51 protein-coding genes, 1 tRNA gene and 4 pseudogenes (2 of these 56 running past the window's edge) are annotated in these 57671 nt (G+C 58.5%); 25 read left to right on the top strand and 31 right to left on the bottom strand.

What is annotated here, in order from left to right; translation table 11 throughout:
* The 3 genes from feaR to HBO11_RS02720 form a co-directional block, all read right to left on the bottom strand.
* Positions 1-722, bottom strand: the 5' portion of a protein-coding gene (gene feaR / locus HBO11_RS02730; RefSeq protein ID WP_169956095.1) for a transcriptional regulator FeaR. It extends 214 nt beyond the left edge of the window; only the first 722 of its 936 coding nucleotides appear in the window; the start codon lies at positions 720-722; its stop codon lies off the left edge, out of view.
* A 108-nt stretch (positions 723-830) separates the two neighbouring features.
* The gene (locus HBO11_RS02725; RefSeq protein WP_169956092.1) at positions 831-1451 is read right to left on the bottom strand and encodes a DUF3156 family protein; all 621 of its coding nucleotides are present in this window, start codon (positions 1449-1451) and stop codon (positions 831-833) included.
* Positions 1396-2895: an APC family permease gene (locus tag HBO11_RS02720; protein ID WP_169956090.1), complete on the bottom strand. Its 1500-nt coding sequence runs from the start codon at positions 2893-2895 to the stop codon at positions 1396-1398. Before HBO11_RS02720 ends, HBO11_RS02725 begins: the two co-directional genes overlap by 56 nt.
* Here HBO11_RS02720 and HBO11_RS02715 point away from each other — a divergent pair.
* From HBO11_RS02715 to HBO11_RS02705, 3 genes are all read left to right on the top strand, one after another.
* Positions 2873-3076 (top strand): hypothetical protein, encoded by a 204-nt coding sequence (locus HBO11_RS02715; protein WP_346266499.1) that lies wholly within the window; start codon positions 2873-2875, stop codon positions 3074-3076. The genes HBO11_RS02720 and HBO11_RS02715 overlap by 23 nt on opposite strands.
* Before the next feature lie 34 nt (positions 3077-3110).
* Positions 3111-4439: an alginate export family protein gene (locus HBO11_RS02710; protein WP_169956088.1), complete on the top strand. Its 1329-nt coding sequence runs from the start codon at positions 3111-3113 to the stop codon at positions 4437-4439.
* A gap of 273 nt (positions 4440-4712) precedes the next feature.
* Positions 4713-6200: an aldehyde dehydrogenase family protein gene (locus HBO11_RS02705; RefSeq protein WP_169956086.1), complete on the top strand. Its 1488-nt coding sequence runs from the start codon at positions 4713-4715 to the stop codon at positions 6198-6200.
* Here HBO11_RS02705 and HBO11_RS02700 read toward each other — a convergent pair whose 3' ends face one another.
* The 5 genes from HBO11_RS02700 to HBO11_RS02680 all read right to left on the bottom strand — a co-directional run bounded on the left by HBO11_RS02700 (position 6201) and on the right by HBO11_RS02680 (position 12122).
* Positions 6201-6602, bottom strand: coding sequence for a Rid family hydrolase (locus HBO11_RS02700; protein WP_169956084.1), 402 nt, complete (start codon positions 6600-6602; stop codon positions 6201-6203).
* 238 nt (positions 6603-6840) lie between these two features.
* Positions 6841-7728, bottom strand: a complete 888-nt coding sequence (locus HBO11_RS02695; protein ID WP_169956082.1) for an alpha/beta hydrolase-fold protein — start codon at positions 7726-7728, stop codon at positions 6841-6843.
* Positions 7728-9959 (bottom strand): TonB-dependent siderophore receptor, encoded by a 2232-nt coding sequence (locus HBO11_RS02690; RefSeq protein WP_169956080.1) that lies wholly within the window; start codon positions 9957-9959, stop codon positions 7728-7730. The genes HBO11_RS02695 and HBO11_RS02690 overlap by 1 nt, the downstream gene beginning before the upstream one ends.
* Positions 9960-10056: 97 nt before the next feature.
* Positions 10057-11400: a sensor histidine kinase gene (locus HBO11_RS02685; protein WP_169956078.1), complete on the bottom strand. Its 1344-nt coding sequence runs from the start codon at positions 11398-11400 to the stop codon at positions 10057-10059.
* Positions 11400-12122, bottom strand: a complete 723-nt coding sequence (locus HBO11_RS02680; protein ID WP_169956075.1) for a response regulator transcription factor — start codon at positions 12120-12122, stop codon at positions 11400-11402. Before HBO11_RS02680 ends, HBO11_RS02685 begins: the two co-directional genes overlap by 1 nt.
* Before the next feature lie 278 nt (positions 12123-12400).
* On the opposite strand from HBO11_RS02680, the gene HBO11_RS02675 reads away from it, so the two are divergent.
* Positions 12401-13474 (top strand): L-dopachrome tautomerase-related protein, encoded by a 1074-nt coding sequence (locus HBO11_RS02675; protein ID WP_169956074.1) that lies wholly within the window; start codon positions 12401-12403, stop codon positions 13472-13474.
* 13 nt (positions 13475-13487) lie between these two features.
* On the opposite strand, the gene HBO11_RS02670 is transcribed toward HBO11_RS02675, so the two are convergent.
* From HBO11_RS02670 to HBO11_RS02615, 12 genes are all read right to left on the bottom strand, one after another.
* Positions 13488-13847, bottom strand: coding sequence for a hypothetical protein (locus HBO11_RS02670; RefSeq protein WP_169955973.1), 360 nt, complete (start codon positions 13845-13847; stop codon positions 13488-13490).
* A 106-nt stretch (positions 13848-13953) separates the two neighbouring features.
* Positions 13954-14283, bottom strand: coding sequence for a DUF2388 domain-containing protein (locus HBO11_RS02665; protein WP_169956072.1), 330 nt, complete (start codon positions 14281-14283; stop codon positions 13954-13956).
* A 119-nt stretch (positions 14284-14402) separates the two neighbouring features.
* Positions 14403-15476, bottom strand: coding sequence for a class I SAM-dependent methyltransferase (locus HBO11_RS02660; protein WP_169956070.1), 1074 nt, complete (start codon positions 15474-15476; stop codon positions 14403-14405).
* A gap of 45 nt (positions 15477-15521) precedes the next feature.
* Complete coding sequence (locus HBO11_RS02655; protein WP_169956068.1) at positions 15522-16970, bottom strand: adenylosuccinate lyase family protein; 1449 nt, start codon at positions 16968-16970, stop codon at positions 15522-15524.
* Entirely contained in the window at positions 16970-18403 is a 1434-nt protein-coding gene (gene purB, locus HBO11_RS02650; RefSeq protein ID WP_169956066.1) for an adenylosuccinate lyase, read from the bottom strand. Before purB ends, HBO11_RS02655 begins: the two co-directional genes overlap by 1 nt.
* 29 nt (positions 18404-18432) lie before the next feature.
* Complete coding sequence (locus tag HBO11_RS02645) at positions 18433-19419, bottom strand: HOASN domain-containing protein (RefSeq protein WP_169956064.1); 987 nt, start codon at positions 19417-19419, stop codon at positions 18433-18435.
* A 39-nt stretch (positions 19420-19458) separates the two neighbouring features.
* Entirely contained in the window at positions 19459-20454 is a 996-nt protein-coding gene (locus tag HBO11_RS02640; protein ID WP_169956062.1) for an HOASN domain-containing protein, read from the bottom strand.
* A 178-nt stretch (positions 20455-20632) separates the two neighbouring features.
* The gene (locus HBO11_RS02635; RefSeq protein WP_169956060.1) at positions 20633-21475 is read right to left on the bottom strand and encodes a hypothetical protein; all 843 of its coding nucleotides are present in this window, start codon (positions 21473-21475) and stop codon (positions 20633-20635) included.
* Positions 21476-21582: 107 nt separating this feature from the next.
* Positions 21583-23034, bottom strand: coding sequence for an efflux transporter outer membrane subunit (locus tag HBO11_RS02630; RefSeq protein ID WP_169956058.1), 1452 nt, complete (start codon positions 23032-23034; stop codon positions 21583-21585).
* Positions 23031-26207, bottom strand: coding sequence for an efflux RND transporter permease subunit (locus HBO11_RS02625; protein ID WP_169956056.1), 3177 nt, complete (start codon positions 26205-26207; stop codon positions 23031-23033). The genes HBO11_RS02630 and HBO11_RS02625 overlap by 4 nt, the downstream gene beginning before the upstream one ends.
* Positions 26204-27370 (bottom strand): efflux RND transporter periplasmic adaptor subunit, encoded by a 1167-nt coding sequence (locus HBO11_RS02620; RefSeq protein ID WP_169956054.1) that lies wholly within the window; start codon positions 27368-27370, stop codon positions 26204-26206. The genes HBO11_RS02625 and HBO11_RS02620 overlap by 4 nt, the downstream gene beginning before the upstream one ends.
* A 347-nt stretch (positions 27371-27717) precedes the next feature.
* A tRNA-Pro gene (locus HBO11_RS02615) sits at positions 27718-27906 on the bottom strand.
* A 137-nt stretch (positions 27907-28043) separates the two neighbouring features.
* Here HBO11_RS02615 and HBO11_RS02610 point away from each other — a divergent pair.
* Both HBO11_RS02610 and HBO11_RS02605 read left to right on the top strand, forming a co-directional pair.
* Entirely contained in the window at positions 28044-29669 is a 1626-nt protein-coding gene (locus HBO11_RS02610) for a hypothetical protein (RefSeq protein ID WP_169956052.1), read from the top strand.
* A gap of 216 nt (positions 29670-29885) precedes the next feature.
* Positions 29886-31034: an acyltransferase gene (locus HBO11_RS02605; RefSeq protein WP_346266871.1), complete on the top strand. Its 1149-nt coding sequence runs from the start codon at positions 29886-29888 to the stop codon at positions 31032-31034.
* 84 nt (positions 31035-31118) lie between these two features.
* Here the strand turns inward: HBO11_RS02605 and HBO11_RS02600 are convergent, their stop codons facing one another.
* Together HBO11_RS02600 and HBO11_RS28555 are read right to left on the bottom strand one after the other, a co-directional pair.
* On the bottom strand, positions 31119-31313 hold the full coding sequence (locus HBO11_RS02600) for a hypothetical protein (protein WP_169956048.1): 195 nt from the start codon (positions 31311-31313) through the stop codon (positions 31119-31121).
* A 49-nt stretch (positions 31314-31362) separates the two neighbouring features.
* Positions 31363-31719 carry a hypothetical protein gene (locus HBO11_RS28555; protein WP_169955971.1) on the bottom strand — a complete coding sequence of 119 codons (357 nt, stop codon included), beginning with the start codon at positions 31717-31719 and terminating at the stop codon, positions 31363-31365.
* Positions 31720-32007: 288 nt separating this feature from the next.
* On the opposite strand from HBO11_RS28555, the gene HBO11_RS02590 reads away from it, so the two are divergent.
* A complete protein-coding gene (locus HBO11_RS02590) occupies positions 32008-32331 on the top strand; it encodes a hypothetical protein (RefSeq protein WP_169956046.1) in 324 nt (107 codons plus the stop codon).
* Between the two features lie 469 nt (positions 32332-32800).
* Here HBO11_RS02590 and HBO11_RS02585 read toward each other — a convergent pair whose 3' ends face one another.
* Positions 32801-33211 (bottom strand): hypothetical protein, encoded by a 411-nt coding sequence (locus HBO11_RS02585; protein ID WP_169956044.1) that lies wholly within the window; start codon positions 33209-33211, stop codon positions 32801-32803.
* Between HBO11_RS02585 and HBO11_RS02580 the strand changes: the two are divergent.
* From HBO11_RS02580 to HBO11_RS02570, 4 genes and pseudogenes are all read left to right on the top strand, one after another.
* Positions 33196-34323 (top strand): annotated as a pseudogene (locus HBO11_RS02580) (tyrosine-type recombinase/integrase). The gene HBO11_RS02585 and the pseudogene HBO11_RS02580 overlap by 16 nt on opposite strands.
* 296 nt (positions 34324-34619) lie before the next feature.
* Positions 34620-36029 carry a site-specific integrase gene (locus HBO11_RS02575; protein WP_170058775.1) on the top strand — a complete coding sequence of 470 codons (1410 nt, stop codon included), beginning with the start codon at positions 34620-34622 and terminating at the stop codon, positions 36027-36029.
* 50 nt (positions 36030-36079) lie between these two features.
* A pseudogene (locus HBO11_RS28550) lies at positions 36080-36343 on the top strand (integrase); the annotation flags it as partial.
* 75 nt (positions 36344-36418) lie between these two features.
* Positions 36419-37114, top strand: coding sequence for a hypothetical protein (locus HBO11_RS02570; protein ID WP_170058774.1), 696 nt, complete (start codon positions 36419-36421; stop codon positions 37112-37114).
* 101 nt (positions 37115-37215) lie between these two features.
* Here HBO11_RS02570 and HBO11_RS02565 read toward each other — a convergent pair whose 3' ends face one another.
* Together HBO11_RS02565 and HBO11_RS02560 are read right to left on the bottom strand one after the other, a co-directional pair.
* On the bottom strand, positions 37216-38649 hold the full coding sequence (locus HBO11_RS02565) for a YfjI family protein (RefSeq protein ID WP_170058773.1): 1434 nt from the start codon (positions 38647-38649) through the stop codon (positions 37216-37218).
* On the bottom strand, positions 38646-38945 hold the full coding sequence (locus HBO11_RS02560; protein ID WP_080963910.1) for an AlpA family transcriptional regulator: 300 nt from the start codon (positions 38943-38945) through the stop codon (positions 38646-38648). The genes HBO11_RS02565 and HBO11_RS02560 overlap by 4 nt, the downstream gene beginning before the upstream one ends.
* Positions 38946-39255: 310 nt before the next feature.
* On the opposite strand from HBO11_RS02560, the gene HBO11_RS02555 reads away from it, so the two are divergent.
* From HBO11_RS02555 to HBO11_RS02495, 13 genes are all read left to right on the top strand, one after another.
* On the top strand, positions 39256-39585 hold the full coding sequence (locus HBO11_RS02555) for a hypothetical protein (protein WP_080963908.1): 330 nt from the start codon (positions 39256-39258) through the stop codon (positions 39583-39585).
* 77 nt (positions 39586-39662) lie between these two features.
* On the top strand, positions 39663-40631 hold the full coding sequence (locus HBO11_RS02550) for a DUF932 domain-containing protein (protein ID WP_047300494.1): 969 nt from the start codon (positions 39663-39665) through the stop codon (positions 40629-40631).
* A gap of 81 nt (positions 40632-40712) precedes the next feature.
* Positions 40713-41717 carry a lambda-exonuclease family protein gene (locus HBO11_RS02545; RefSeq protein ID WP_170058772.1) on the top strand — a complete coding sequence of 335 codons (1005 nt, stop codon included), beginning with the start codon at positions 40713-40715 and terminating at the stop codon, positions 41715-41717.
* 98 nt (positions 41718-41815) lie between these two features.
* Positions 41816-42736, top strand: a complete 921-nt coding sequence (locus HBO11_RS02540) for a hydrolase or metal-binding protein (protein WP_170058771.1) — start codon at positions 41816-41818, stop codon at positions 42734-42736.
* A gap of 59 nt (positions 42737-42795) precedes the next feature.
* Positions 42796-43293, top strand: coding sequence for a DNA repair protein RadC (gene radC / locus HBO11_RS02535; protein WP_047300491.1), 498 nt, complete (start codon positions 42796-42798; stop codon positions 43291-43293).
* Between the two features lie 221 nt (positions 43294-43514).
* Positions 43515-44156 carry a TetR/AcrR family transcriptional regulator gene (locus tag HBO11_RS02530; RefSeq protein ID WP_047300490.1) on the top strand — a complete coding sequence of 214 codons (642 nt, stop codon included), beginning with the start codon at positions 43515-43517 and terminating at the stop codon, positions 44154-44156.
* A gap of 265 nt (positions 44157-44421) precedes the next feature.
* Positions 44422-45099 carry a type 1 glutamine amidotransferase domain-containing protein gene (locus tag HBO11_RS02525; RefSeq protein WP_170058770.1) on the top strand — a complete coding sequence of 226 codons (678 nt, stop codon included), beginning with the start codon at positions 44422-44424 and terminating at the stop codon, positions 45097-45099.
* A 10-nt stretch (positions 45100-45109) separates the two neighbouring features.
* Positions 45110-45403: a DUF1330 domain-containing protein gene (locus HBO11_RS02520; RefSeq protein WP_010562395.1), complete on the top strand. Its 294-nt coding sequence runs from the start codon at positions 45110-45112 to the stop codon at positions 45401-45403.
* Positions 45404-45496: 93 nt separating this feature from the next.
* Positions 45497-46888 carry an NAD-dependent succinate-semialdehyde dehydrogenase gene (locus tag HBO11_RS02515; RefSeq protein ID WP_047300488.1) on the top strand — a complete coding sequence of 464 codons (1392 nt, stop codon included), beginning with the start codon at positions 45497-45499 and terminating at the stop codon, positions 46886-46888.
* A gap of 261 nt (positions 46889-47149) precedes the next feature.
* On the top strand, positions 47150-48649 hold the full coding sequence (locus HBO11_RS02510) for an aldehyde dehydrogenase family protein (protein ID WP_047300487.1): 1500 nt from the start codon (positions 47150-47152) through the stop codon (positions 48647-48649).
* 63 nt (positions 48650-48712) lie between these two features.
* Positions 48713-49837 carry an alkene reductase gene (locus tag HBO11_RS02505; RefSeq protein ID WP_010562392.1) on the top strand — a complete coding sequence of 375 codons (1125 nt, stop codon included), beginning with the start codon at positions 48713-48715 and terminating at the stop codon, positions 49835-49837.
* Between the two features lie 66 nt (positions 49838-49903).
* Positions 49904-50887, top strand: a complete 984-nt coding sequence (locus HBO11_RS02500; protein ID WP_047300486.1) for an LLM class oxidoreductase — start codon at positions 49904-49906, stop codon at positions 50885-50887.
* Between the two features lie 138 nt (positions 50888-51025).
* Positions 51026-51331 carry a helix-turn-helix transcriptional regulator gene (locus tag HBO11_RS02495; RefSeq protein WP_010562390.1) on the top strand — a complete coding sequence of 102 codons (306 nt, stop codon included), beginning with the start codon at positions 51026-51028 and terminating at the stop codon, positions 51329-51331.
* A gap of 142 nt (positions 51332-51473) precedes the next feature.
* On the opposite strand, the pseudogene HBO11_RS28545 reads toward HBO11_RS02495, so the two are convergent.
* Positions 51474-51631, bottom strand: a pseudogene (locus tag HBO11_RS28545) (IS5/IS1182 family transposase); the annotation flags it as partial.
* Positions 51632-51743: 112 nt separating this feature from the next.
* Between HBO11_RS28545 and HBO11_RS02490 the strand changes: the two are divergent.
* Entirely contained in the window at positions 51744-52343 is a 600-nt protein-coding gene (locus HBO11_RS02490; RefSeq protein ID WP_038443632.1) for a nucleotidyltransferase family protein, read from the top strand.
* On the opposite strand, the pseudogene HBO11_RS02485 reads toward HBO11_RS02490, so the two are convergent.
* From HBO11_RS02485 to HBO11_RS02465, 5 genes and pseudogenes are all read right to left on the bottom strand, one after another.
* Positions 52321-53192 (bottom strand): annotated as a pseudogene (locus HBO11_RS02485) (radical SAM protein). The gene HBO11_RS02490 and the pseudogene HBO11_RS02485 overlap by 23 nt on opposite strands.
* Positions 53189-53527 carry a putative quinol monooxygenase gene (locus HBO11_RS02480; RefSeq protein WP_047300484.1) on the bottom strand — a complete coding sequence of 113 codons (339 nt, stop codon included), beginning with the start codon at positions 53525-53527 and terminating at the stop codon, positions 53189-53191. Before HBO11_RS02480 ends, HBO11_RS02485 begins: the two are co-directional and overlap by 4 nt.
* A 28-nt stretch (positions 53528-53555) precedes the next feature.
* A complete protein-coding gene (locus HBO11_RS02475; RefSeq protein WP_047300483.1) occupies positions 53556-54761 on the bottom strand; it encodes an XdhC/CoxI family protein in 1206 nt (401 codons plus the stop codon).
* Between the two features lie 13 nt (positions 54762-54774).
* Positions 54775-55995 carry a cytochrome c gene (locus HBO11_RS02470; RefSeq protein WP_047300482.1) on the bottom strand — a complete coding sequence of 407 codons (1221 nt, stop codon included), beginning with the start codon at positions 55993-55995 and terminating at the stop codon, positions 54775-54777.
* A 10-nt stretch (positions 55996-56005) separates the two neighbouring features.
* Positions 56006-57671, bottom strand: partial view of a molybdopterin cofactor-binding domain-containing protein gene (locus HBO11_RS02465; protein ID WP_170058769.1) — the 3' portion only. 527 nt of this gene lie beyond the right edge of the window; the window shows 1666 of its 2193 coding nt (coding positions 528-2193); its start codon lies off the right edge, out of view; its stop codon occupies positions 56006-56008.

Genomic DNA, 57671 nt, shown 5'->3' with positions numbered 1-57671 from the left:
AGCCGGTACAAATGGCGTACCGAGATGTTCAAGCGGCTGGCCAGGCCGACGGGGCTCAGGCCAGGCTGGCTGAGGGACTCATCAATGACCTTCTGCACGTAGCTGCGCAGGTTGTTACCTTGCAACGCGCCGGTGTCGTCGCGCGCGTCCTCGTCCTGCTCCAGGGCTGAGCCCAGCAGCGACACAAAGGCACACTGCAACGCCTCGACCTCATCCTCGGCACCTTCGCCGCCCTTGCACAATTGGTCCATCAACACATGCAGCATGCGCCCACAGGCTTTGCTGGAGGAAATCTTGCCAAAGGTTTTTGCTTGGCTGCCCATCTGCTTGCACACCTGGGCGCGCGGCAACGACAGCGAGATATGTTCGATCAAGCCGAACGGGGTGATTTCAATGGAGCCCACCGAGTCCATCAGCAGCAGTTCGCCAGGGGCCAGTTGTACGCGCTGGCCGTTCTGCACGACCTGCGAATAGCCGCTGCGCTGGCTGACCAAAAAGCAATCCTGGTCATTGTCATGGTCGGGGTTGCTGACCTGGCGCTTGATCAGGCCGGCGTTGGTACGCAGGCTGGCCAGGGGCAACCCGCCGTTTGAAAGCATGGAAAACTCGCCGATAAACAGCGAACGGTTAAAGGCCAGTTCGGTGTCGAAGTGGCCGCACATCGCACGCAAGTCGCGGTTCCAGGTGTCGAGCCCCTGTTGTGCACTCTGTTGGATACCCATGGGTGTCTCCACAATGGCTTATTGTTTTTGTCGGGCAATAGTTAACATGTTATCTATATGCGCGCAACAAGTACCTGTCCACCCTTGTGTTTGCACTAATGATGCCAATCAGAGCGTGCGCAATACGCGCTGCAAGCCGAGCAGCGCTGCCAGCAGCACGTCCCGCTGTTCGCGGCTCAGGGCGATGTAGCGGCGAAAGGCAGGCATGCGGTTGACCACCTCGCTGCCGCCCATGTGTTCCAGGCGCACGTGCCAGTGCCGGGCGTGCAATTCAATGTGCAGGCGCTTGAAATCCAGGGGCATCAATGCCTGGTGCAAGGCACTGTCCTGTTGCAAGCGCACCTGCAGCTGCCCCAGCAATGCACCCTCGCCCGAGCGTTGCCGGCAGCGGATCCCGGTACGTCGAACGGCCCCGCCATGGTGCAATTCAAAGCGTGCCGCGCCCTCTGTCGAGGCGGGCAGGCACAAGCTGAACTCGGTCATGACCAGGTGCATCAACAGCTGCGATTCGGTGCGCTCGCGGATTTCCAGGTGCAGACTGCCATCGTCCAGGGCAGCCCGCGCCAAGGTCGGCGACACCTGCTCGAAACGCGCCAGCCCCAAATTGCCCCGCAGTTGCCCCAGGGTGCGCCCCGGCTGATAGCCTGCTGGCGCCCGTTGTGCGCTGAACAGCTCAGACAGCTTTTGCCGCAGTGCTGACATAGCCGTTGTGAGAGTGACCCGGTTCATTGGCAAACTCCTTGGCCAGCACGTCTTCCACCGACGCCGGCGTGAATGGATTGACCTTCTGCACCACCAGGGTCCAGAACAGCGCATACACCGCAGTGCCGCCCAGCATCACGCCGAACGGGACATAAATATCCGCCGGGTCCATCCCCGGCGGTGTGATAAACCACATCCCCAGCAGGATGCCGGCGCTGGACAGCAGCTGCGGCAGCGGGAACCACGGCGAGCGGTAGGCCCGTGGCAAGTCGGGACGGCGAATGCGCAGGATCACCACCGACACCGTGACCAACAGGTAAGCGAAACTCCACGCACACACCGCCGCCAGCACCAGGTGCATGATGTTGTCGGTGTTGCCGCCCAGGTACAGCGCGTGCAGGCAGGGAATCAGCATCGCCACCAGGATGCACAGCACCGGGGTCTTGAAGCGTGGGTGCAGGTAGGTGAACACCTTGGGCAACGCGCCATCCACCGCCATGCCGTAGAGAATCCTTGGCACGCCGGCCATCAAGGTATTGATGGTGGCGGCGCCGGCAAACAGAAAGCCGATCCCCAGCCACAGCGGCCCGACCTGCCCCATCACCTGCTCGGCAAAGCGTGGAATGGCCATGGGCGTATCCAGCAAATGCACGCCGCTGGCCGCGTCCAGCACTACGTTTTGCACCTGGCGCTTCATGGCCGCGCCGTAGATGAACATGCACGTCGCCACCCCCATCAGGCCGAGCATCATCGCCCGCGGCATGACCTTGGCCGACTGGCGCAGGTCCGGCGCCAGCGGGGTGACGAATTCGCAGCCGACAAACATGAACATCGCCATGCCCACCAGGGACAACACCGTCACCAGGTCGCTGCCCACCATGGACTGACCAAACCAGCCGTCCAGTTGTACCGCTGGCGCGGTGATCAGGCCGAGCACGCCAAACACCATCAAGGTGGTCCACATGCCGAAAGTGAGGATGATCTCGGCGCGGCCAAAGGCACTGACGCCAAACACATTGAGCAGGCCGAACACCAGCACGAAGCCCACCCCCAGCAACCAGGAGCCACCGGCGGATTCGGCCAGGGTATTGAGGTGTTCAAAGTTCACCAGGGCCATGACCCCGGCCAGGATGGTTTCGGCGGTGCCGGCAAACACGTGCACGATCAGATAGGCCGACAAGGTGCCGGTGATCGCAAAAAAACGCCCCATGCCGCAATTGATGTAGTCGTACACCGAGCCGGTAGTGGGCAGTATCGAGGCGGCCTCGGCGAAGGTCGTGGCCTGGGCCAGCATCATCATCACGGCAATCAGCATGGCCAGCGCAAACGCGCTGCCGCCGATGCCAAAGCCCATGGTCGCGGTAAGGATCACCGGGCTTGCCATGATCAGGCCAATGGTGCTGGCCAATGCGGTGGGGAAACCCACCGTACCCCGGTTCAGGTGCGCGGTGAGTCTGTCATTGATCGACATGGTGCAGATCCTCGAAAGGGATTTTTTAGAAGTGTTTGCACTGTGCGCCCCGCCCAACCTGATCGTCTTGCCCCTGGCTGCCGCCGGTTTTGTTGCTCCCTGCCAGGGCCTGCGGCCTGGCGGCCAGGATCAATTGCCTGGCACGCAGGTGAAAGACTTGCGCCGCCGACGCTCGCCCTAATGCGCCCTCAACTTAACTCTTGGGGACTATAACAATGGAGCACACACTAAAAACCCGCCACCTGCGCCCGGCTGTCGGCCTGGGTCTTGCGCTGTTGATCGGCCAACCGGCGGCCCAGGCGATTGAACTGTATGCCGACGACGACACCACCGTCACCGGCAACTTCCTGGCCGTTTACGGCATGTTCAATAGCCGCAAGAACTACGAAGGCAGCCAGGGCGGTTCGACCTGGCGTGAAGGCTTCATCAAGTACGGCTTGAGCATTGACCAGACCCTGGCTGGCCTGGGCAGTGTGTACGGCACCGCCAACCTGGTGAGCTCCGGCACCTGGGGCGATGGCGATGCCTCCCGCGTGACCGACGGCAGCGAGCGCACCACCAAGTTCGAGGAAGCCTTTGCCGGCTGGCGCTCCGGGGACCTGTTGCCAGCACTGGGCAAGGATGGCCTGGACCTGTCGTACGGGCGCCAGATCATTACCGTGGGCGACGGCTTTATCATCAACGACGACGGCCCGAACCTGGGCAATGGCGTGGCCGACGGTCAGTTCGACCGTGGCGGTGCCTATTACATCGCGGCCCGGCATGCCTTCGACAAGGCAGCCGTGGTACGCCTGGGCGGCAAGGACGGCCTGCATGGCAGCCTGATGTGGATCGAGTCCGACAACCGCGCCCAGGCCCTGACCGAAATGGCTATCGGCACCCTGGAGTACAGCGCTGCGCCAGGCACCCTGGGCCTGACCTACCTGCATGGCATCGATGTGGATGAGCGCTTTGCCAACGACCTGCAAAAGCAACGCAAGGGCATGAATCTCTACAGCCTGCGCGGCACCGGCAACGCCGGGATCGACAACGCGCACTTCTCGTTCGAGTACGCCTGGCAAGACAAAGACCCCGGCCCGGAAAAAGCCTGGTACGCCGAGGCCGGCTACACCTTCGCCGACCTGCCCTGGTCGCCGGACCTGACCTACCGTTATGCGCGCTACTCGAAAAACTGGGACGCGCTGTTCGCTGGCTTCAATCGAGGGTTTGGCACCTGGGTCCAGGGCGAAGTGGCGGGCAACTACTCCGGGCCCTACAACAGCAACACCTCGGTGCAGCACGTGGCGCTCAAGGTCAAGCCGCTGGACAACCTGACCCTCGGCGCGCTGTTCTTCGACTACCAGACCGTCAGCAAGCGCAACATGCTCGACCTCGATGGCCGCGAGCTGGACCTGTATGCCGAATGGGCGGTGAACGAGCACCTGATCATCACGCCATTGATTGGCCTGTACCAACCGGACAAGGACCAGGACACCGGCGGCAACCAGGTCGGTGGCAACGGCACCAACGTCTATAGCCAGTTGGTGGTGGCGGTGCCGTTCTAAGACGTGGGTTGCCCCTGAACCACCGCACTTCCCCTGTAGGAGCGGGCTTGCCCGCGATAGCGGTAGTTCATCCGCCGAATGTATCGACTGACACTCAGCCATCGCGGGCAAGCCCGCTCCTACAGGGGATCCGCGCTTAACTGAATGGCATAAGGCCGGCCCGCTCCCACAGGGGCATGGCAGCCACAGACATACGCCCCGGCAGGCACAGTCAAGCTCTAGCTACCCGCGTTGGTTAGCCTCGGGTTTTCCTTTCTGATCAGGAACACCCCCATGAGCGATATCGCGCTGCTGCCCACCGTCGAAGCCTTCTTGCGTCGAGACCACGGCCTGTTTATCGACGGTGGCTACGTCCCCAGCCAGTCCAGCCATACCCTGGAGGTGATCAACCCAGCCACCGGCCAGGCCATCGCCACGGTCGCCGATGCGCAAGCCAGTGATATCGAGCGGGCCGTGGCCTCGGCGCGGCGCGGCTTCAAACAGTGGTCGCAGACCGCTCCGGCGGTCCGTGGCAATGTGCTGCTCAAACTCGCCGACCTGCTGGAGCGCAACCGCGAGGAACTGGCGCAGATCGAGACCTGCCAGTCAGGCAAGATCATCCAGATTTCCCGCGCCTTTGAAGTGGACCAGGCCGCGCATTTTTTGCGTTATTACGCGGGCTGGGCAACCAAGATCAGCGGCCAGACCCTCACCCCGTCACTGCCCTCGTTTGCCGGCGAGCGCTACAGCGCCTTCACCCTGCGCGAACCGGTGGGCGTGGTGGTGGGCATCGTGCCGTGGAATTTCTCGACCATGATCGCCATCTGGAAACTCGCCTCGGCCCTGGTGACCGGTTGCAGCATCATCATCAAGCCCAGCGAATTCACGCCGCTGACCCTGCTGCGCATTGCCGAACTGGCGGTGCAAGCCGGCCTGCCCGCTGGGGTACTGAACGTGCTGACCGGCGGCGGCCAGGTGGGCAAGGGGCTGATCGAACACCCAGGCACTGACAAGGTGTCGTTCACCGGCTCGGTGCCCACCGGCATTGCGGTCGGCCGCGCGGCCATGGGCGCCGGCCTGACGCGCGCGACCCTGGAGTTGGGTGGCAAGAACGCGGCGGCGTTCCTGCGCGATGTGAAGCTGGAAACCGCCGTCAACGGCATTATCGAAGCGGGTTTCCTGCACTCGGGGCAAATCTGCGCGGCGGCCGAGCGGTTTTTCGTCCACCGCTCGCAGATCAACCCGGTCATGGAAGCCCTGGCCCAGCGTTTGAGCCGCCTGAATATCGGCTCGCCACTGGATGAGCGCACCGAGTTTGGCCCGGTTACCCATCGCCAGCACCAATTGAAGCTGGAAGGTTTTTTTGCCACCGCCCGCGCCGAAAACAACACGATCATCCACGGCGGCCAACCGATGGAGCGGCCCGGTTGCTATGTGCAACCCACGATCATTCTCGCCAACAGCATCAACGACACGCTGCTTACCGAAGAAACCTTCGGCCCCATCGCCACGTTCCTGCCCTACGACGACGAGGACGAGTTGCTGGCGCTGATGAACCACACCGCCAGCGGCCTCAGCGCCAGCCTGTGGACCAACGACCTGGGCAAGGCCCTGCGCATGGTCCCGGCGATCAACGCCGGCACGGTGTGGGTGAACATGCACACCCTGCTCGACCCCGCCGTGCCGTTCGGTGGCAACAAGTCCTCGGGGATTGGCCGGGAGTTCGGCAGCGCCTTTATCGAGGACTACACCGAGCTCAAGTCGGTGATGATGCGTTACTGATCACTGCGGGATCAGCGCCTCCGCCTCGATCTCGATCAACCATTCAGGCAGTGACAAGCCGCTGACGATGATCCACGACGAGGGCGGCGGGTTTTCGGGAAACCGCTCGCGCAACGCGGCAGCGATAGGCTCCTGCTGATCGCGGGCGGACTCGACGATATACAGGCGCAGCATGATCACATGGGACAGATCGCCCTCGGCCGCCGCCAGGACTTTTTCGATATTGTCCAGGGCGGTCGCGGTCTGTTCGGCGATGCCAGGGCCGACGGTGCGCTCGTCAGCGTCCACGCCCACCTGGCCGGACAGCAGAATTCGCCGACCATCGCGCACTTCCATGGCCTGGCTGAAACCGTATTGCAGGGAGTTGAAGACGGTCGGAGGGTTGAGGGTTTTTCGCTGCATGACGACTCCTTGTTATCTGTAGGAAACAAGGCTACCCCAAGGGTTTTGCCAACTCCTGGAGAAACTGCACATTTCAACATCCAGAAACAGAACGCCTTGCAATCAACCGTGCAAGGGCCGCGCCCAGGACATGCCTGCAGACCTCATCACCACGACTCCCAACCTTAAAGCGCGCAAGGTTTGTGCAAGCAGATCGTGCCCGGCCACTTGCTGACGCGGGCGTGCCAACCTGGCGAGGCTAACGCCCCTGGCTGAGCATCTGCAGGGTATAGCGCAAGGACGCCGGCAACATCGGCCCATGCCCCAACCCGGCAAAGGTCAGGTGGCGCACCTGTAACCCATCCACCTGATGCAGTGTGCCCAGCAGCGCCTTGAATGCCGTGTCACTGGCCTCTTTGGCCGGCGCCGCGGCGGCCGGGCTGGCCGGTTCCTGGTCGCCACGCATCAGCAGCAAGCGGGGCTGGCTGCCCCGCAGGCGTTGCGCCAGGCCGTGGGCCTCTGCCGTCACCACCCCTCGGTTCCACCACAACGAAGGGCTCGCCGCCGCGTAGTCATCAAAGGCATGCGGGCGTGTCATCAACGCATGCAGCACCAGCAAACCACCGTAGGAGTGGCCCCACAGCAATTGCCGCTGCGGGGTGATGCCCAGGCGCTGATTGACCAGCGGGCGAATGTTCTGCGTGAGCAAGTCAAGAAACACATCCGCACCGCCACTGGGCACCGCAGTCAACGGGTCCCGTTGTTCCACGGCGCTGCCGACGCTTGGCGTGTAGTCAAAGGTGCGCGCCGTGCGCTCGATCCGCAGTGGCGTGGCATAGCCCACGGCAACCAGCACCGGCGGCGCCACACTGTGCGCCAGTTGCTCCAGGCCCTGGTGGTCCAGCGCGGCCATCGCGGCGTTGCCATCGAGCAAGTACGCCACCGGGGTGGCCGCACTCACGGCAGGCGGCTGCCCCAGCCAGATCCGGTAATGGCGCGCGCCATCGGCCGAATCCAGCTCCAGGGTGCTGAAACTATAGGCGCTGGCTTCGCGCAACACCTTCGCATCCATCAACTGGTCCGGCGCAGGCCGGGCGACGGCGGCCTGGGCGATCAACAGCAGCGCCAGGCTGATTAAGCGCCCCATCAGAAGGATGCCGTCAGGCTGGTGTACAAGGTACGGCCGGACTGGTTATAGGTCGCAGCCCCCGCCCCTTCGATATTGGCCACGCCCTGGGCGTTGCCTTCACGCCACAGGCGTTTGTCGAACAGGTTATCGACGCCGGCCGTCAGACTCAGGTTCTTGCTCAAAGCGTACGTTCCGCTGACGCCGGCGATGGCATAGGGCGACAACTGGTTATTGCCCGAACCCGTCACGCGGTTGCCGTGGTAATCGTATTTTTTCGGGGTTTGCTTGCCGTACCAGGCCACGCTCATTTGCAAGGACAGGTCATCTGTGGCCTGCCAGTCGAGCATCGAGTTCAGGGTGTACTTGGGCGCGACGGACAGCACATCGCCGGTCTGCTTGTTTTTCGATTGCAGCATGTAGGTGAAGTTGTTGGTCCAGTTCAGTTGTTCGGTCAGTGGCAGGGCCAGGGTGCCTTCCAGCCCTTCGACCAGAGCCTTGGGCACGTTCTCCCAGCGGAAGATGCTGGCGTTGGCCGTGCTGCCGGTGCCGCCGCTGGCGTTGCCGACCGGGGTCAGGCCCGACTCGATTTTGTTTTTGTAGTCATTACGAAAGTACGTCAGGCCGGCCACGACCCCGTCATTGCGGTACTCGATTCCCAGCTCCTTGTTGACGCTGGTTTCGGCGTCCAGCTCGGCGTTGCCTTGCAGGTAGCAACTGGTGGTTTGCCCGTAGCAACCCTGGCCGTTGCTGTACAGCAGGTAGTTGGGGTTGAGCTGGTAGAGGTTGGGCGCCTTGTAGGAGCGGGCGATCCCGGCTTTCAGGGTCAGGGTGTCGGTGAGCACCTGGGACAGGTTCAGCGACGGGCTCCAGTTGTCGCCCACGATGTCGTGGTGATCCAGGCGCAGGCCGGGGGTCAGGCGTGTGCCGGGGCGCAGTTCGATATTGTCCTCGACAAATACCGAGAAGATCCGCGCCGAGGAAGAGCTGCTGCGGTTGGTCCCGGCAAGCCCGGCGACGTTGCCGCCGGCAGTGGTGGTTTGCCCGTTGGAACTTGGGTCATCGAGTTGCTGCTCGACCCACTCGGTGCCCACGGTCAGCACCTGGTCCACCCCGGCATGCAACGGCAGACTGACTTCGCCATGGGCGGTCAGGTCGCGCAACACCGTGGTGTTGAAATTGCTGCTGGAGAAGATCCCTTCGGTACCGCCCGCCAGGCCCTCGCTGATCCGGCTGTTGCGGGTCTTTTCGTATTGCAGGTAGGCCAGGCTGGTGCCCAGCTCCCAGTCGCCGCGATGGGTCACGGCGTAGGTCTCGCGGTACAGCACATTGGTCTCGTGGCCGAGCAGTTTTTTCACGTTGGCGTTGCTGTTGGTGTTCTGCGTATCGCCGGTATAAATGTTGCCCTGGCGGCTGAAACCGGCTTCCAGGTCGAGGGTTTGTTCGGGCGTGATTTTCCAGCTCAACAGGCCGTTGATGTCCTTGTTGCGCACCCCTTCGCGCCCCGCAGGCAAGGTGCCGATCTGGTTCCCGGTGCGTCTGGATTCATGGCCGCTGTTGATATCGGCGTCGTCGGCATTGGTTTTCGCCACATTGCCGTACACCCGGTAGCTGAGGGTGTCGGTGAGCGGGCCGTTCAGGCCGAAGTTCATGCGCTCGGTCTCGCCTTCGGCGCTGTGCTGGGCGAAGTTGTGATAGATCGTCGCCGAGCCGTGGGTCTCGGTGCCGGGTTGCTGGGTGATGATGTTCACCACGCCACCGGCGGCGCCGTTACCGTAACGGGCGGCAGCCGGGCCACGGATGACCTCGATACGCTCGACCTGGTCGGCGGGCACCCAGTTGCTGTCGCCACGGCTGTCACGCTCGCCGCGCCAGCCATAGCGCACGGAGTTGCGGCTGCCCACCGGCTTGCCATCGATGAGGATCAGGGTGTTTTCCGGGCCCATGCCACGGATATCGATCTGCCGGTTGTTGCCTCGCTGGCCGCTGCTGGAATTGCCCGTGAGGTTGACGCCGGGCATGGTGCGGATGATGTCCGACAGGTCGTTGGCCGGTGGGCGCTTCTTGATGTCTTCGGCGGTGATGATCGACACACCGGGCGCCTGCTTGATCTCTTCCTGCGCCGTGCCCAGGACGGTCTGGGTTTGCAGTTCAAGACGCGCAGGGGTCTCGGGCTCGGCAGCAAAGCCGCTGGCGGGCAGCAGGCTGCAAATACTCAGGGCAAGCAGGGACAGGGGCGGCAGGCGGTGCATGAGGTATCTCCGAAACGTCAAGCCCACCGATAGCGGTAGGCCAGCAAAGATCGCAGATGATAATCAGATGCAATTGCGAGTAAAGAACATTAACTTTCTAAACATTTGCCGCCGCCACCCGCAGGTTCATGCGCAAACCCTGCGTGCCGTGGCTGGCCCATAGCTGCCCGCCCTGCAACTGGAGGGCGCGGCGGGCAATGCTCAAGCCCAGGCCAAAGCCAGTGCCGGGTGCGCCGTCCAGGCGCAGGTAGGGTTCAAAAATCCGCTCCAGATCGGCTTCATCGACGCCCGGGCCCTGGTCCTCGACGGTCAACAGCCACGTATCCCCTTCACGCTCGCCGCTCAAGCGGATGACGCCCCCTGGAGGTGAATGGCGGATCGCGTTGCGCAAGACGTTTTCCAGGGCCTGGGCGAAACTGTTGAGATGGACCCTGATTTCACAATCACCGCCGACTTCGCACACCAGCGCCTGCAATGGCCAGTCCGTTTCGAAATGCGCGTCCTGCACCAGCGCTTCCCACACCGAGGCCACCCGCACGTCCTCAGACTGCAACCGGGGCTTTTCGGTATCCAGCCAGGCCAGGTTGAGGGAGTCATCCACCAGGCGCCGCATCTCCTCGACTTCCCGCGCCAGCCGTTGCTCCAACTGCTGGCGCGCCAGGCCGCTTTCGCTGGCGATTTTCAAACGGGCCAAGGGCGTGCGGATTTCATGGGACAGGGTGCGCAGCAGTTGGCGTTGCTGCTGCAGGCTCTGGCGCAGGCGTTCGGCCATGTGCTCGTAGGCTCGCGCCAACTCACCCAGCTCATCGCCGCGTCGGGTCACCGAACTGCTGGCCAGCGGCGCCAGGTCACCGGCACTCAGGGCGTTCGCGCGCTCGCGCAATTCGTTCAATGGCAACACCAGGTGGCGATACAGCAACAGCCCCAGGCCCAAGGCCAACACCACCGGCACCACGCCGTGGGTAAACAGGTGCGTCCAAGGCGTGAGCCCCGGTGGCAGCAAGCGCTCGGGCAACTGCATGACCAAACGGCCGCGCTCCGGGTGCTGGGGGAAGGCGATGCTGACATAGGGCAGTTCATCCTCCAGACGCTTGCTCATGGGCCAACTGGGCTTGCGCATAAAGGTCAGGTGACTGACTTCGGCCGCCGTCAGCGGTTGGGTGCCGAGGCTTTGCAGGAACGGATCGAGCACACCGACCCAGGTCTGCTCGCGCTGTTGCAGGGCGAGTCGCCATTGCTCCACGGCCCGGGCATCGCCGGTGGCGGCCACCTCTTCGGCCTGGGCGGCGTAGGCACTCAGGGCATCGCGGTCGGGTTGTTCAAGAAAGTAAGTACTGCGCTCGACCTGCAAGCCCCAGCCCCACACCAACCACACCAGCAGCAGGCAGAAACACACTTGCAGCAGTGCCATTTTCCACAGCAGTGGGTGCCGGCGCTGCATTAGCTCAAGCCTTCGCACAGCAACACATACCCCTGATGCCGCACCGCTTCGATGCGCACCCCTTGCAGGTTGATCGCCGCGAGCTTGCGCCGCACATTGCACACATGCACATCCAGGCCGCGATCCAGCCGGGTATAGGCGCGGTGCAACACATGCTGGTACAGGAACGCCTTGGACAAGGGTTCGCCGGCGTGTTCATGCAGGGTGCACAGCAAGCGGAACTCCGAACCGGTCAGGCCTGCCGGGCAGCCGTTGAACATGAGATCCCGGGCGCCTGCATCCAGGTCCAGCAATGGCGGCCTGCTGGCGGGTGCGCCGCGATCAAGTGCCACACGCCGCAGCAACGCGTCGATACGCACATCCAGTTCGGCGAGGCTGAAAGGCTTGGGCAGGTAGTCGTCCGCGCCCTGGCTGAAACCGGTGATGCGATCCTGCTCGGCGCCCAGTGCCGACATCAGAATCACCGGCGTACCCCGCTCGCTGCGCAAGCGCGCCAGTACTTTCAGGCCGTTTTCGTTGGGCAGCATGATATCCAGCAGGACCAGCTCGACCGCTGGATCCAGGGCCATGCTCAAGCCTTCATCGCCACGATGAGCACTGCTCAAAATGAAGCCGCGCCGGCTCAGATGGCTACAAAGGTGGGCGCACAGTTCGACGTCATCCTCGATGACCAGGATGCGTGCGGAAGAAGATGGTTTAGGTAGTGGATGATAACTGTTCACAATTAGGCCAGTTTCTCATCCGGAGAAACATTGCGCAACGAACGTTGCGTGTTGAGCTGCTTGGGCGCGGATTATCAATAATTTGAAGAAACTGAATCCGTGGAACCTGGGCTTTTTCAGCTAAACACCAACAATCAAGCTATCTCCTCGTTAGGTCACTTCACCGGATGCAGGAGAATCATCATGTCCAAAGCCACCGTCAGCCAGTTCATGCACACCCTCCATCAACGTCTCACCGAGTTGTGGGATACCTGTGCCCGCGCAGGGGGCGCTCGCTCATGACCCGCTTGCTGCTGGGCGCCGCCATGCTGGCACTGCTTGCCGGGTGCGCCACCGTCAAACAGCCCGAGCTGGACGTTGCGGTCCAAAGCTCCGGGCAGATCTGGAACGCCGTAGCGCACTACAGCGGCCGCACGTTTCTCTCTGGGCCACGCTGGACCGGGACCCAGGGGCCACAACTGACGGCAATCGACCAAAATGGCCAGCGCGCTGCCTATCCAAGCGGTGCCTGGAACAGCTGGGCACCAGGGCGGGATGCTGCCAACGTCTTCGTGAACATCAATGCCCTGCGCCTGGAAGGCGACAAACTGTGGGTCGTGGACACCGGCTCGCCCGAGTTCGGCGGCAACCCCGTCAGCCAGGGTGCGAAACTGGTGTGTATCGACCTGCGTACCAACCAGGTGGTTCGCACCTACTTCTTCGGGCCGGATATCGCCATAGCGGGCAGCTACGTGGATGACGTCCGCTTCAGCGCCGGTAAGGCCTTCCTCACCGATGCGGGCAATGCCGGCATTATTGTCGTCGACCTGGAGACCGGCGCGGCCCGGCGCGTGCTGGACCAACACGCCTCAGTGGTCGCCCGGCCTGACCGGGACTTGATCCTCAGCAACCAGGTGGTCAAGGCCCCCGACGGCCAACCCCTGCGCGTCAACGCCGACCCGCTGGAAGTCAGCATTGACGGCGTCTGGCTGTATTACGGCGCGCTGCAAGGCCCGTGGTTCAAGGTGCGGATCCAAGACCTTACGAACCCGGCCCTGCCCCCGGAACAACTGGCTGCACGGGTGGAGTTCTTTGCCGACATCCCGGCAACCGGCGGGTCGGTCATGGATGCACAGGGCAACCTGTACTTTTCCGACCTGGCCCACGACGCCATGCGGGTACGCCGACCTGACGGACAGATCGACACCCTGATCGTGGACGAGCGCCTGCATTGGGTTGATGCGCCCTTCCTGGACAAGGATGGGACGTTGTGGCTACCCACCCCACAGATGGACCGGGTAGCGCTGTTCAACAAGGGTAAATCCCTGGTGCAGTGGCCAGTGGCGGTTTATCGCTTATCGACACAGCGCTGATCGCCTAGCGCTTTCACATCCCTTTCACAGTCGGGCGCCTAGGGTGGTCCCAGCTCCTAGTGAAACCCTTTAAGCCCGCACTCCCCATCGCGGGCTTTTCTTTGTCTGTAGGGTTTGGCTGAAAGCTGGGTGAACCGTCGCCGGCATGGGCCAGCCTGGCGGTGACTACCTCGCTGTAGATTGCACAAAACTCACCGATCACCATCAACCCTAGCGCAAAAACTCCGAGTAGTTCTTTGGACATATCAAAAACTCCTTCGTATTCAGCGCAATGTTTTTCAGCTCCCAGCGCGCGATGCCGCTCACCAGGGAGTTGTTGCAGTGATACGAAGCAGCCTTGAACAGGCCTGGAATTACCGAAGTGCTTTTCCATGCCCATGTCCTTCAACGGGTGTGAGTCGGCGCAGCCCTAACAAAGGACGGCTGGCTCAGCGATCATACGTTCCGTTGAACGGCGTGAACAACCAGCACTAGAGCGCCTATAGCGGTGAAGCTGCAATCGCCAGGGCCAGTTGTGCGTCGGACATCAGCGGTGGCGTGTAGGTCGAGCGGTAAAACCTGCACGCCTGCTCGAACTGTGCTCCACGGATCTCGCCATCGGAGCCGATGAACGCCAGGGCATCGCTTTTGGATGATTTGAAAAGCTCTGGAATGTATGAAGTTCCTGCGGTGGCACCCGAGGTAATCACGAAGGGCGCTACCGAGGTGAGCATAAGCGCCCCCTGGAACGGGTTGTTGTTTTCCGCGGCTACCGCCAGATTGCCAACCGATGCCAGGAGGACGATTGCCAGGGATTTGCGCAAATGCATGGGTGATTGCTTCCTTGCGTTCAGAGGGGCGCCACGATAACAGAGTTGGGCCATCCACCACGCAGGTGTCGCAGGAGCATGCCCGGGAACGTGTACGACACGCCCCCGGGCATGCTAGGTCACGGCTTGAGTTCAAACAACGCCGGCATCGGCGGCCATTCGGAAGGCACCTTGCGAAAGTGGCTGAACCCGGCGGCTTGCGCCATCTGCCGTGCGCGCTTCTCGCCCATGAACGCCCCCAGCCCTGCCCCGCCGTGGGACAGTGAACAGGTCATGCAGTACAGGGTGCTCTGCGGGTACATCACTCGACCGAACAGGTTCATGTTCTCGTGAAGCTCATCGGACAGGTTGAGCTCAACCATCAGGTAGGTGCCGTCTTCGGCCGTCGCTGCGCGCAGGTCCTTGAGCATCTGCTGGGGATCGGTGGCATCGTGGATCACCACAAAGGTGGTCACAAAGTCGAATTGCTGGCCTCGCAGGGCATCCGAATCGTTCACTTCAAATTGCACCCGGTCACCGACCCCGGCGGCCTTGGCGTTGGCACGTGCCAGTTCGATGGAAGGCAGGTGGAAGTCGCAGCCGACAATACGGGCCTCGGGGTACGCCTTGGCCATGGTGATCGCCGCCAGGCCAGCACCACAGCCGAAATCCAGCACGCTGCCGCCGGTCTTGAGTTTTTCTTCAACGCCGTCCAGGGAGGGAATCCAGTGTTGGACCAGGTAGTGCTTGTACCAAGGCATGGTCATGCGTTCCATGCCTTTCCAGGTTTCCAGCGGAAACGCCTCTTCGGCGCAACCACCGCCATGGCGAAAGGCTTCGATGACCTTGGGCGCCATGCTCACGAACGGCACACTCAGCTGGATGATCCCCCCGGCAAAATACGGCGAGTCTTCGTCGGCGAGTACCGGCACAAACTCGGCGGGCATCTGGTAGCGGCGGGTTTGCGCGTCGTACGTCACATAATTGCCGGTAACCATGCTGCCCAGCCATTCGCGCAAATAGCGTTGGTTGTAGCCACTCTTTTGCGCCAGTTGCTCCAGGGTCACGGCCTCGCCGTCGGCCAGTGTCTTGAACAAGCCAAGCTGGTCGCCGATGTAGAGCATCGCACCGCGCAGCGTGTTGCCGTAATCCTCCATGATCCGTGCGGAAAACTGCTGGACCTTGGCTTTATCAACTTCCATAACGTTTGACATCTGTCTCTCCTTGATAAGATTGCAAGCCTTCTCAGTAAGCAATAGTCAGCGGGCCGTCACGTTGGACAGCACGTTATCGACAATGCGTTCGGACATCCCCAGATGGCTTCGGGGCTCGAACAGCCGCGCCAGGACGCCTGCATCCATGACAGCGACAACCCGGGCATCGGCCTCGATCGCCGTGCGGATCGACACGTGATCGCGCTGGCTCGCCTGGGACACTTCGAAGATGATCTGGTAGGCACTGCTCTTGCCGAGCTTGCGGGCCATTTCGAACACCACGGCTTCGGTGCAGATCGCATCGCCATAGGCCTGGGCGGTGCATTCCATCTTCTTGACGTTAACGGTCAGCCCGTCGATGGTCTCGGTCAGGATCGAGAGTGCCATCAACGCATAGTGCGAAACGTCCGCCACCGCACACCATTCCAGGCGTGTGCCACGGTAATCGCGCTCGTGTTCGAGGATCATCGCATCCAGCGCCAGCATGACCTGGGCCTTGGCCAACCGCGCCAGGACCACGACCTGCTCGCAGCCTTCGGGGTTGCGCTTGTGGGGCATGGTGCTGCTGCCAATTTGCTGGTCGCTCCAGCCCACTTCAACTTCGCCGATTTCCCAGCGATTGAGCGTGCGGATTTCGTCGGCCACGCGGGCCAGCGATGCCGTGACCATGGCCAAGGTGCTGACGAACTCTGCGACACGGTCTCGGGACACATGCCATCCCGCCAGGGGCACTTGCAGCGACAAGCGCTGCGCGAAGCGCTCAAGCATAGGCATCGCGTGCGGACCAAACGCTGCCATCGTGCCGACCCCACCAAACAGCTGCACCACCAGTACTCGCTGGCGGGCCTCGGCCAGGCGCTGGCGGTGGCGCAACAGTTCGTCGATCCAGCCGGCGACCTTGAGTCCGAAGGTGGTCGGCAACGCAGGGATCGAATGGGTCCTGGCGACCATCAGCGAATCACGGTGCGCATCGGCCAGCGTCGACAGTTTGCCCAGCAAGGTCTCCAGGGCCAGGTCCATCGCGTCGAGGACGTCGCGCATTTCCAGGGACTGGGCGGTGTCCTGGATGTCCTGGGTGGTGGCGCCGTAGTGCACGAATTCACGGGCACTCGGGCTGCAGTTTTTTTGCAGGGCGCTCAGCAATGGCATCAGCGAATGGCCGGTGGCAGCCACGCCCTCGGCCAGCTGGCGCACATTGATACCCGACAGCAAGGCGGCTTTTTCGATTTCCAGGGCCGCCTCGCGCGGGATGATATTGACATCGGCCTGGGCCATGGCCAGCGCGGCTTCCACATCCAGCCAGCGCTGCAAGCGGCAGTGACTGCAGAAAATCTTGCGGCTCTGCGGGCCGGCATAGCCTGAGCCATGGGTTTTCGAGTCGAGAATGTGGCTGTGTTCGTGGCGGCATTGCTCGCCGTCATGACCAAGGCCGAGGTGTTCCGAACGTGCGGTGCAAGACGCACGGGCTGCCATTTCCATCGTTTGCGAATCCATCACATACCCTCCATCGCGTACTGGGGCTGACCGGGGTTTCCTTGGGTTGCCATCACCGCTTCAAGGCCTTCGCTTGAACAGCGGGGTATTGCTTTGTTCGCCACCAGGTCGACCATCTGTGCTGCAAGCCCGGTGTAAGTGGTCGGGTCAAGCAGGTCGTCGAGCGCTTGGCGGGTAAAACAGCCGTGCAGACGCTTGTCGTTGAGCAGGGCCTGGCGAAAAGAAGCGCCCGCGCCCTGGGCCTGCTGGGCGATTTCGTGGACCAGGTGATGGGCCGTCTGCTTGCCCAAGCGAGGCGCCAGCGCGAGCATCACCCGTTCCGACAGGATCAGCCCGCCCAGCAAATCCAGGTTGCTGCGCATGCGCGCTTCGCGTACATCCAGCCCGGCCAGCAGCACGCCCTCCATACGGGCGAGCAAGGCACCGGCGTAGATGAACAGCTCCGGCAAGGCCGCCCATTCGATGCGCCACGTGGTGCCGTCGCGTTCATGCAGTTGGAACGCCGCATCGGTCAGCGCGAGCATCTGTGCGCGCACCAGCCGCGAAAGCGCGCTGATCAGATCCACCGTCGACGGGTTTTGCTTGTGGGGCATGGTGCTGCTGCCCACCTGCCCTGCCCGGCGGCCTTCGCGCACTTCATCAATCTCGGTGCGCTGCAGGTGGTAGATCTCATTGGCGACCCGGCCCAAGGTCGCCGAAGCCTGGACCAGCAGCCAGGCCGCCTCCAGGATCCGGTCGCGGGCGCTGTGCCAACTGCTCAACGGCGCCCCCAGGCCAAGGCTTTCCAGGGTCCGGCGCTGCACCTCAAGCCCCTGTGGGCCAAACGCCGCCAGGGTGCCCACCGCGCCGGTCAGGTTGCCCACCATTACCCGGGCATAGGCCTCATCGAAGCGCTCAAGGTGTCGATCGATTTCATCGACCCACACCGCGACCTTGTAGCCGAACGTAGTGGGCAGCGCTTGCTGCCCGTGGGTCCTGGCGACCATCGGAGTGTGCTTGTGCCGCAGGGCGAGCGTGAGCAAATGCCCACGAATCCCCCGCAGGCGCTGCAACACCAGGCCCCAGGCATCGCGGACCTGCAAGATAAGCCCGGTGTCGAGGATGTCCTGAGTGGTCACGCCGTAATGCACGTACTCACCCAAGCCATCGGCACACAAGGCCTCCAGGGCGCGAATGGTCGGCACCAGGATGTGCCCGGTTTCCATGCTCTCGCGACCCAAGGCGTCAAGGTCGAGCAGCTCCACACTGGCCACCCGGGCGATTTCCCGTGCCGCTTCGTGGGGGATGATGCCCATCTGCGCCTGGGTCGCCGCCAGCGCGGTTTCAACATCGAGCCACTTCTGCACCTGATTGGTATCAGAGAAGATCGCGGCAAATTCCGGGGACGAGTAAGCGCCCCCGTGGATACGGGACTCTGTTATATGACTCGGCATGTCTGGGTACTCGCGTTGTCCAGGGAGGGCTACTTAACGCGCTGCACGTGTGCCCAGACAGCGTCGTAATAAGCCCTCTCGAGCCGGAAATGCTGGGCCAGGGAGGTCAGGAATGAATTCTGGAACGCGAGGTCCGGAATACGCCGTGAGATCAGCGCCCACTCACGCTTGGCCCGCGGCGGGACCAGGCTGATATGCACCTCGTAGTACTCCGCGTCGTCCTGGCTCAGGCCAGCGTTGCGCAAGGCGTTGTACAGCTTGCCGTGATTGCCGGGGACCACCAGTTCGGTGATGTAGAACACCGCCAGGCCCCAGCCGACATCCGGGTTGCGAAAGCATCGGGCCCGGTTGTTCAGGTAGGCGACTTCCTCGGGCATGGTCGAGATGGCCTCGAAATCGGCAGACAAGCCCACGGCGCCGAGGAGCTTGGCCAACAGCCGGGGGTGGGAGCGCTGCTCGTCCTCTTCGCCCAGCTCGCCGTACAGGTAACGGCCAAGCGCGGCCGCCTCGTCCACGTCGGTCAGGTTGACCAGCAGGTCTGCGGCATCGCGGTACAGGCGGAAGGTGCGGAACCACTGGTGATGCAGGAACACCTGCAGTTGATCACGGGAGGCCTTGCCTTCAAATATGTACTGCGACATCGGGTGGTTTTCCCGCGACTGCGCGGCGATCTCTTCTTCCAGGCGCTGCTGGAAACCGGCTTCGGACAGGGGCGATGCCAGGTCCGCAGACGGCATGAAGCGCTCTTGCACGCTATAGATGGCATTGGCCAGCCAGCGCCGGGTCGAGGCTGTCGCAACGTCATCGCTCAGCGACAGGATGTACAACAGTTGCTGGCACTGCGCGGCGTTCGCAGCATCGCCCTGGTGGCCCGATTCACACAGGGCGCGCAGCATATTGGCAGCGATTTCGATGCGGTTGAACGTCGCATCGGGTTTGAGCGCCTCGGCCAACAGGCGGGCTTCAGCGGTGTGAATATTCTGCAATTGCGGCAACGAGAAATTACGTGGGCTCATCATGTGCTCCATTTTTTTGTTCTGGGGTCGCTGGGAGGATCACGCGGACAGGCGTTGTGCCTGCATCTGCTGCCACAGGCTGTCGAAGTAGGCCTTGTTGATCTCGAAGTGACGCTTGAGCGCACGCATGAACGTGCGCTGGAAGCCGTCATCGCTGGCGAACTTGGCAATCAGAGCCCACATTTCCTCGGTATCGATCTCATCCTGGGTGCCGTGCAGGCGGTGGAATTCACTAGGCCCCTCTGGCACATCGAGGCGCTGCAACAGCTCATAGATGCGCCGATGGTTGACGCAACTGACCGACTCGACGGCGTACAGCAGCGCCAGTCCCCAGGCCACATCGGTGTGGCGCACACAACGAATGCGATTGTTCAGGTAGGCCTTTTCCAGGGGATGCAGTGCCGGGAAATCGATTGCCAACGGAATATCGAAATACTCCATGAGGTGGGCCAGCATCGCCGGGTGCGAGCGCTCAGGTGTCTCCGCCCCCGCTTCGCCGTAGAGGTTGCGGTAAAACACCGAGGCGTCCTCGATGGCTTCGAAGCGAAAGGCCAGTTCCGCCAACAGGCTGTAGAAGTTGTAGGAGCGGGTCCAGTGGTGTTCCAGGAAGAAACGCACGTCTTGCGCAGGCGGCGTGCCCTGGAACAGGTGCAGCGACATGGGGTGGTTGACCCGGCTGCGAGCGGCGATTTCAGCGTCGACCTGCTTGCGGAACTCATCCACCGGCAGCGCGGTGAAACTTGGCAGGTCGGCGGCGAACTCATCTTCGACGCGGTACACCTCACTGGCCATCCAGCGCCGGGTCGGCTCGGTGCGCGGATCGCCGGGAATGTGCAGTTGCAGCAGTGCTGACTGGTAGTGGGCGTAGGCGCCGGTGTCTCCCGACAGGCCTTGGCGGGTCAGGGCGAGCAGCGCGTCCAGCGCGCCAGTGACTTGGGCGTATTGCGCGCCGGGCTTTAAAGCATCAGCCATCAGCGCCGAAGCGTTGTTGCACTGATGGGCGTCCGAGCGTTGTTGCAGGGTAGCAGTATCCATTGATAACCCCTTGATCCTTGTTTTTATGATTTTTTGCGTACTCGAAAAAAAAGCCTAAAGGTTCCTCCAGTGGCAAGGTCAATACCTGTAGGACAATTCTTTTTAATAGAGTTGAAACAGCCAGCATCCATTGGTGATTCACTCGCCGATGGCTGACCAACGGCGAGGTGAACAGGCTTCAGGACGCCGCGGGAACCGTCACAAGAAATGGCACGGTACGAATCTGGTCGCCGCCCTTGAATTGAATCCACAGGGCGTAAGGGCCCGCATGCGCAGGTTTGGCATGCAGCATCAACTGCGCCGACACCGCGCCTGGCTCGCCATGCCCGGCGTGGGCGGCCTGCCCTGGCATTGGCGCCGCCATGGCATGCGCGTGCACGTAGTCCAGCTCATCGGTACTGACGAACACCGCATGGGCCGCCACCCCCAGGTAGGTGTCCAGGTCCTGGGCCGGCTTGCCATCCTTGAGCACCGTCAGCGACATCATGCTTTCGCTGCCGGCACGCAGGGCCGAAGTGTCCAACTTGACCGTGTAGGGCCCATCGCTACCCTGCTCCGGTTTGGCCGGCGCCTGGGCTACCGCCTCGGTGGCGCCCTGCACCGGCACCTCGAAGCGCACCACCTGCTGGCCGAGCCCGCTCGGTACGGCATCGGCATAGACGTAATAGGTGCCCGGCCGAGGAAACTTCATCGCGACCTTGAAGCGACCGTCAGCGCCCAGCTTGGCCGCATGCTCATGGATAAAGCTGGTGAAATGGCTGTCGGTCGCCAGCACATGAAGGCGCTGGGTCAGTTCTTCGTCAAACTGCACGATCGGTTGCCCGGTGGCCTTGTCGGTAAAGGCGATCGACAACTCACGTGTCAGCGGCCCGGTTTCCTTGACGATCAGCGCTCCCACGGCCTTTTCACTCTCGCCGGGCAAGGCGAACGTGCCTTTGATGCTTTCCTGGGCAGCCATCGACGGCATTGCCGCCGCGCCTAGCACCGCCAGGCCAACGGTCAGAACCTGCTTGGTATCCATATGGGTGACTCCTCATTCGATAAATGGTGGCCTGCGCCAGGAAATCTGCCGCCTAGCCGTCCTTCGCCGAACACCGCAAGCACAGCGCTTGCGTACAACAACGGCGTCTAACGCAGCGCCGCAGCGCCGCTGCACACCTGCCCCGCCTGCTCGCAGATCTGCCAGCCACCGCCGAGCGCCTTGTAGATGCCGACCACCGCCAAGCGCTGCTCGGTGCGCGCCACGGTCAGTGCGCGGCGGCTGGTGAAGTCCGCGCGCTCTGCCTCCAGTACGTCCAGGTACACCCCCTCACCGTCCGTGAAGCGCGTGCGGGCCAACCTCGCCGCCTCGCGATTGGCCGCGGCCTCCAGCAGTCGCAGGCCCAGGGTGCTGCCCGCCGCACTGTTGGCCTGGAACGCGTCATCGGTTTCCTGCAGGGCGCGTAATACGGTCTGGTCGTAGCTGATTAATGCCGCCTGGGTGCGCGCCTCGCTGGCGGCAATCCGCGCACGTACGCGCCCAGTGTCCAGCAGCGACCAGCGAATGACTGGTGCAATAAAGTTCGACTGCATGCCCGAATCGCCCAAGGCGCCGAGGCTTCCGGCCAGCAGGCCGATGGAGCCCTGCACCTGGATGTCCGGATACAGACCGGCTGTTTCCACGCCGATCTGCGCGGTCTCGGCCGCCAGCACACGTTCGGCTGCGGCGATATCGGCGCGCCGGGCCAGCAAGCCGGCCGGGTCGCCCACCTGCAGGGTGCGCAGGTTCAAGGTCTCACGACCGGGCCTGGCCTGCGGTGGCTTGAACCCTTGCGGCGCCTGCCCCAGCAAGACCGCCAGTGCATTGGTAGTGGTTGCGCGACGCCGCTCAAGGCCGGGGGCGACCGCCTCGACATTGCGCAGCAAGGCCTCGGCTCGCAGCCGATCGAACTCGGTGGCGGCCCCCACACTGACCAAGTGCTCCACCAGGCCCAGGCTGTCGCGCTGGCTTTGACTGATGTCAGCCACCACCGCCTGCTCGGCTTCAACCCCTTGCAGCTCGAACCAGGTCGCGGCAACCGTGGCGGCAACGCTCGCCTGTACGCTGCGCAGCAACGCCTGGCGCGAGCCCGCCTGGGCCTGCGCGGCCTCCACCGAGCGCCGGACGCGGCCAAACAAGTCGATTTCCCAGGCGGCATCCAGCGCTGCGCGCGTGGTTTCAAGGGAGCGCTGCTGGCCGGACGGCGTCTCGACTTCGCTGCGCTGTCGGTGCTCATACCCTAACGCGGCACCGCCGCTGGGCAAGAAGCCCTGGCGGCTCTCGCGCAGCATCGCCTTGGCTTCGTCGAGCCGCGCGGTGGCGATGCCGATATCGTGGTTGGCCGCCAGCGCCTGCTGGATCAGTTGGCTGAGGGCCGGCTCATCGAACACACGCCACCACTGCACCTCGACCTCGCCCGTACCGAGACCAGCGATGGGTGCGCCGAAGCTCGCCGGCCGTTGCGCGGCAGGCAGCACCGGCGCGGAATAATCGGGCCCGACTGCGGTGCAGCCAGTCACCAGGAGCGACGACAACAGAAACGCTTGATAGGCCAATCTCATGACGCGCTCTCCTCCAATTGCAGCTTGGGACTCGCGCCCTTGCGCTGCAAACGCAGGGCAAGGCTGCGCATCACCACATAGAACACCGGCGTCAGGAACAGACCGAACAGCGTCACCCCCAGCATCCCGGCAAACACCGCAACCCCCATGGCATGGCGCATCTCGGCCCCGGCTCCGCTGGCAAATACCAGCGGCACCACGCCAGCGATGAACGCCAGCGAGGTCATCAGGATCGGCCGCAAGCGCAGTTGGCACGCGTGGATAACCGCTTCCAGCGGGCTGGCGCCTTCGGCTTCAAGGCTGCGGGCAAACTCGACAATCAGGATCGCGTTTTTCGCCGCCAGCCCCACCAGCACCACCAACCCGATCTGCACGAACACGTTGTTGTCGCCGTCCACCAACCAGACACCAATGATCGCGCTGAACAGACACATGGGCACAATCAGCAAGACCGCCAGGGGCAGCAGCCAGCTGTTGTACTGCGCGGCCAGGATCAGGTAGGCCAGCAACACACACAGCGGGAAAATAAACAGGGCCGATGACCCGGCGAGCTTTTGCTGGTAGGTCAAGTCCGTCCATTCAAAGGTCACGCCCTCGGGCAGCACCTCCTGCGCCAGGCGCTCCATGAGCGCGACGGCCTGCCCCGAACTGACCCCCGGCATCGCTCCGCCGGAGATGTCGGCCGAGGGGTAGCCGTTGTAGTGAATCACCCGATCGGGTCCGGAACTCGGTGTGACGGTGACAAACGCCGACAACGGCAGCATGTCCCCGGCCGCGTTGCGCACCTGCAGGCGGCCGATGGCTTCGGCCTGCATGCGGTGGTCCGCGTCGGCCTGGGCCGTCACCTTGTAGGTGCGGCCGAAACGGTTGAAGTCGTTGACATACAGCGAACCGAGGTAGACCTGCAAGGACTCGAACACATCCGCCAGCCGCACCCCCTGGCTCTTGACCTGGGTGCGGTCGATATCGACATTCAACTGAGGCGCGTTGACGTCAAGGCTGGTCATCAACCCGGCGACCTGGCCCGACTCGGTGGCTTTGGTCATCAGTACCTGGGTCTGCTGCACCAGAGCCTGGAGCCCGACCCCGCCACGGTCCTCGACCTGCAGCTTGAAGCCACCGGTCACGCCAAGGCCGGGCACCGGCGGCGGTGGGAATACGCCGAGGAAACCGTCGGGAATGTTCGCGAACTTGGCTTGCAGGCGCCCGGCGATGGCAACCGCCGCCATGTCCGCAGAGGTACGCTCTTTGAACGGATCAAGCATGATGAACATCACGGCGGCATTCGGTACGTTAACGAAGCCGTTGACCGACAACCCAGGGAATGCCACCACGCTTTCGACCCCTGGTTCATCCAGGGCGATTTTCGACATTTGCCGCACCACTGCGTCGGTACGATCCAGGGAGGCCGCGTTGGGCAATTGGGCGATGCCTACCAGGTAGTACTTGTCTTGCATCGGTACGAAGCCCGCCGGTACAGCACTGAAGCCGAACCAGGTCAGCGCCAGCAACCCACCATAAACCAACAGCGCCACGCCGCGACGGCCCACCACCTTGCGCACCGTGTTGCCATACGCCTGCGGTGCCCGCTGGAACGGCCGGCTCAGCACCTGCACCATGTGCGCGGCGCGACCGCGCAGGCTACGCGGATCATGTACCACGGCGGCACCGCGCGGGCGCAGCAACAGTCCGGCGAGTGCCGGGCTGAGGGTCAGGGAGTTGACCGCCGACAGGATCGTGGAAATCGCGATGGTCAGCGCGAACTGCCGATAAAACTCACCTTGCAAGCCACTGAGGAAGGCCGTGGGGATGAACACCGCAGCCAGTACCGAGGTGATCGCAATGATCGGCCCGGTCACCTCGCCCATCGCTCGTCGCGCAGCCTGCGTCGGCTCCTCGCCGTTCTCGATATGCCGCTCGACGTTCTCCACCACCACGATTGCATCGTCGACCACGATCCCGATGGACAGCACCAGGCCGAACAACGACAGGGTATTGAGGGAAAAGCCCATCAGATGCATGACCGCAAAGGTGCCGATAATCGACACCGGCACGGCCATCAACGGGATCAGGGATGCGCGCCAGTTACGCAGGAACACCACCACCACCAGGACCACCAGCAGGATCGCTTCCATCAGGGTGATGGCCACTGACTCCAGCGATGCACGCACAAACACTGTCGGGTCATAGGCAATCCGCGACACCATCCCCTCGGGGAAGTTGGCCTCCAGGCGCTGCATGGTATCGCGCACCGCCTGCGCCACATCGAGCGCGTTGGCGCCCGGGCTCTGGATGATCTGCAAGGCAACGGCCGGCTCGCCATCCAACAGGCTGCGCAACGCGTACGCATCGGCGCCCATTTCCACACGGGCCACATCGCGCAGGCGCGTCACCTGGCCGTTATCGCCGGTGCGGATGATGATGTCGCCAAACTGCTCCTCGTCCGTCAGGCGCCCGAGGGTATTGACCGTGACCTGGAATGCCGCACTGGAGTCAGGCGCCTGGCCGACCGAGCCGGCCGCCACTTGCACGTTCTGCTCACGCACGGCGCTGATCACGTCGCCTGCGGTCAAGCCACGGGCGGCGATCAGGTCCGGGTCGAGCCACAGACGCATGCTGTACTCGCCCGCACCCCACACCAGCACGTCGTTGATCCCCGGAATCCGCGACAGCTCATCGCGCACCTGGAGGTAGGCATAGTTGGAGATATAGAGCGGGTCATAACGTTGGTCAGGCGACAGCAGGTGGACCACCATGAGGATGTCCGGGGAGGTCTTCTGCGTGACCACGCCGAGGCGCTGTACCTCTTCGGGCAAACGCGGCAGGGCCCGCGAGACGCGGTTTTGCACCTGGATCTGCGCCATGTCCGCGTTGGTGCCCTGGGCAAAGGTTGCGGTCAGGATCATGCGGCCATCGGTCGCCGATTGCGACGTCATGTACAGCATGCCCTCGACCCCGGTGATCACCTGCTCAAGTGGCGCCGCCACCGTCTCGGCGATCACCTGGGGGTTGGCGCCCGGATAGGATGCGGTCACTTGCACGGTGGGCGGCGTCACGGCGGGGTATTCGCTGAGCGGCAAATGAAAGAAGGCCACGATGCCAGCGATCATCATCAACACCGACAGCACGATGGCGAAGATCGGCCGGTCAATGAAAAAGCGTGGGAAGCTCATTGCACGCCCCCCATGACCAGCGGTGCATCCAACGGCGCGCCGTCGATGTTGGCGGCCAGCGGCGTCACCTGCATGCCGGGGCGCACCAGCCCCTTGACCACAATGCGCTCACCCGGCTGCAGGCCCTGCTCAATCACCCGCAGGCCGTTGGCCATCGGCCCCAGCTCGACGGGGCGGTATTCGGTCTTGTCGCCTGCGCCGACCACCAATACATAGCGGCGACCCTGGTCAGTGCCGATGGAGTGGTCGGCCACCAACACCCGGGGTTGTGGCGCGCCGGTGTCCAGCTTGACCTTGGCGAACAGCCCCGGCGTCAGGCGCCCGTCGGGGTTATCGACCACTGCACGCGCACGCACTGTGCCGGTCTTGCGGTCGGCCGCATTCGCCAGGAAGTCCACCCGCCCGGCCCGCGCATAGTTTGCGTCGTTAAGCATCGCCACCATGACCTTGGCGGCCTTTTCCCCCTTGGACGCGGCATCCTCCCGAGTCGCGGCGAGCGAGCGCAGGTAGGTGCGTTCATCGACATCGAAATACACATGCAACGGGTCAATGGAGACGATCGTCGTCAGCGGCGTCACCCCACGGGTGACGTAGTTGCCCTCCGTGACCAGGGCACGATCCACGCGACCGCTGATGGGCGCGGTGACACGGGTGTAACTCAAATCCAGTTGGGCGGCGTCCAGCGCTGCCCTGGCGGCATCAACCTGGGCCCTGCCGGCGTTCAGCGAAGCAATGGCAGTGTCGAGCCGATCACGCGCCACCACTTTTTTGGCGAACAGTTGCTCGGCTCGGCCATGCTCGGCCTGGGCCAGCAATGCGTTGGCCTGCGCCTCACGCAAGCGCCCCTTGGCAGCGTTCAGCGCGGCCTGGAATTCACGTGGGTCGATCACAAACAAAAGACTGCCCTTGGCCACGGATTGGCCTTCGGGCACGCTGACCTGTTGCAGGTAACCACTGACACGCGGGCGCAGCTCAACCTGCTCAATCGCGGTCAAGGAACCGGTGTATTCGACAAACGGAGTCACCGGCTGCGCAACCACCTCGGCCACCGGCACACCAGGTGGCTTGGCGGCATCAGCCACAGGCGCGCTCTCATTACAGCCACCCAACGTGAACACGACAGCTATCGCCACGGCGCCCAGGGTTATTCGCTTGCCGTACATCGTGTACCTCCTTGTAATTTTCAGGACAAACCAACACTTGAGGTTTTATCCGGCTTGCCATGAGGGGAAGGTCAAGTGTTATGAAAATGACAGGTGGGGTTTGTTTGAGGCTTGAGCGTGCGGGGTGATTTTCGAGCACATGCAATCTCGGGTGCGCGGCTGCGGGAGCTAGACGCAGATCGATGAGAGATATCTGACGCGCGCGCTCAAGGAGGATCGGGAGGAGGCGGTTGTTATAAGGGATGGAAGGCTCAAGAGATGCCGGATAGTTTTGCGCGGGTTTTGTGCAGGCACAAAAAAGCCGATCTAGCTGATCGGCTTAAGTGTCTGACTTTAGTCAGGAAATATGGTCGGGACGGAGTGATTCGAACACTCGACCCCTAGCACCCCATGCTGGCGGGAGTCCTGAAAATCCTTAAATAGCAACGCCTTAGGTGGACGCCCACTGCAATCGACGTCTAACAAGGTAGGGCAAGGCTTCATAAATCCCCGCCAAACTCCCTACTGACTTTCAGTCAGAAAGTCCCTACGCCCCGGCGTTCTGCCGAACTATCCCCCCCCCTAAATCGTATCAACCCTGACATCCCTATCGTTCGCTTGTAGAATCCGCCGAAATCAAAATCGAAGCCCTGGCAGCCAATCAAGGGACTTTCTTCACAACATGGAGCCATAAATGCAGAGCCGCTACAGAGACTTAATTTCCAGCACCAGGGCAGTATCAATCCTTGGCGTTATCGCCATGCTCGTTGTTGCAGGGCTGGTCCTGACGCTCAGGAACCTTGAGCCGCTGACAAACAACATCGCCTACACAGAGGATGGGGTATGGCTCGGGACGGCCATGACCAAGGGCTGGTGGTACACCATAGTCAATGCCAAGACAGACTACTTTGTCTGGGGCAACCTGCTGTTCGTTTACCTGGCGACCCTGGCATCTGATGTTTTCTGTGGTGACAAGCTGGCCTGCTACCCACAAGCACTATCCTTCTGGTCTTACTTTTTCTACGCCTCAGTAAGCGTCCTTTGCTACTACGTCACGAAAGGGTTTCTGCCGACAGCAATCCGTTGGGTGGTGTTTCTCGCCACGCTGATGATCCCGCTGGGGGATTCTTCGGGCGAGGTGTTCGGAAAGATATCGAACATTGGGTTCTACTTTGTGTTCATCACTACGCTGCTGATGTTCGCAAAAAGCAGAAGCACCAAAGCGACCCCAATTACAGATATAGCACTGCTGCTCTGCGCCTCGACGAACCCGGTGTGCCTGGTGCTGACCCTGGCGTTTTCTGTTTTCACGCTGATTGATCGTGATATCAAGAAGTGGATCAAGAAGTATGGCGCTGTAACGGCTGGCTGCCTTGTCATTGGCGCTCTCATCTTTTTTAGAATGATTGCCTCACCAGCCAAAGGCGTTATCGGCAACTTTAGATTTGAAAGCCTGATCGAGGTCAGCCTTGCGCGGTCTTTCATATATCCGTTCGTGTTTCCTTTCTACAACCAGCTCACCGACACCATCGTTGTGATTTTGTCGTTGCTGCTACTAGCGTTGTTCGCCGTCTTGCTGACAAAGGAAAAGTCCAGAGAGGTCAAAAGCCTCATTTCCATGTGTGCAATTGCATACGTGATATATGCATTCTTCACCGTGTATATGCGCAAAAACCTGACAGAAGTTCTTGGGGGTTACGCGGGAACATTCCCAGACCGCTACTTCATGGGGCTGAACATAATCGTTACCTTCTCCTTCCTGGTGCTCGCCGGCTCGGCTCTGCGCGGCAGCAAGGCAGTTCGTGTTCTGGGCGCACTGTGCCTGGCTTCGTTCGCCGCGCTGTACCTGGCCAACATCGGCTGGTTGTTTGAAGGCAAGACGACCCGCACATCAATCGCTGGTGCAGAGAGCTTTCAGGATCAGCTTTGCTCGGCATCGCTGCTGCCTGCGGATGCTGCGGGGAATGTCACCGTTGCTCTGTACCCGATAGGCTGGGCTGCATTGTTTCCGAAAGACATGGTGACGGCCTCGGCGGGAACGGTCACATGTATGCAAGAAGACACGTCCTACTATGTCACCGACCCTAACTGGGCAAACGGCATTGCAAGGCGGTGGCCGGGGTTCTTCCTGCACAACACGCCTGAAAATGCTGCTGCCTACAAGATCGGGAACACCGTTCAGTTCGCCGACAAGACGACACGCAAAATCACAAACACATCAATCACCGATGACCGGCTAAACGTGTTCGTGGAAGGCGAAATACTGCAAGCAAAAAATACCGGGTTCCCATTCAGGTTCACGGTAATAGAGAAAGAATAAAGCCCCGCAAAAAAGGGCCCAGGCATTTCAGCCTGGGCCCTTCGCATTATCCCTCTTCATCCCGTTCGCGCCTTGCTAAAACGCTACCCAAGAAACGCGTCCCCCCTGACACAGGATAGTATTCGCTTGGAGAATTCGGCTCGATATCAATTTGCCCCCGGTTACGCCGGAGAAAGGGAAGTCATGTAAACCAAAAATACAGGCTTCAGGTCTGACATAAGCGGCCTGCGCGCCATAGCGGTCATTGCCGTGGTCCTATACCACTTTGGTGTTAAGGGCTTTTCTGGCGGGTTCGCCGGGGTAGATATCTTCTTCGTGATATCCGGCTTCCTCATGACCGGTATTATCTTCCGGCAGACCGACGCTGGGAAATTTCGCCTTATCGGCTTTTACCTGTCGCGCGCCAAGCGGATCATCCCCGCCCTAGCCGTGCTGTGCCTGGCACTACTAGTTGGCGGATGGTTCCTGCTGATCCCGAGCGACTATAAAGAGCTGGGCAAGCACGGGGCATCGAGCATCGCCTTTCTATCGAACATGGTTTACTGGAAGGATGCCGGCTACTTCGATACGGCGTCACATGAGAAATGGTTGCTTCATACCTGGTCACTGTCCGTTGAATGGCAGTTCTACATGGTATACCCACTGATCATCCTTGCAGCCCGCAAGACGTTCAACTTCAACACCACCAGGATCCTACTGGTTGCGCTCGGCGTGGGCTCATTCGCACTTTGCCTATACGCAAGCACGCACTACCCGAACACGGCTTTCTATACCCTCCCTGCCCGCGCCTGGGAAATGATCGTTGGTGGCCTTGTCTACTTGTTCCCTGTGCAAATGAAGCAATCTCACAAGCAGTCGGCCAGCATCTTTGGCCTGATCATGATCGCGGCCAGTGTCTGGTTTTTCACAGCGGCAGATGTTTGGCCCGGCTGGCTGGCGCTACTCCCGGTGCAGGGTACCGCCCTGATGGTCCGCGCGGCAGATCAAACCTCGATCGTCACCAACAACAAAATAGCAGGCTGGATCAGTGAAGCATCGTATTCAATCTACCTTTGGCATTGGCCGGTTGTGGTTTTGATCGGCTACTACGGCATGGCGAACAACGCCCCAGTCGTAGCCGCGGGGATTGCTGCGTCTGTGATTCTTGGTTTTGCGTCTCTGTACCTGGTGGAAAAGCCTTCTCGGACCATCAAGGTACCGCTCTCTCAATTGCCGCACCTCGCCTGCTACGCGGCCCTGGTTCTTATAGTTGGCGCCTCGGCCTCGCTTGTATTCGTCAAGCGCGGGGTTGAATCCCGGGTCAGCGACACGGTTGCGGCAGCGGATCGAGAGCGAACCAACCCTCGGGACTTGTCAATTGAATGATGTTTGTCATGATTCGTCTCGCTGAGGTGCTGTAGAAAAAGCCACCCTCGTCCGGTAGTTTTTTTGTGCCTGGAATTTGGTGTTTCAGTGCTTCTTGCGGAACGCTTGAATCGTTCCTGTCATGGCTCTTGGTCTGGTCCGTCTGGTCAGCTCCTGCTGGATTCCAAGCTGTGCCAGCTCTGCGGGGTTCATTCCCCGTTTCGCCGCCTCGGCTTCCAACAGTCGAATCTCATCTGGATCAAGTAACTCCCCAAGCTCCATGCCTTTTTCTTCTGGCATATCGCCTCCAGTCCCTACGCGATCCCTACTGAGTACCTACGGTTTCGCTTCAAGCTGCGCGGTCGTCGCGGATAGAATTACCAACAAGGTCAAGCAGCCAGGACTTCAAGACCTCACACGCCAGCACGGATTTTTTCGTGCCGTGGATCTGCGCGGCGTAGTCCAGAAGGCCGAGATACTTTTCATCCAGCAGGACTTTCATCTGGTTGACGTGTTTTTCGTTTAAGCGATCTTCATCTGCCATTGGTAATGGCTCCTTGACGTATTGGGTTTCGCCTGTGTACTCGGTGCGCGGCAATGCGTCGGCAACAAGCCACTTGTAGATAGCGCGCGGAGTTTTCCCGCAGGCCAAGGCCACAGACGGAACACCACCAGCATCGTCAATCGATTTCTTGAGCGGCCGCATAAGGCCTCCGCGCCAAATATGAACTTGCGGTACACTTTGTGCCAGAACTGAAAGTACATACTCGCCATGCAGAGCCAGTCAAAAGGAACGATCGTTAAGCGCTTGGTTAAGTCTGATTTTGATGGATGGATCATCCGTAGCGACAACCCCCGACAAGACGCGCTATGGCGATGAAACGCTGCGCGATGGCGAAATAAACGAAGTACGTATCATTGGGCGGGTTGTTTGGCGAGGCGGTATGCTATGAGCCATCTTCGTGCCGCATGGAATGCTGTTTAAGGAATTTTGATGATCAATCGCACCAACCAGTCTGGAGCAAGTCGCGTTTCGGGGGCGGCTATCAGCCAGTCGCCGGGCCAGGGTAAAAAACCGAAATGGCTCTTGGGGATCGTCGCGACCGTCGCCCTTTTTGGTGTCATTTTTGCGGTCGCATGGATTTCTGGACCAATGTCCGATCAAGAACATGCGCAGCACGAGATAGAGCTTTGCTGGGGAGACCGCGATGCTAATCCAGTACCGGCGGTTAGGGACAATATCCAGTGGACGTGCCTGGACATGCTCTATAAGTACGAATCCAAATACGGGAAATTAGCAGGCGCGAGACGCGGCTGACCCACCACACAGCATAAGCAAGCCCGCCACTGAGCGGGCTTTTTTGTGCCTACGATAAAACATGTACTTTTGATACTTGACCGATATGAACCATTGGCACGTATTCACTCCATCGCAGCGCTTCAGGGGCTGCGATGGGCCTCACAAGACCCGCCGCTCTTTAACAGCACGGGAACCTCGCAGATCGATCCCCAGTAATGGGCATAGCACTCGCGACTTGCCGGACTAAACCCGCTACTTCATTCCAGTAGGCACTCATGGAATCTCTCCTTTACCTGCTGACAAATGAACAAACAAGCAGCGAGGCGCCAAGCCCAAGCAGGGTTGGCCATGTGAACAACAAACCAAGAACCAAAGCAGGTACACCAACCCAAAACCATGGATCTACAAAAAAACTTAGCAACTTCATCAACGCACTCCGTAGCGATCGATGAAGTTTACTAAACGATCGGCACAGACTTAAAGAAAGTTAGCCGGTTTTCAATTCCCGATGGACTCTGGCGCCAGCTATCTGCACAGCCGAGCCCCCCCCCAACTCAACACCTAACCACTCACAACAGCACCAGCCGGCGACGGCCTGGCGAGGTATTTCTATGGCCAACACAAAGCTGGCGACGGTGCTAGAGACCGCGCCGCGTTTCATCCGCGCTTCGGCAGCACCCGCATATCTCGGCTGTGCCGAGAGGTTTTCAAAAACACCGTCCGCCCTCACGTCCGTGAATTCCCCATTGGAAAACAGGCCGCTGGCTTTGACCGCCACGAGCTGGACCAGTGGGCAGACGCCTACGTCGAAGCCATGGCGATTGAAAAACAGGCCGATCAGGACAACAATCCGCCCCGCAGTGGGCGCCAAGGAGCAAAACAATGGCGCGAAAAACAATGTCGGGCCTCTACGAGAGGAACGGGATTTGGCACATCGACAGAGTCGTCAGAGGTTGCCGACTTCAAGAAAGCACTGGAACAAGTGAGAGGGAAGAAGCCGAGCAGTACTTGATCCATCGGCTGGAAAAGCTGCGCCAGGAGAAGGTTTACGGCGTGCGCGAGGTTCGTACCTGGCGCGCAGCCACAACCCGATTCCTAGTTGAGTACAAAGATCAGGCATCGATTGCGCTATCCATATCGCACATTGAACAGCTCGCCCCGTACATCGGCGATCTGCCGACCAGGACAGCACAGGGAAAGGTCAAGCCAGGCGTATCGAACAGGACGGTGAACATCGCCCTACAACGAGTCGTCAGGATCTTGAACCTATGCCACCGCAAGTAGCGGGATGCAGAAAAGCGGCCGTGGCTGGAAAGCGTGCCGATGATATCGATGATGGAAGAAAAGAAGTTCAGCAGGAAACCTTACCCGCTGTCATGGGATGAGCAGTCAATGCTGTTCGCCGAGCTGCCGGACCACCTTTTGAGGATAGCCCTCTACAAAGTGAACACCGGGGAAGTCTGCAAATTGCGGTGGGATTGGGAGATACGCGTGCCGGCGCTGAACACCAGCGTGTTTCTGATACCTGCCGGGTTCGGCGGGCGGAGTGAGAAAGCTGGAGTGGAGAATGGCGATGACCGCCTGGTGATTCTGAACAAGGTGGCCATGTCGATCATCGACAAGCAGCGCGGCCTGCACAAAGACCTGGTGTTCCCGAACGGGCAACCAGATCAGTCCGGGCCAACGGCAATGCATCGCATGAATGACTCGGCCTGGAAGAAAGCCAGGGTGCGCGCAGCGGACAAGTGGGAAAAGAACCACCAGGCGCCAGCACACCCTGGGTTCAGATCGATCAGGATGCACGACTTGAAACACACCTTTGGCAGAAGGCTACGTGCAGCAAGCATGACAGAGGAAGATCGCAAAGCGTTGTTGGGGCATAAGAACGGCAGCATTACGAGCCACTATTCTACCCCGGAGCTGCAGCATCTGATTGAAGCTGCGAACAAAGTATCTGCAACCGACTCTCGCGGGCCGGCGCTGACAATCTTGAGGAGAAAAACGGAATGAGCCCCCGCAAAAGTCCCTACGCATGAAAAAGCCCAACTCGCTAAAGTTGGGCTAAGTCATTGAAAAATATGGTCGGGACGGAGTGATTCGAACACTCGACCCCTAGCACCCCATAAAGGTAAACCATGGTCCAAACCAGTCTAAATAAATCCAATAAAAAGACCTAAAGCACTGTATTTACTGGGCCTATGCAATTTACACAGTCCAACCACTTCCGATAGCATGCCACCAAAGCCAGCGAGAAACGGTGACCCAACGGTGACCAATTGGAACCTGGCCTTTCTGGGGAAGCGAAAATGGCAACGATCACCGACAAACAGATGGGCACAAAACCAGCCAAACCTACCTGGCTGATCGAGGATGCTCCTCGCGGCTGCGGCCGATTCATGGCGCGTCTTCGCCCAGATGGCGAACGCCTGTTTTACTTCAGGTACACCGACACCAGCGGTGGAAGAGTATTTCTGCCCATAGGTGCATATGACGCCAATGGCACCGATGGGCTTACCCTCAAGGAAGCACGAAATAAAGCTGGAGAGTGGTCACGCCTCTACCAGAGTGGAACTCGCAACTTACGTGAACATCTGGATGCTGAGGAAGCGACCCGAATCGCAGCCCGAGATGCGGAGTTGGCACGTCTAACCGCCGAGAAAGCAGCTACGGAAGCCGAGCAGGCTCGTCAGGCCGCACGTAAAACTGTTGCCGACCTATTCGAGCACTGGGCCAGGGTTGACCTGATCAACCGCAAAGATAAAGGCGCAGAGGTGCGTCGCATGTTTGAAAAAGACGTCCTACCGTTCTTAGGAAGTCTGGCTGTAGCAGACATCAAAAAAAGCCACATCACAGTAGTGACCGACGCCATGCTCGCTCGCGGAGTCAATCGCGCTGCGAAAATTGCCTTTTCCCTGATGCGCCAAATGTTCCGCTTTGCAGTGGATCGCGACTTGATTGAATACGACCCTACCGCCAGCATCCGCAAGGCTAAAATCGGCGGCAAGGATGTCGAGCGCGACCGGGTGTTGAGCAATGAAGAAATCCGCACTTTAGCTAGGTTAGCCCCCGAAGCCGGATTGCTGCCTACCACCGAGGCCGCTATCTGGATTGCTCTTTCCACCTGCTGCCGTATTGGCGAGCTGCTTGGCGCACGTTGGGAGCATCTAAACTTGATCAATGGCTCTTGGCTGATTCCTGCCGAGAACAGCAAGAACGGCAAACCCCATAGCGTCACTCTGTCACCGTTCGCCGTCAGGCAGTTCGAGCGCGTTCAAGCGTATAACGGTAACTCTGCCTGGTGCTATCCCAACACCGACGACAGCGGCCCAGTCTGCTCTAAGACAGCGACCAAGCAGTTAGGGGATAGGCAGCGTCAACCTGATCAGGGCACGATGAGTCGCCGAAGCGCAAAAGCGCAGGCACTATTGCTACCCGGCGGAAAATGGACGCCACACGACTTAAGACGCACGGGCGCCACAGTCATGACAGCATTGGGCGTGCTCCCCGAAGTAGCTGAACGCTGCCTCAACCACACAGAGGAAAACAAAGTAAAACGTACTTATCAGCGTCACAGCTATGCTGACGAAATGGCTGCCGCATGGGAATTACTCGGTGAATACTTAGAAAATTTAACAGGTATGGATGCCAACAAAAAAATCCTTGCATCAAAAAACAATTATCTTGCGACATGCACTCGTCTGAGTCACGCAAGGTGACTTGGCAAGACGCTTACATTTGTATATCTATTCCCAGTCTAGGGTATGCAGGAATGATGCACGCAAACGCCATTCGAACGCTCCTACATGGCATGGGATACGAACACATCACTCGACACGGCTTTCGATCCTCATTTCGTGACTGGGCGGGTGAATGTACTCACTACCCACGTGAGGTTTGTGCAATGGCGCTGGCGCATGACGAGCACGACCAGACTGAAGGGGCGTACTCTCGTTCGGACTTTCTCGATAAAAGGCGCTTACTCATGAATGACTGGAGTAGATTTGTATCACCCTATCCAACTGCAGCCTAAAAATTACTTCAATTTAGCACTTGCTGACTGATACCTAAGACCAACCACTAGTAACGTATAAATGGACAGCAGCCCATGAAAGAAGACTCATCAAATAATGACCTGAACGAAGACGCATTCCAAAACACAGCGCCCGCAATCATTGAAAATAAAACAATAGAAGTTTCAATAGACAGCCTAACACGTGTAATTGACGACTACATGTTCAATGTGCAAGGGGAAGAAAACAGCCAAGAGATTATAGACACGTACCTAGAAGTACTTCTTAACGGGAATATATCTAAAAACACAATAACAAAACTAGCTACAGACATAATACTCAGCAAAGATCTAGCCACAAAAAAAGACAACTCACTACAGCTATCTCTTATCTATACAGCACTAAGCCAATACTTCCTAAACAAAAATTTAGAAAGCAAAGCTTGGGCGGCTTTATCAGAAGCCAAGTATTTTCTAGCCTACCTTTTCGGACTTACCGACCCGATAAATCATAAAAGAGCTGAGCGCGCCCAAAAGGGCGGCCGTAAAAAAGCACAAAACGCACTAGATTTTGAGAAATTAGTTATAATACTACTGAATAAAAAAAGACCAAGAAGAGGCTGGCGAAACGCTTACGATGCCGCAAACGACATCGCAAGCGAACTATCAATACAAGCTAACGAAAACAACATTCCCATCCCGAACGACATAAAAGATCTGATTTCTAAAGTGATCAACTTGATACGGGAAGACGAAGAAGTCATCAAGGTTTTTGATTCACCAGAGAGTTGAATCCCTCCCTATAATCCGAAGCGCCGTAACAATCAACACGGCGCGCAGCCAAGCACAGTGAAAAAATTAACACCCAAAAAATCAAATCAAATTAAATTAAATTAAATTAAATCAATATACGCAACTCCTTTATACCTAACAACATCAATCAACCTTCTTTCCTTAAGTACATCTAAAGCATGCTCCAGACGAAGCTTATTTCGCAACTTACCAGGCCCATACTGAAGAATTTTATTCTTCCTGATCTCACCATATTTCTTACCAAAATAACTACATAGCCACTCCAACAATTCATCCGCATCAATATTTTTTTGTGGTGGAGGAACAAATATTTTAAAGAATTGATCTGAGTACCAGCAGCATAAATCAACAGCAAAATCTAGTACCTCACACGAAATCCCCCCCTGCCTGCCGTCAAAAAAGTGCAACAACGCCGCAATCCTAGCGATATTGTCGGCCAGTTTTGAAGCGTGATCCGCGACGCCCTCAAATCTGCCACCCTCAACAATACCTGTTTCTATCTCATTAAATACATCCCGCCATCTTTCTTCGGCCTCCTGAGAAAAACGCACAGTTAATCTCTCTTTTTTCGGAGAGTCTAACAATGCTCGATTCAGAATAAGCAATTCGCCAATACGCGCAGAAAAATCATTACATCTCTCCCACGATAACGTGTCATCACCTATTGTCCTAGTACCTTGCGTCGATTCAGGATGACAAACTAAAAACCTAGCCAACAACCCTGACCCACGACTTTTTTCGCCACGACGCTCCATATACTCTTTAAATGCTGACGCTTGCAGCATAACGGATATAGTTAAGCGAGAATCTGTAACCTGATAACTTTCAACAGAAACGCGATCAACTGTTATAGAGTCGCCACTCCACAATGAGTTCTGCTTAGAAAGATCATTCAGTGCTCCACCATTAAGAATTCCGGCACCTTCGCTAGATATTAACCCCGCAGACGGGAGATTACTGTACAGGCCAAAGAACAGTGCCTCTGATGTCGCATCATCATAAACCATCTTGTACTGCCTTGGCCCCAAAGGCTTTGACTTCTCATGCGCACTAAAAAGCAACTCTTCCTCGCTGGAATTAATACCTTTATCTGTATTCTTGTTTATCTTCTTTAAGATAACTTTTCTTTTTTCCCTCCAAATTTCTAGCTGAACATTCCACTCGACAACAGCTTCTTGGTATCTTTTATACTCCAAGCGCTGAAATTCACGAATTGGACCTAAAAAAACATTTTCCGCAGTCGACTTTCGCTCGCCCGACCCAGCTATTGTCAACAACATTAAGGATGTCGGGACACACTGGCCAGTTGGTTTGCAAACATCTATTAGCCCCTGACACACCAGTGAAATAGCCGTCAACGCACCTGAGAATATTAGCGCCCTCGGGGCTTGGACATTTTTTTCCGCCTCATTAACTGCAGCTGCTAGCAGGGCACAAGGAACAAAGCGCGGAAAGCGTGCCCCTACCCTCGGGAGACTCTCATGAAGCTTCACTGCACTCAGGACGATACTCACTGCTGCACCTCATCAGTCCCTTGACTGCCGCTGTAGCATCCCGCTGATTTCCCGCTCTCAGGCACAACTCTGCCTGAAGCGCTCCCCCATCCAGCAGTAATCCTTGATTTAATCCAGGCATCAATCTCAGCCTCAATCCAACCTATCGCAGCGATGCCCAGCTTGATGGGCTTGGGGAAAGTACTGTCATACCTTGGCGACTTCGGATTCATCCGATCGTAAATTGTGGACCTACCCAGTCCAACTCGTTCCTGTACATGCTTCAACCTCAGCACCCTAGAAACACAGCTTGTCATGCCCGTTACGCTCATCGTTTTTGCCTCAAGTTCCTAATCGATGAGTGAATCTATAACGATCCCCATGGGTCATTTGACCATCTGCTTAATGTAATTTTTTACTCAAGCAGACCTCTTGACGCGAGCAACAAAAATTGATCTAGAAGCAATGGCCAGCCTTCAGGGCAAGCCTCACAAGCTGAGCTATAGCTGCTATAGCTGCTATTCCGTAGCAGTAATAGCAGCTATAGCCGGCCCACGAAGGATCAGATTCAAAAAAAATTTAGTCCTACATCACTGCCATGACATCCACCCCATGGAACTCAGAACCATGTCATTGCAATGTCCTTTGTGTAACTCCCCCAAGATCGCATCTTTACAAACGGCCATGAAGATTGGCGCAGCTGTTGGAACCGTCGGCGGAGCCGCTCGTGGTGCGAGCGCCGCTCTGGCAACAGGCCAGATGGGGGCTGCTGTTGGCGCTATTGCCGGCCCGCTTGGCATCACCCTCGGCGCAGTTTCTGGTGCCATCCTCGGCGGGCTCGCTGGAGGTGCAGGTGGCTGCGCCCTCGGTGCTCAGCTCGGCGAAAAACTCGATCGCCATGTGTTCGCCAACAACCTCTGTCTCGCCTGCAATCATCGCTTCAACCTACCAGCCTAATCCTCTTACAAAATTCTTAGGCCAATGCTGCGCGATTGCAGCATTTATGCCGGCACATAACCAAAGGAATCACTCCCATGGCTCATCTCGTCGAACAAATGGCCTACGTTGGCGCTACCCCTTGGCATGGTTTGGGAAACCGCCTGACGCAAAAACAACCGCTCGAAGTCTGGCAACGTGAAGCGGGTATGGACTGGAAGATCCAGGACAGCCCGGTGCATTTCAAATCCGAGAGCATCGGTCCCTTGGGCTCGATTCTCTCTTTCCCTGAACAGAAGGTGCTGTATCGCTCCGACACCAAGGCGCCCTTGTCGGTGGTTTCCAACCGTTACCAAGTTGTGCAGCCTCGTGAGGTGCTGGAGTTCTACCGGGATCTGACTGAGGTCTCAGGCTACGAGTTGGAAACAGCTGGGATACTCAAAGGTGGCCGCAAGTTCTGGGCCTTGGCCCGTACTGGGCAAGGCACGACGCTAAAGGGCAACGACCAGGTGAATGGCTACTTGCTGCTGGCCACCTCCTGCGACGGCACCCTGGCCACCACCGCCACTCCAACCACTGTTCGGGTGGTCTGCAATAACACCCTGACCATTTCCCTGAACGGTGCCACCCGCGCAATCAAGGTGCCGCACAACACCCGCTTTGATCCGCAGGCCGTGAAGAAGCAACTCGGCATCGCCGTCTCCCAATGGGATGAATTTATGTACCGCATGCGCGCCCTGGCGGAACGCAAGGTGCAGTGGCATGAGGCGATGGGCTTCTTCATGAATGTGCTTTGCGACGTCAACCCGAACAGCCCGTTGCCGGAAGCTCTGCCGAATGAGCGAGCACTGCGCAAAGTCCAATGGCTGTACGAAGGCCAAGGTCGTGGAGCGACGCTTGAATCTGCTCAAGGAACTGCGTGGGGCTTACTCAACGCCGTGACGGAGTATGTCGATCATGAGCGGCGCGCCAGGAGTACCGAATATCGAATGGACTCTGCGTGGTTCGGTGCCGGGGCCGTCCTCAAAGAGCGCGCACTGAACGCAGCGCTGCAACTTGTCGCCTAGCCCCACTCACCTTCTCATCTATTAAAACGCCTGGTCAGTTCCTGCTGGCCGGGCGTTTTTTATGCCAGATAGGAAAACATCATGGAAACGCAATCGCTGCAACAACCCTGCAGCAAACCCCGCCCCGCCTTGCGCCTGGTGGGGACCAAACAACTTCCCCGAGAAGACTGGCTGGCTGTACGTAAACAAGGCATCGGCAGCTCGGATGCCGCCGCTGCCATAGGCCTTAACCCTTACAAATCTCAGCTGGAGCTGTGGATGGAGAAAACTGGCCGTGACGAACCATTGCCCAAGCTCGATCCGCAGGATGAGGAGAGTCCAGCCTACTGGGGCAATGTGCTGGAACCCATCGTCGCCTGGCATTACAGCAAGCGTAGTGGTAACCGAGTACGACGTATCAATGCAGTGCTGCAGCATCCGGATCCTAAACTGCCCTGGATGCTGGCCAACATCGACCGAGAGGTGATCGGTGCAGACGATGTACAAATCCTTGAATGTAAAACTGCAGGCATAAACGGCGCGCGCCTCTGGAAAGAGGGCGTGCCGGAGTATGTTCAGTTGCAGGTCATGCACCAGCTGGCCGTGACTGGCAAGCAGGCGGCGGATGTAGCGGTCTTGCTGGGTGGTCAGCACCTGGAGATCCATCGCATCGAACGCGACGAGTCGCTGATTGCTCGGCTGATCGACCTGGAGCAGCTGTTCTGGGATTACGTCGTCAGTGATACCCCGCCGCCGGCAGACGGTTCGGCCTCGGCGGAGCAGGCGTTGCGCTGCCTGTATCCACAGGACAGTGGGCAAAGCCTGGACTTCAGCCAGGACACTCTGCTCTGTACGACCTTTACCAAACTGCAGAGCGTGCGCGAATCGATTGCTCTGCAGGAGACGCAGGAAGCTCAGCTCAAGCAAACGTTGCAACAGGCCATGGGCGATGCCAGTCGGGCGACCTTCGCAACCGGCTGCATCACTTGGAAGAAGGCCAAAGACAGCGTGGCCCTGGATATCCCCCGTCTGCTGAAAGAAAAACCCTATCTGCAAGTGCGCTACTCGACCACCAAAATCGGCAGTCGGCGTTTTCTGCTGGCCTGAACGTTCGTTCGCTCTTCCCATGCCCTTTCTCTCCAACGCCACCCTGGCCGTTTGCGCGGTCTCGGTGGCGTTTTTATTTCAGATACAGGAGAACTCCCATGCTCAAAGGTTTAGCCATTACCCCACCGGTGCTCGGGCGCATTTCCATCGGCAAAGTCGTCGAGAAAAACGGCAAGCGTCTGCCCGAGAAAGACGATCAGTTCACCCTTACCTCGCAGGTACAAAACCGCGACGGTTGGCTGCTGCACCCGCTCAATGAGGAACTGCGTAATGGCCAAGATGGCAAACTGCGCAGCATTCCGATTCGTTTAATGTTCAACGAGCCGGACCTGAATTTTCGGGCTGACTACAGCCTGTTCGACCGTAACACCGGTCGGCCGGTGTGCGTCGGAAATGGTGAGACCTGCAAGCGTTTGACCAAGGACGGCATCCAGTCGTTGTCCTGCCCTTCACCGGATGGCTGCTCACTGGCCCAAGGCAATGCCTGCAAGCCTTACGGCCGACTCAACGTGGTGGTCGGTGACGATGATCCGCTGGGCAGCTTTGTGTTTCGCACTACAGGTTTTAACAGCATCCGCACCCTGGCGGCACGCCTGCAGTACTTCAGCGCAATCTCCGGCAATCGCCTGGCCTGTCTGCCGCTGGAGCTGCGTCTGCGTGGTAAGTCCACTCGGCAGAGCCACGGTACCCCGATTTTCTACGTAGACATCACGGTACGCAGAGGTCTGAGTATGGAACATGCCTTGCTGGAGGCTAAGCAACTGGATGAATCCCGGCAAGCCTCTGGCTTTGACCAGGGAGCACTGGATCACGCGGCCCGTCGGGGCTTTAACAATGGGGCCTTTGAGGACAGCGAGGAGGACACCGGTGCCGTCGTCGAGGAGTTCTTCCCCGTCATTGAAGATCAGCCCAGCCCTGTAGAGCCCCAAGCCCAACGGGCAGCGCCTGCAAAAACATCACTGGCCCAAAAGCTGGAATCCCAAGCCACGCGGCACAACAGCAAACCCACCGTCCAGTAACCGCGAACCGCGCGTCTCAATACCCCTCCGTTCCCACGCATTCGTACAGGAATACCCGCATGAAATATCACAAGCTCATAGCCGGTGAAACGACCGGTACCTATGTCATGGAATCACCAGTCACCGAGATCGACATCCTGCAGATGGCGCAACAACTCGCGATGAGTCGTCTGTCTAAAGGCCGGGCACTGACTGAGCCGAAGCAGGTCTTCAGCCACCTGCAAACACTGCTGCAGTACCACGAGCACGAAGTTTTTGCGCTACTGCTGCTCGATACCAAACACCGGGTAATTGGTTTCCGAGAGCTGTTCCGAGGCACGCTGGATGGTGCCTACGTGTACCCAAGGGAAGTGGTCAAGATCGCGCTGGAGCACAACGCCGCGGCCGTAATTCTGGTTCACAATCATCCATCGGGCGATCCTGAACCCAGCCAAGCCGATCGCACGCTCACCACAACGCTCAAGAACGCCCTGAACATGGTCGGTACCCAAACATTGGATCATGTCATTGTGGGGTATGAGGGCTGTGTGTCATTGGCTGAGCGGGGTTATTTGTAAAACGATGCTAACCGCCTCTATGGTTGCCTTTGGTTGAGTCCAAAGGACGCCACTGAGGTGGCTGCCTCGGCAATTTTTTTGCGTTAAATCCGACTAATATCCAATGAATTGCGAGATGGAAAAAACCGTGTGGGAAACCAGTAAGCCCTCCAGCACTGCCAGCTCGCCAGGAGAAGCACTCAACTGTAGACGACTGGTCTATTTTGTCATACAGTACACCTATGAACCCACTTACAACGACCGACGTACGTCTACACATTCTGGGTACTGCCCAGGCAATCATCGCGGGCAAGGGCTTCGCAGCAGTTGGCTTGAACGAGATCCTGAAGGCTGCAAATGTGCCCAAGGGTTCGTTCTATCACTATTTTTCATCCAAAGAGTCCTTCGGCGAAGCCTTATTGGAGAACTACTTCTGCGGGTACATGGAGCAACTAGAGAGCTTGTTAACTGGCTCTTTGACATCCTCCGCGGAGCGTCTCATGAGCTACTGGGAGCACTGGTTGGAGACACAATCAACCTGCGACCCGCAAAGCAAATGCCTAGCCGTGAAGCTGGCAGCAGAAGTCAGCGATCTGTCAGAACCCATGCGTTTAGTTCTACTACAAAGTACTGACCGGGTCATTGCGCGACTGGTTGATGCTATTAACGATGGAATCGTGGACAAATCATTGCCCACCCATTTAGATGCACAGAGTACGGCAACCATGTTGTACCAGCTCTGGTTAGGTGCGAGTCTGCGAGCCAAGATCACTCGAGACAGAATACCCTTAGAAGATGCACGAAACGCTACCCGACACTTGTTGGAACAACCAACTCCATTGGAGAAGAACACCTATAGGGCTAAAGTGTTATCCGAAAAATAAGTGACTGGTCTATTAATTTAGAATCTAGACATGCTCAATATTGCCAGTAGGCCTTGCGCACTTCGTCTTGGCGTCTAGGAAGTTCTCAACTGATCAAACTCCGCTAGCACAAGGAAGTCTGCACCCGGCGACTAGCCGACGCTTAGTAAAATCGAACCGATTACTCCAGAGTTCTGTGCCGATTCCGTGAAATAAACTCCACATCAGCGGACGGGGCTAGTAAAAGCAGAAACCCATTAAAACCCTACACCGACAGGTAAATAGCATGAAGATCCTTCTAGTCCTCACTTCACATGACGAACTTGGCAACACCGGCGAGAAGACTGGGTTTTGGCTCGAAGAGTTGGCTGCGCCCTATTACGCTTTCATTGACGCAGGTGCAGAACTCATCTTGGCATCCCCTAAGGGTGGTCAGCCGCCACTCGATCCAAAGAGCAACGAACCCGACTTCCAGACCGAAGCCACTCACCGTTTTGATACAGATCCGGTCGCAATCCACAAGCTGGCCCACACCCGTAAGTTAAGAGAGATTTCCATTACAGATTTCGACGCTGTGTTCTACCCAGGCGGCCATGGCCCACTGTGGGATCTTACGGAAGACATCTTTTCCATCTCTCTGATCGAGAAATCCGTCCAATCCGGCAAACCTGTCGGAGCTGTCTGCCACGCACCAGCGGTTCTGCGCCACGTCAAAAGTACAGATGGCAAACCACTGGTTGCAGGCAAGACAGTAACCGGCTTCAGCAATAGCGAGGAAGCTGCGGTGGGTCTAACTCAAATCGTGCCTTTCCTCGTAGAGGACATGCTCAAGGCAAATGGTGGGCGCTATACCAAGGGTGCCGACTGGACGGTTCATGTCGAAGTCGATGGGTTGCTCGTTACTGGCCAGAACCCTGCTTCCTCTGAAGCTACGGCTCACTCGCTGCTCAAGCTGTTGGCCTGAGACTACGTCAATGTCCGCCTACGTAGTCTTCACACGTGAACACACCACCGACGAGGCTGAGTTGAAACTCTATGCCCGTAAAGCACCGGCGGCACGCCAGGGTCGGAACCTCACACCATTGGCCTTCTACGGCCAACTGGAGGTGCTCGAAGGCGGACCGATTGAGGGCGCAGTCATTCTTCAATTTCCGGACATAGCAGCAGCTCGAGAGTGGTACTCCAGCCCCGCCTACCAAGAGGCACTGCAACATCGTCTTAAAGGTGCGGTTTACCGAGTATTCCTGATTGATGGCATCAATCATTAGTAAATGCACCAAAATATTCCCGCAGTTTAGTTTCTGTCTACTTAACAGCCTCATTAACAAATCAAATTTACTTAAAATTACTGGAGAAACAGCATGGCATACGCATCCGTTAATCCCTATACAGGTGAAGTTCTAAAAAGTTTTCCAGATGCAACAGATATTCAGATTGAACAGGCTCTTGAGGCGTCTCACAACGCATTTCTTGTCTGGAAGAATTGCTCAATCGCAGAGCGTGGGGCCGTCCTTCAGCGAGCTGCCGACCTGCTGCGCGCGCGAGCAAACGACTATGCCCGGTTGCTAACACTGGAGATGGGCAAGATCACTGCCGAAGCATTAGGTGAAGTAGAAATCTCAGCAAGTATCTTTGAGTATTACGTTAAACATGCAGAAGCTTTGTTAACTCCGCAGAAGCTGCCGGTAGCCGACCCAGCCGAGGGTGAAGCAATCTTGGTCCATGAGCCGTTGGGCACTATCCTGGCCATTGAACCATGGAACTTTCCTTACTATCAAATTGCTCGCATTCTCGCACCGCAGTTGGCAGCGGGTAATACCGTGCTGCTCAAACATGCTTCAAACGTACCGCAATGTGCCGAAGCTTTCGAACAACTACTGCTTGATGCTGGTCTACCTGCTGGCGCATTCAGCAACATGTACGCAACTCGCCAGCAAATCGAGACAATCCTCAACGACTCTCGAGTACATGGGGTGGCACTGACCGGTTCCGAAGGCGCAGGTGCCATCATCGCCTCCCAGGCTGGCAAGGCACTGAAGAAATCTACATTGGAACTGGGGGGGGCAGATGCCTTCATAGTTCTGCGCGACGCTGAACTGAAAAAGACCGTGAAGTGGGCTGTTGTAGGCCGTCACTGGAATGCTGGACAGGTGTGCATATCATCCAAACGCATGATTGTAGTGGAAGAAGTCTACGACGAGTTCCTGCGCCTTTATGCCGAAGGTGTAGCACAACTGAAGGCCGGCGACCCGTTCGATCCGGAAACAAATCTAGCCCCCCTGTCATCTCAAACTGCCGCCGACGAAATCCGCGCGAAGATTCGTGAAGCAGTCAACTACGGTGCTACGGCCACCGAGGTTGGGCCCAAGGTACCAAGCAAGGGTGCATTTGTTCAACCGACCATTCTGACCAACCTGACGCCTGATAACCCTGCCTACTACTGGGAGTTCTTCGGTCCGGTCTCGATGATCCTACAAGCTAAAGACGAAGAAGACGCGATAGTTATCGCCAACGACTCTCCGTTCGGGCTCGGTGGTTCGGTATTCACCGCAGACGCCCAGCATGGTGTTGAGGTTGCTAAGCGCATCGAGACAGGCATGGTGTTCGTCAATCACCCAACGTCATCGAAAGCCGACCTACCTTTCGGCGGAATCAAAAGATCTGGTTACGGTCGCGAGCTGATTGGTTTGGGAATCAAGGAATTCGTCAACCACAAGCTGATTAACGTCATGGATATCGACGCGCCGTTCTGACTTACATCTTCACCTCAACGCAAACAGGCCTCAGTGCTTTTATGCAGCAGCCCCCCCTCTTTGATGAAGAGATCGGGGGGGGGGCTGGACTACGTAGCCAAGCCTGGCGCGCAGCACAGCGCGCTCCCCGCCGATCCAGAAGCAGGCTGAAAAGGTGCGGCGATAGGAATGCCTGCGCGAATACACAACCGCATATTGACATATATCAATATCTCAAATAATCTCAACCAAACCCATAGCACTTACCTCAGGAGGTAACCCATGCAAAATTCCAGTGATACCCATCCGAGCTACCTTCCCGACAACAGCTACGGCCTGTTTATCGACAACCAGTGGGTGGCGGCCGAAAACAGTGAAACCCTCGACATTATCAACCCCGCTAACGGAAAAATTCTCACCAACATCCCAGACGCCACAGCTGCCGACGTCGACCGCGCGGTGCAGGCCGCAAAACGCGCCTTCGTGACCTGGCGTACCACCTCGCCAGCGGAACGCGCCAATGCGTTGCTGAAGATCGCCGACCTGCTGGAAGCCGATGCCGATCGGTTCGCCGTTCTGGAAACCCTTGATGTAGGCAAACCCATTCGTGAAAGTCGCTCCGTCGACATCCCACTGGCGATTGATCACTTCCGCTACTTCGCCGGCGCAATCCGCAGCCAATCGGATGAGGCGGTCATGCTGGATGAGCAAACACTCAGCATCGCGCTCAGTGAACCCCTCGGCGTCGTGGGCCAAGTGATTCCGTGGAACTTCCCGCTTCTTATGGCCGCCTGGAAGATCGCTCCAGCCATCGCGGCGGGTAACACCGTAGTCATCAAACCTTCTGAGCTGACCCCGGTAACCATCCTTGAACTGGCGAAGATCTTCGCCAAGGTACTTCCGGCCGGCGTGGTCAACATCGTCACAGGCTTAGGCACCTCAGTTGGCCAGGCGCTACTGGATCATCCAGACCTGCGCAAGCTTGCCTTCACTGGCTCGACGCGTGTCGGCGAACTCGTCGCCAATGCGGCAGCGAAGAAAATCATTCCTGCCACCCTTGAACTGGGCGGCAAGTCGGCCAACATCGTTTTCCCCGATGCGAACTGGGACAAGGCCGTGGAAGGCGCAGTCCTCGCCATCCTGTGGAACCAAGGCCAAGTCTGCGAATCCGGCGCACGTCTGTTCGTTCACGAGTCCATCTACGAGCAATTCCTGGCTGAGCTCAAGCATAAGTTCGAAGCTGTGCGTGTGGGTGACCCATTGAACCCAGACACCATGATGGGCGCACAGGTCAGCAAGACCCAGATGGAACGGATCCTCGGCTACGTTGATATCGCCAAACAGGAAGGTGCCGAGGTACTGATCGGCGGCGGTCGTCTTACAGGTGCCGATTACGATGCCGGCTTCTTCATCCAGCCAACGATTCTGGTCGGTGTTCGCAACGATATGCGCGTCGCCTACGAGGAAATTTTCGGCCCTGTTCTGTGCGTCATTCCTTTCAAGGATGAAGCGGAGGTCATCGCCATGGCCAACGACTCCGAGTACGGCCTAGCGGGTGCAGTCTGGACCCAAGACATCAACCGGGCGTTACGTGTGGCACGCGCGGTGGAAACCGGACGTATGTGGGTAAATACCTACCATGAGATCCCTGCCCACGCCCCCTTTGGTGGCTATAAGAAATCTGGCCTAGGACGGGAAACTCACAAGTCAATGCTGGAAGCCTACAGCCAGAAGAAGAACATCTACGTCAGCCTCAACGAAGCACCGCTCGGGCTCTTCTGACCTCGCTGATCCATGTTTTTTTGACCTATAACATCGAATATTTTAGATATGCAGGTAAACGAAATGACACAATCAGAACTTTTTAAAACCACTCAGCTGGGCCCATACACCCTCAAGAACCGTATCGTTCTGCCGCCACTGACGCGTTCGCGCAGCTCCCAACCCGGCAATATTGCGAACGACCTAATGGCCACATATTACCGTCAGCGCAGCGGTGCTGGCTTCATGGTGACCGAGGGCACACAGATCGAACCCCGAGGACAGGGTTATGCCTGGACACCCGGCATTCATAGCCCAGAACAGATACAAGGCTGGCGTAAGGTCACCGACGCTGTTCACGCCGAAGGGGGGGTGATCTTTGCTCAACTTTGGCATGTAGGCCGCGTGTCGCACACATCGCTGCAACCCGGTGGTGAAGCGCCCGTCGCGCCATCAGCCATCCGCGCGGACAACGTCAAGGTGTTCATCGAAACTGGCCCCGGCACGGGTGCACTGGCCGACCCATCGACCCCACGAGCCCTGTCCACCAAGGAGGTAAAGGAACTGGTTGAGCTCTACGCCCAAGCAGCCCGAAATGCTTTGGACGCAGGTTTTGACGGGGTGGAGCTTCACTGCGCGAACGGGTACCTGGTAAACCAGTTCATTTCGGCCCATACCAACCAGCGTGATGATGAATATGGCGGTTCGCTGCAGAACCGTCTTCGCTTCCTGCGCGAAATCACCCTGGCCGTTGCTGGTGTCGTCGGCAAGGAGCGCATGGGCGTTCGCTTCGCCCCGCTGTTCGCGACCACAGACGAAGACCGCGTATACCTTGGCCTAGTCGAAGAAGATCCTCACCAAACCTACATCGAGGCAGTGAAGATCCTCGAGGAAGTGGGCATTGCCTACCTGTCGCTCGCCGAAGCCGATTGGGAAAACGCACCCGAGCTGCCTGAGACGTTCCGGGAAGATGTTCGTAAGACCTTCAGCGGCAAGATTCTCTATGCCGGCAAATACACCGCTGAACGAGGAAATCGCGTGATAAAAGCTGGCTGGGGCGACCTGATCGCTTTTGGTCGCCCCTTCATTGCGAACCCCGACCTGCCCGCTCGTATCGCCAACAACTGGCCGCTTAACCCAGTTGATCCAAGCAGCATGTACGGCGGTACCGATAAGGGCTACACCGACTACCCGACTTACAAATCCTAAACGCTCAATGCCACGCCCCATAACTCAGGGGCGTGGCTCAGCGTTTGCTGACCGAGGAAGTTAAGCATGTACCAACCGAGCACGATCCCCTACCAAGAGCATAGGGGATTCAAACGAACCTTCAGGCAGGGTCATCTAAGCCTTGGGTTGTTCTTTCCCCTAGAGGCTTTCGAAGGTGATACACCGAGCATGCTAGATCAGGTCGCGCTGGCCAAACGTGCAGAGGCACTTGGTTTTTCGGCGCTCTGGTTTCGCGACGTCCCACTCAGGGACCCAAGCTTCGGCGATGTCGGCCAGGTTTTCGACCCTTGGGTGTATCTGGGCTACATGGCCGCCCATACAACAAAAATCGCACTAGGTACCGCCTCCATCGCCCTTACTTTGCGTAATCCCTTGCACACGGCAAAGGCCGCAGCGAGCATTGATCAGTTGAGCGGAGGTCGCTTGCTCCTGGGAGTAGCCTCTGGCGATCGTCCCGTGGAGTTTCCCGCATTCAGCATTGATCCAGAAAAGCGTGGCGAGACCTTTCAAGAAAACTTCAATGTGATACGCCAAGCCCATCGAACACACTTCGAGCCCATTCGCTGGAGTCGCGGCGAGTTACTGGGGGCCGACCTCGTTCCCAAACCTACGACTCGGGAAATACCGCTATTCGTAACCGGACACAGCCGCCAGCCACTCGATTGGATCGCACGTGAAAGCCATGGATGGATCAACTATCCACGTCCGCCAAAAATACAGCGACTGATCGTGGAGGATTGGCGACAGGAAATAGTTAAACAGTGTGGCACTATCTACAAGCCGTTCTTGCAATCGCTTTACATCGACCTGGACGAACACCCGTCCACGCCGCCCTCGCATATCCATCTAGGATTCCGACTAGGACGTAACCACCTTCGGGCCTTGCTGGATACACTTCAGGAAATCGGTGTAGATCACGTCATCCTGAACCTTAAGTATGGTAAACGCCCCGCAGCAGAGGTTATCGAGGAACTTGGCAAGCATATCGTCCCGCAATTCGGCGTCCAGGCTTCTGATAGTGCTGCCTGACAGAGCAACAATACTTCAGCCAGGAGCGGCCAGTCCTTGCAACAGACGGCGGGCGCAGAGGTCACGTCAATACCTTCCATTTTTCTGCGCAAACCCGGAAGATATCTAAATATCGCAAAAAACAGGTATCAAAATTCTATGACCATTGACGTCAACGAAGCACTGAAAGCATTGGCAAACCCGATGCGCCTTGCCATCCTCAATTGGCTCAAGGATCCCAGGACAATCTTTCCAGAGCAGGAGGTCGACCCAGAAACGGTAGGCGTGTGCGTCAGTATCATCCAAGAGCGCACGGGCCTCTCGCAGTCCACCACATCGCTTTATCTCGCAGCTCTGCAGCGCGCGCAATTGGTGACATCGCAGCGGATCGGCCCCTGGACCTACTACAAACGCCACGACGAAAATATCGATGCCTTTTTCAAGGCGCTGCAAGAAAAAATCTAAGGCTGAAGAAACCTTGTATTTCTGGCTGATTTCAGTGCTTGCCGATTTCAAAAACAGCAATCTGACCAAGTAACGATCAAATCACCCGTTCATTTATGAGTTTTTAGCCGCAGCGAGCATTTCGTAGCGGGCATACTCTGCATTACGCCCCCATCTCGCCTGGGGTGATCAGCAAATACCGGCCAGCCAGAACATGTGCAGGTTCGACAGATCGAACAACTTGACCTGTGGCGCGGCGTTCTTCACTACCCAGTGGAAACGCACTTTGGTTTCGCCAAACTGTCACTTAATCACTCTGAAACCGGAGCGGTATACGCAAAATACTGCACATGCCAGAGAGAAGCGCGAAGCCTCCTAGTGGTCTTTTACGGCCGACCCTCTTCTTCAGGGGGCAGCATAGGATTTTTTCAACATGACAGAACCGCACCGCAAGCCTGAGTATGTCGGCCTAGTGCTCGCCGCCGGCTCCGGGCAACGCTTCGGCAGCGACAAACGCCTTGCCCAACTGGCAGACGGCAACAGCCTTTTGCGCGCGACGTTGTTGCGCGCGAAAGAAGCCTTCAGCGATGTTCGAGTCGTATTAAAGGCTGAGGATGATGCAGAGGCCTTGGCTATTCCGCATGGCATTCATCTGGTACGTGCGGCCCACGCCAAACAGGGCATGGGCTCAAGCCTGGCCGCCGGCATCCAGAGCCTGGCAAATACGCAGGCCACTGCGGTGGCGGTGCTGCTCGGGGATATGCCGTGGATTACTCTCGCAACGCTGTTGCAGTTGCGCGCGCATGCGCACGCTGAACATATTGTTGTCGCTTACTGCGATGGCCAGCGCGGACACCCCGTGTTGTTCGGCCGGCGCTTTTGGCCGGAGCTGATGCAACTGCAAGGGGAGAATGGGGCCAAGGCTTTAATCGCCACCCATGCGCAACAGGTGATAGAAGTGACGCTTGCTGACAGGGGCATCCTGCTGGACGTCGACAAGCCGGCCGACCTTAGCCACCCACCGATTTCATAATCAGGGCACTGCCGGTAAAAGTGGCGTCTTGTTTGTCCTGCAGCGCACGACTGAGCAACCCTTTCAGTTGCGGCTGCGCCTGCTCAGTCGGCAGATCCAACAGCGCGCCCATAAAATGTCCGCGATTGGATGATAGGCATCCGTATAACCAGCCCGTAGACGACAACCGCAGACGACTGCAGCTCCGGCAAAAGGGCGCGCTTTCGTTGGCAATAATACCGAACGCCCCGCGCTCGCCCACGCTATAACGCAGCGCAGTGGCATCTAGCGCTGCCTCGGTTTGTGTGAAAACATAACACTCGCCGATAAGCTCCATCAGCTCGCGCTGGCCGACGAACTGGGTACGAAAAGTTGTAGCCCTGCTCCAGGCAGAACGCCAACATGGGCATGACCTGGTCGAAGTTGCTGCCACGCATCGGCACCATATTGATTTTGATGCTCATACCAGATCGACGCGCCAGCTCAATGCCGTTAAGCACCGTCTGCAGATCGCCGCCCTTTGCGATCTTGCGGAAGGCGCGCGCTGCGCAATAACGGCAACTTGCCGGCCAGCAATTGTCCATTAGTGGTCAGGCTGATGTCCTGCAACGCTAGCGCACCGATGCCCTGCAGAAAAGGCTCCAGCCGATCACTCAGCAGCGGCTCACCGCCGGTAATGCGCAGCGCGTCGATACCGGCGACATCCCTGAGCAGTTCGACGGCGCGCAGCATCGACGCGGCCGTCAGCTCATCACGCGCGGCCACCAAGCGGCGGCCATCGGCCACACAGTAGGTGCAGGCGTAATTGCAGGCAGCCGTGAGGCTCAGGCGAAGTTTGCGGAAACGCCGACCCTGTCGATCGACGATCACCCAGCCACGTCCGTGTCGAAGCCAGTGGCTGACTCGCCATCCTCAGCCAACGCCTCCAGCACATAAACCTGACGATCGCTCAGCAGCTCGCCAAGGGCATTGGCCATGGCCGTGTAATGGGGCATCTGCCGATGAAGCGCTATCGCCTCATGGCTTGCCCAGCGCTCGACGAAGACAAACCGTCCGACCTGTTCAATGCACCGACTCAGGACGTAAGACAAGCAACCGTCTTCGGCCCGCGAGGGCTGCACGCAAGCTCGCAGAATCTGCTCGACCTGCTGCTCTTTGCCGCCTTTGGCGGTCAGTATCGCTACAACGCGTATGGCTTGATTCATCCTGATAGGTTCCTCGGTTGATCAGTCGTCAAGGCTGCACGGCGAACCGCCGATAAGCCTCTGCAGCAAAAGCGATTTCGGTTTCGGTCTCGCTAGCGATCAGCACTGGGTCGCTATCATGGATACTCGCGGACCTGAAACGCAGGCTGCCACCATTGCGACCATTGAGCACCGCCTGAATTTCCGCCAGCATCGCCATAGCCACGCTTTCCGGAGTGTCGCCGCCCAGGTCCAGGCCAATCGGATAATGCAAACACGCCAGCCCCGGCAACTCGCCTTGCTGCTCGTGGATACCGGCCAGCAGGCGCTCGGTGCGCTCACGCGGGCCCAACTGCCCTACATAACAGGGCTCACTGTGCAACACTCCCTGCAGCCAGTGCGCGTCTTGCACCAAGCTGTGAGTCATCACCGCCACCGCTGCGCCGCGTACAAGTTCACGGTAGGCGAAAGGTTGCTCAACATCGCCAACCAGCACCTGGTCAGCGTCGGGAAAACGCTCTGCTCGGGCAAAGTGTGACCGCCCATCGATGATTGTCACATGCCAGCCCAAGAGCTTGGCCATGCGCACCAGCGGCTGGGCATCATGGCCCGCACCAAACACTACCAAACGCCGCACGGGCGGCAGGTACTCCATAAGCACTTCAATCTTGTCGGTGCCATTCGGGTAAAGATATCGGGATGACTTTCCACGCACCAAGGTCTGTTGGAGATCACTCCTGATCTGCTCAGCCAGCGCCGACTGCAGCAACTCGCCCTCGGCGCTTTGTCCTGACACTAATAACAGGCGATCACCTAACCGGTGTGAACCATCAGCCGGGCTGGCGATCACCGTGGCGATGGCCGCCGGTTGCTGGGTGTCGCGAACGCCAAGCAACGCAGTAATCAACGCGCAAGGTCCACTGGCAGGCAGCCGCTCGAACAATACGTGAACCTTACCGTTGCAGCCCAGCCCGAAACTAAGCGCTTCCTCACTGCCCTCATCCGCCTCGGAGGTGCTGTAGCTACGCAGTGCAGGCCCAGTTTCAGTTAACCACCAGGCTTTTCTGGCGACTTCCGCCTCAAGGCAGCCACCACTGATGGTCCCCTCGGGCCTGCCGAAGCGCGAGACTAGCATCCGCGCTCCTGGTCGCCGATACGCAGAGCCGTCGACTTTTACCACGGTCGCAAGCACCGCTTCTCGGCCAGCATTGCGCTCCGCCAGGAGTACATCCAGCAGTGGAATCAAACCAGACATGAGGCACCTCGGCTCAATGAAGGGACTCGGTACGGCGCTTGGCCACAGCTTGCTCAGATACCTGCGCACCAGTCTCGCCAAAGCGTTTCAGTACGAAACTGCTCAGCGCAGCCAATTCCTGGTCGGAGTAAATGGTCCCGAACGACGGCATGCGTCGATCTACCCGGGTGTCGGTCGAACCATGCCCATTTAGCAGGATGCCCAGCAAGTTACTGGCGGCAGGATCGTTGACCGTCTTTAGACCCCGTAGCATGGCCGTCTGACTCTGGTTTCCGGCCCCGTCCCAGCGGTGACAACTAGAACAGGCTTCGGCGAACAGTTTGTTGCCAAGGGCATTGTCGCCCCCCTGCGGTGCAAGCTTAGCCTGCTGCGGACGAGCCACACCTTCGCTGCGCGCCGGTGAGTCCTTGAGATAAACGGCGATCGCGTGACGATCGGCGTCGGTCAGATGGCTCAGACTGTGCTCCACCACCTCCGCCATCGGCCCGGTGGACAACCCGAATCCGGGCGCCGCGCCGTCTTTCAAGTAACGCGCCAGCACGTCCGTGGGCCAGGCACCGACGCCATGTATCGGGTCAGAGCTGATGTTGTAAGCGTTCCAACCCTGTATCAGGTTACCGGCAAGCGAACGGTCTTTGCTGACAGCTTGGAACAGGTTCCGAGGCGAATGGCACTCACCACAGTGGCCAGGACCTTCCACTAGGTATTTGCCTCGATTCCACTCGTTAGAGTGCTGGGCCTCGGTTTGAAATTGTTTGTCGTCCAGGAACAGCATATTCCAGAAAAACATCCCCCAACGCTGATTGAACGGGAAGTTCAGTTGGTTCTCTCGAGCCACCTGCTCGATTGGCTCCAGGCTATCGAGATAGCTTTTGATGGCCAGGATGTCGTCACGCGACATCTTGCTGTAGGACGTATAAGGGAATGCTGGATAGTAGTGTTTGCCATCGCGCCCCACGCCGGTTCGCAGCGCGCTAACGAACTCATCATCAGTCCAGGCTCCGATGCCAGTTTGCTTATCTGGAGTGATATTGGGCGAAAAAAGCGAGCCGAATGGCAGCTTAAATTCGACACCACCGGCGAAGGGTTTACCACCGGGCACGGTATGGCAAGCCACGCAATTTGCAGCGCGCGCAAGATACTCGCCCCTAGCGAGTAAGTCGTCCTGCGCATACGCAAACTGCGCCATCAGGAATCCGCTAGCGAGCAATAGCCAGCTTGTTATCATATTCATGAGTAACTCCTCAAACCGGATAGTAGCCAGCACGGCTAAGTGGTAACCGACGAATGCGCGTACCGGAAGCAGCGTAGAGAGCGTTAACCAAAGCTGGACCGATCAGCGCAGTACCGGCTTCCCCGACTCCGCCCGGTGCTTCCAGGCTAGACAGCAGGTGCACCTCAACTGCTGGCGCCTCACTTATGCGCAGCTGCCGATAGTTGTGGTAGTTGGTCTGCTGAACCTGACCGTTCTCGATAAGAATCTCGTTGAACAACGAAGCAGACAGACCGAATAATGTCCCTCCTTCAACCTGCGCCAAGACCGACGTCGGGTTAGTCGCGAAGCCGCAGTCCACAACACTGATCAAGCGTTTAATGCGCAAGCCAAATTCGCCCTGCATCTCAAGCTCAACGAGAGTTGCTACATAGCTGCCAAACACCGAACTTACTGCCACACCACGACCCTGCCCAGCAGGTAAAGACTGGTACCAGTCACTCTTCTCAGCAAGTAAGCGCAGCACCGCCTGGGCACGTGGCTGGTCCGCCAACAGCTCCAAACGGTAGACCACCGGGTCGGCCTTGGCATTGTGCGCCAGCTCATCAATAAAACACTCCAGGGCATACGTCCCCCGCAGAGGGCCCACGCCTCGCCACCAGGACACGGGCACGACACTCGGCTCCTGGCGGATATAGCGAACCTGCAAATGCGGCAGGCGGTAGATGGGCTCCACCGCGACTTCAACGGCATCGGCATCCACGCCGCTGGGAGGCAAGCCGCCGGCATAGCGGGCGAGAATCGAGGCACCAGCGATACGGTGTTCCCAGCCCAGCGGACGCCCCTGCTTATCGAGGGCGGCTTGCATACGATCGGCATAGAGCGGCCGATAGAGGTCGTGGGTCATGTCCTCCTCACGGCTCCAGACCAGCTTGATCGGGTAATCGACCTGACGCGCGATGGCCACTGCTTGGGTGATGAAGTCGAACTCCAGACGCCGGCCAAATGCCCCACCGATCAATTGATTGTGCACCTGGATTTTTTCCACAGGCAGCCCGGTGACTTGGGCGGCCGTCTGTTGGGCGAAGACCGGCACTTGGGTGCCCACCCATAGCTCGCACGCATCTTTACGCACATGAGCCACGCAGCTCATGGGCTCAAGCGGCGAATGCGACAACAGCGCTTGCTCGTAAACGGCCTCGAACTGGCTGGAAGATCCCTGTTTGGCTTGCTCAATATCGCCTGTGCGCTTAGCGACCACGCCATCACGGCTACTTGCGGCTAGCAGCTCCTGGTCCAGTTGCTTTGAGCCTATAGTTGCGTTCGACCCAAGTTCCCACTCGATCTTTAACGCTTTGATGGCCTGCTGGCAGGCCCAAAAGTTACTTGCGGTAACGGCCACGGCATTGTCCAAACGCACGATGTCGCGCACCCCTAACACCCGTCGCGCCTCAGTTTCATCAACCGAACGCAGCCGTCCGCCATACACCGGACAGGTGATGCTGGAGGCCACCAGCATCCCGGGGATTTGCAGGTCAATGGTAAAGCGCGCCTTGCCGTTGACCTTCGCGGGCGTGTCCAGGCGTTGCGCGGGAGTGCCCAACAGCTTGAACTGCTCGGGGGTTTTCAGCGGCACCGCGTCGGGCAACGGCAGCGTCGCAGCGGCCTCGACCAAATCGCCGTAGTCAGCCTGCAGG

The sequence above is a fragment of the Pseudomonas sp. WS 5010 genome (assembly GCF_012985565.1).
Taxonomy (GTDB): Bacteria; Pseudomonadota; Gammaproteobacteria; order Pseudomonadales; family Pseudomonadaceae; genus Aquipseudomonas.
Note: the sequence above shows the minus strand (reverse complement) of the source record. Positions and strands in the feature narration are given on the sequence as shown.

Bases quoted from the DNA above. Each gene is read 5' to 3' on its own strand.
- HBO11_RS02520 (WP_010562395.1), top strand. From the start codon at position 45,110: ATGTCCGCCTACGTAGTCTTCACACGTGAACACACCACCGACGAGGCT.
- HBO11_RS02630 (WP_169956058.1), bottom strand. From the start codon at position 23,034: ATGAGATTGGCCTATCAAGCGTTTCTGTTGTCGTCGCTCCTGGTGACT.
- HBO11_RS02645 (WP_169956064.1), bottom strand. From the start codon at position 19,419: ATGAGCCCACGTAATTTCTCGTTGCCGCAATTGCAGAATATTCACACC.
- purB (WP_169956066.1), bottom strand. From the start codon at position 18,403: ATGCCGAGTCATATAACAGAGTCCCGTATCCACGGGGGCGCTTACTCG.
- HBO11_RS02515 (WP_047300488.1), top strand. From the start codon at position 45,497: ATGGCATACGCATCCGTTAATCCCTATACAGGTGAAGTTCTAAAAAGT.
- HBO11_RS02610 (WP_169956052.1), top strand. From the start codon at position 28,044: ATGCAGAGCCGCTACAGAGACTTAATTTCCAGCACCAGGGCAGTATCA.
- HBO11_RS02530 (WP_047300490.1), top strand. From the start codon at position 43,515: ATGAACCCACTTACAACGACCGACGTACGTCTACACATTCTGGGTACT.
- HBO11_RS02560 (WP_080963910.1), bottom strand. From the start codon at position 38,945: ATGACAAGCTGTGTTTCTAGGGTGCTGAGGTTGAAGCATGTACAGGAA.
- HBO11_RS02480 (WP_047300484.1), bottom strand. From the start codon at position 53,527: ATGAATCAAGCCATACGCGTTGTAGCGATACTGACCGCCAAAGGCGGC.
- HBO11_RS02695 (WP_169956082.1), bottom strand. From the start codon at position 7,728: ATGGGGCGCTTAATCAGCCTGGCGCTGCTGTTGATCGCCCAGGCCGCC.
- HBO11_RS02475 (WP_047300483.1), bottom strand. From the start codon at position 54,761: ATGTCTGGTTTGATTCCACTGCTGGATGTACTCCTGGCGGAGCGCAAT.
- HBO11_RS02470 (WP_047300482.1), bottom strand. From the start codon at position 55,995: ATGAATATGATAACAAGCTGGCTATTGCTCGCTAGCGGATTCCTGATG.
- HBO11_RS02590 (WP_169956046.1), top strand. From the start codon at position 32,008: ATGATCAATCGCACCAACCAGTCTGGAGCAAGTCGCGTTTCGGGGGCG.
- HBO11_RS02570 (WP_170058774.1), top strand. From the start codon at position 36,419: ATGAAAGAAGACTCATCAAATAATGACCTGAACGAAGACGCATTCCAA.
- HBO11_RS02685 (WP_169956078.1), bottom strand. From the start codon at position 11,400: ATGCAGCGCCGGCACCCACTGCTGTGGAAAATGGCACTGCTGCAAGTG.
- HBO11_RS28555 (WP_169955971.1), bottom strand. From the start codon at position 31,719: ATGCGGCCGCTCAAGAAATCGATTGACGATGCTGGTGGTGTTCCGTCT.
- radC (WP_047300491.1), top strand. From the start codon at position 42,796: ATGAAATATCACAAGCTCATAGCCGGTGAAACGACCGGTACCTATGTC.
- HBO11_RS02495 (WP_010562390.1), top strand. From the start codon at position 51,026: ATGACCATTGACGTCAACGAAGCACTGAAAGCATTGGCAAACCCGATG.
- HBO11_RS02525 (WP_170058770.1), top strand. From the start codon at position 44,422: ATGAAGATCCTTCTAGTCCTCACTTCACATGACGAACTTGGCAACACC.
- HBO11_RS02670 (WP_169955973.1), bottom strand. From the start codon at position 13,847: ATGGAAAAGCACTTCGGTAATTCCAGGCCTGTTCAAGGCTGCTTCGTA.
- HBO11_RS02665 (WP_169956072.1), bottom strand. From the start codon at position 14,283: ATGCATTTGCGCAAATCCCTGGCAATCGTCCTCCTGGCATCGGTTGGC.
- HBO11_RS02725 (WP_169956092.1), bottom strand. From the start codon at position 1,451: ATGAACCGGGTCACTCTCACAACGGCTATGTCAGCACTGCGGCAAAAG.
- HBO11_RS02675 (WP_169956074.1), top strand. From the start codon at position 12,401: ATGACCCGCTTGCTGCTGGGCGCCGCCATGCTGGCACTGCTTGCCGGG.
- HBO11_RS02575 (WP_170058775.1), top strand. From the start codon at position 34,620: ATGGCAACGATCACCGACAAACAGATGGGCACAAAACCAGCCAAACCT.
- HBO11_RS02550 (WP_047300494.1), top strand. From the start codon at position 39,663: ATGGCTCATCTCGTCGAACAAATGGCCTACGTTGGCGCTACCCCTTGG.
- HBO11_RS02600 (WP_169956048.1), bottom strand. From the start codon at position 31,313: ATGCCAGAAGAAAAAGGCATGGAGCTTGGGGAGTTACTTGATCCAGAT.
- HBO11_RS02620 (WP_169956054.1), bottom strand. From the start codon at position 27,370: ATGTACGGCAAGCGAATAACCCTGGGCGCCGTGGCGATAGCTGTCGTG.
- HBO11_RS02490 (WP_038443632.1), top strand. From the start codon at position 51,744: ATGACAGAACCGCACCGCAAGCCTGAGTATGTCGGCCTAGTGCTCGCC.
- HBO11_RS02500 (WP_047300486.1), top strand. From the start codon at position 49,904: ATGTACCAACCGAGCACGATCCCCTACCAAGAGCATAGGGGATTCAAA.
- HBO11_RS02635 (WP_169956060.1), bottom strand. From the start codon at position 21,475: ATGGATACCAAGCAGGTTCTGACCGTTGGCCTGGCGGTGCTAGGCGCG.
- HBO11_RS02625 (WP_169956056.1), bottom strand. From the start codon at position 26,207: ATGAGCTTCCCACGCTTTTTCATTGACCGGCCGATCTTCGCCATCGTG.
- HBO11_RS02545 (WP_170058772.1), top strand. From the start codon at position 40,713: ATGGAAACGCAATCGCTGCAACAACCCTGCAGCAAACCCCGCCCCGCC.
- HBO11_RS02540 (WP_170058771.1), top strand. From the start codon at position 41,816: ATGCTCAAAGGTTTAGCCATTACCCCACCGGTGCTCGGGCGCATTTCC.
- HBO11_RS02555 (WP_080963908.1), top strand. From the start codon at position 39,256: ATGTCATTGCAATGTCCTTTGTGTAACTCCCCCAAGATCGCATCTTTA.
- HBO11_RS02510 (WP_047300487.1), top strand. From the start codon at position 47,150: ATGCAAAATTCCAGTGATACCCATCCGAGCTACCTTCCCGACAACAGC.
- HBO11_RS02505 (WP_010562392.1), top strand. From the start codon at position 48,713: ATGACACAATCAGAACTTTTTAAAACCACTCAGCTGGGCCCATACACC.
- HBO11_RS02705 (WP_169956086.1), top strand. From the start codon at position 4,713: ATGAGCGATATCGCGCTGCTGCCCACCGTCGAAGCCTTCTTGCGTCGA.
- HBO11_RS02700 (WP_169956084.1), bottom strand. From the start codon at position 6,602: ATGCAGCGAAAAACCCTCAACCCTCCGACCGTCTTCAACTCCCTGCAA.
- HBO11_RS02710 (WP_169956088.1), top strand. From the start codon at position 3,111: ATGGAGCACACACTAAAAACCCGCCACCTGCGCCCGGCTGTCGGCCTG.
- HBO11_RS02660 (WP_169956070.1), bottom strand. From the start codon at position 15,476: ATGTCAAACGTTATGGAAGTTGATAAAGCCAAGGTCCAGCAGTTTTCC.
- HBO11_RS02640 (WP_169956062.1), bottom strand. From the start codon at position 20,454: ATGGATACTGCTACCCTGCAACAACGCTCGGACGCCCATCAGTGCAAC.
- HBO11_RS02655 (WP_169956068.1), bottom strand. From the start codon at position 16,970: ATGGATTCGCAAACGATGGAAATGGCAGCCCGTGCGTCTTGCACCGCA.
- HBO11_RS02690 (WP_169956080.1), bottom strand. From the start codon at position 9,959: ATGCACCGCCTGCCGCCCCTGTCCCTGCTTGCCCTGAGTATTTGCAGC.
- HBO11_RS02720 (WP_169956090.1), bottom strand. From the start codon at position 2,895: ATGTCGATCAATGACAGACTCACCGCGCACCTGAACCGGGGTACGGTG.